We start from the raw sequence: 56,305 nt of genomic DNA, 5'->3' as shown, positions 1-56,305 counted from the left end.
AATATGTGGAAGGCCGGCAGAAATGTCGGCCTTTTTTGTGAAAAAAATCGCAGACCCCTTGTTTTTCAGGCGATTCCAGCGCTTTTGGGTTGCTGCGCGCGGATGCAAACGTATTCTGCGCCGGCTTAATTCCGAGTCGTTTCAAACCATTGAAAGGGGTGGAAACATGAACAAGAACGAGCTCGTCTCTGCTGTTGCCGAAAAGGCTGGTCTCACGAAGGCAGATGCTGCTTCCGCTGTTGATGCCGTATTCGAAACCGTACAGAGCGAACTGAAGAACGGTGGCGACATTCGCCTCGCTGGCTTCGGCAGCTTCTCCGTTAGCCGCCGTGAAGCCTCCAAGGGCCGTAACCCTTCTACGGGTGCTGAAGTCGATATCCCGGCTCGCAACGTACCGAAGTTTTCCGCAGGCAAGGGCCTGAAGGACGCCGTCAACTCGTAAGGTTTCCGGAAAGCCGCAACGCCCGGCGGCGGGCGGGCGGCTTTTCAGGTTCACGAGGAAACATGTTTTGACGCGCTGACGCCTTCATGCCGGCCCAAAACCGGGCGCTTTTTCGAAATGCTTTTCGGACAGCCCGGTTCTTAATCCGGCAGGATGTGAACGAAAGTAGGGAGCGCGCCTGTGCAGCCTCCATCCGGTCACACGGTGCTCCGATACGCGGAATGTGCGCAGAAACAAGAAAGCCCGGTCTCCATGGCCGGGCTTTTTGATTCCCGACAGGAAATGTCATGCCACTGTCATGTCTTTGACGCAGAAGCCATGGGGTATTTCTGGACCCAAGGGGGATTAAAATGGCGTTCCGATTTTCTCAAATGGCTTTGACCGCTGCTCTGCTCACATCCGCGGCCTTCCCGGCCGCTGCCGAGCCGGTTTTCAACCGCATCGCGTCTTTCCCGGTGGCTAAAAACCTTCCCGCGGACAAGGACGCCAAGTCCGTCACCTCGGCTGAAATCGTTACCGCCAGTGAAGACGGCAAGACGCTGATCTATTCGGACAGCCCGCTTGGCGGCATCGGTTTCATCGACATCACCGACGCGAAGGCCCCCAAGGCCGGCGGCGCATTGCTGCTGGAAGGCGAGCCGACCTCCGTTGCCGTTGCTGGCCTCAAGGTTCTGGCCGGCGTCAATACCTCGGAAAACCGCGCCAATCCGTCCGGCAAGCTGGTGACGGTCGATATCGCCACCAAGAAGATCGAGGCAAGCTGTGATCTCGGCGGCCAGCCTGATTCCGTCGCCGTTTCCCCCGACAAGACCTTTGCCGCCATCGCGATCGAAAACGAGCGTGACGAAGAGGTGAACGAAGGCGCCCTGCCGCAGATGCCCGCCGGTTATCTGGTAACCGTTGGCCTGAAAAACGGTGTTGCCGACTGTGCGACGCTGAAAAAGATCGAACTGACCGGCCTTGCTGAAATTGCCCCGGAAGATCCGGAGCCGGAATTCGTATCGATCAACGCCGATGGCGAGATCGCGCTCACGCTGCAGGAAAACAACCACATCGTCATCATCGACGGCAAGACCGGCACGGTGAAGACGCACTTCTCCGCCGGCAAGGTTGATCTGGAAGGCATCGACACGAAGACAGACGGCCAGCTGAAGTTCACCGACAAGCAGGAAGGCCGCAAGCGCGAGCCTGATGCCGTGAAGTGGCTCGACAACGACCGCATCGTCATCGCCAACGAAGGCGACTGGCAGGGCGGCTCGCGCGGCTTCACCATTTTCGACAAGACCGGCAAGCTTCTCTATGAATCCGGCTCCTCGCTGGAACATGCGGTTGCCGCCATCGGCCACTATCCGGAAAAGCGCTCCAAGGCCAAGGGCATCGAGCCCGAGGGTCTGGAAGCGGCGACCTTCTTTGGCCAGAAGTATTTCTTCGTTCTTGCCGAGCGCGCCTCGGTGGTCGCCGTCTACAAGGATACCGGTGCGGAGCCGCAGCTGACGCAGCTCCTGCCTTCGGGCGTTTCGCCGGAAGGCGCCGTCGCCATTCCGTCGCGTAATCTTCTTGCCACGGCCAATGAGGTCGATCTGGTCGAGGACGGCGGTGTCCGCTCGCATGTCATGCTTTATGAGCGTGCTGAAGGTACGGCTGCCTATCCGCAGCTCGTTTCCGCCACCGTCGACGGCGCGCCGATCGGCTGGGGCGCTCTTTCCGGCCTGGTCGGCGATGCCGAGAAGCCCGGCATTCTCTATGCCGTCTCCGACTCGGTCTATGGCAACCAGCCGTCGATCTTCACCATCGACGCTACGAAGAAGCCTGCCACCATTACCAGCGTGCTGCGCGTCAAGCGTGACGGCATCGCTGCTCAGAAGCTCGACATCGAAGGCATTACGCTTGATGGCAAGGGCGGCTTCTGGCTGGCCTCTGAAGGCGACAGCGCCAAGCTTGTTCCGCACGCGCTCTATAACGTCAACGCCAAGGGTGAAATCAAGGCCGAGATCGCTCTGCCGAAGGAACTTCTCTCCGGCGACACCCGCTTCGGTTTCGAAGGCGTGACCATGATCGGCAAGGGCGACGACGCCACGCTGTGGATGGCCGTGCAGCGCGAATGGGGCGCGGACGAGAAGGGCTTCGTCAAGCTCGTCTCCTATAATCCGAAGTCCAAGGAGTGGGGCGCCGTGCGTTACCCGCTCGACAAGACCGAGGCAGGCTGGGTCGGCCTTTCCGAAATCACCGCGCAGGGCGATAATGTCTATATCGTCGAGCGCGACAACCAGATCGGCGACAAGGCCAAGATCAAGAAGCTCTACCGCGTTGCGATCGCCGACCTGAAGCCGGGCAAGATCGGCGGCGAGTTGCCGCTGGTGGCCAAGCAGGAAGCCCATGATTTCCTGCCCGACCTGAAGGCCCAGACCAACGGCTACGTCGTCGACAAGCTGGAAGGCTTCACCTTTGACAAGGCTGGAACGGCCTATGCCGTGACCGACAATGACGGCGTGGACGATTCTTCCGGCGAAACGCTGTTCTTCACCATCAACATGAAGGCGATCAACTGATCGAGCCGAAAGGCGCTGCAAATGAGAAAAGCCGGGCTATGCCCGGCTTTTTTGTGCGGCGAGGGAACCCCAAGGCCGGGATGCCCGATTCTGGCGATGCAAGCTGTTGAAATCAGCATTGCCGCTTGGGTATCGGATCGTGGAGGATTTCGTCTGGAGACCGTCCAGGAAAATACTGCGGGTTGACCGTAACGGATCAACGCCCCATGGAATTTTTGCTTTCGGGAGTATCTTGTTTTTCTGAGTCCTGCTGTACCCAGCGGAAAAAAATATAAACAGGCAGCGCAATAAGCGCGAGTGTTACAAACGCGTCGATCGACATGGTTTCATCCATTAGTTCAACCGTTCATCATGAAACGGTGCGCAAACAATGCCCGAAATCTCTTTAAAAAGTCTGAATCTGCTTATTTTTCGGTATGTTACGCAGTGACACAGGGATTCGGTGAAGCTGTCGGAATCCGGAACAGGCGTATCGATATGGAATAGATGAGGGCCGGAAAAACGATTCCCGTGGTTCCGGGCTCGGATTGATACGCCCAGCGACGAGATGCGGGGCAGGGCCGGCTGATTCCAGCTGCGGAAAATGCAGGACAAAAGATCGCATCAGCTGAAAAACATTCAGCTCATAACATATGGATTTGAGAGGCTTGGAAAATGGTGGGCGATGAGAGACTCGAACTCCCGACATCCTCGGTGTAAACGAGGCGCTCTACCAACTGAGCTAATCGCCCTTCGCGTCCTGCGGATCATGTCCGCCGCGTCGGTGGCCGTGATGTATTCGGATCGGAAAAAAACCGCAAGGGCTTTTGTGAAGTTTTTTTGTTTTTTTTCGGAGCGGCTTTTCCCTCCGCCGAAGGGGAGGGGCAAAAAGCCGGGAACTGTGGGCTTTTTGGTGAAATCAGAAACCAATGACGCCTTGATGGCCTGGGGGAAATGCCCCTGGGGAAGTCGCTGGCTGTGGACAAGTTTTTTGTTTTCGTTGGGAAAAGCCCGCAAAACAAGGCGTTTGCCGGAACGCTTATCAATGGCCTTCAGGTTTTTCCCGATCAAAATGAAAAAGCTTATTCTTTTGTCGTGAAACCTGCTTGACACCCCCGCACGAACGCCGTAGTTAGCCGCTCAACGAACAGCCGAGGCTGGTTCGTACGGCGGGACAAGGTCCTGTCCGTCAGGATAAGCGGGTGTAGCTCAGTTGGTTAGAGTGCCGGCCTGTCACGCCGGAGGTCGCGGGTTCGAGCCCCGTCACTCGCGCCATCCTGTTCCTCGGAAAAAACGCAGATGAATGTCTGTGGAGCGCGGGTGTAGCTCAGTCGGTTAGAGTGCCGGCCTGTCACGCCGGAGGTCGCGGGTTCGAGCCCCGTCACTCGCGCCATTTCTTTCTCCTGAAATGTCTCCTTAAAACCAGATCGACGCGCTGTTTGCGCGCCTCGATTTTTGATGATTCCGGCGCGTGATTCCAGCCGTTTTAAACGCGATTTTTCCTGCTTTTTTTAGTCAAGTTTCGATATCAGGATATCGTCACTTCACCGCCGTTCCGACGTAAAATTCGTGTGACTTTTTTGCGGTTGCGTCGTTCAATCGATTATTATTGTATTTGAGGGGCTTAGGTCGGAATTGTGGCCCAAATTTGCGTCAATTCCGGCAATATTGTTGCCAATCAATGCGGCAGGTGTCTTGAAATGGTGCCTAAACTCTTGCAGAGAGGGCGCGGCTGCGCTAACCACTTTGGCGTTGCAACATATTTGTCCGCTCTTTGAGACTTAAGGTCACAAAGGCAGGTCCGGCACCCGGCCGGACAGGGAAGAGACCATGACTGAACTCCTCAGTTCCTACATTCCGATCGCAATCTTCATCGGTATCGCTCTCGTCATCGGCCTGGCGCTTCTCATTGCGCCCTTTGCGGTCGCCTACAAGGCGCCGGACCCGGAAAAGCTCTCCGCTTTCGAGTGCGGTTTCAACGCCTTCGACGACGCCCGCATGAAGTTCGATATCCGCTTTTATCTGGTGTCGATCCTCTTCATCATCTTCGATCTGGAAGTCGCCTTCCTGTTTCCCTGGGCGGTGTCTTTCGGCGAGATGGGCTGGTTCGGTTTCTGGTCGATGATGGTGTTCCTTCTCGTCCTCACCATCGGCTTTATCTATGAGTGGAAGAAGGGAGCGCTGGAATGGGCATGAGCCAGAACAACAGCACGCTCGTTGCGCCGCAGCCGAAGGGGATCATCGATCCCTCGACAGGCAAGCCGGTTGGCAGCAACGATGCCTACTTCACGGAAATCAATGACGAGCTGGCCGACAAGGGCTTTCTCGTCACCTCGACCGACGAGCTGATCACCTGGGCGCGCACCGGCTCCCTGATGTGGATGCAGTTTGGTCTCGCCTGCTGCGCCGTCGAAGGCCTGATGCAAGCGTCCGGTCCGCGTTATGACATGGAGCGCTTCGGTGTCGCCCCTCGCGCTTCACCGCGCCAGTCGGACGTGATGATCGTTGCCGGCACGCTGACCAACAAGATGGCGCCGGCTCTGCGCAAGGTCTATGACCAGATGCCTGAGCCGCGTTACGTCATCTCCATGGGCTCCTGCGCCAATGGCGGCGGTTATTATCATTATTCCTACGCTGTCGTGCGCGGCTGCGACCGCGTCGTGCCGGTGGATATCTACGTTCCGGGCTGTCCCCCCACGGCGGAGGCGCTGCTTTACGGCGTACTTCTGCTGCAGAAGAAGATCCGGCGTACCGGTACGATCGAGCGCTAAGGGCAAAGGACGGATTTAGGAATGAGCGAAGCTCTCAACGATCTTGCTGCTTACGTTAAGGAAGCGCGCGGTTCCCTCGTGGTGTCGGCTGATATCGCCTATGGCGAACTGACGCTGAACACGACGCCTGAAAGCGTGATCGCGCTTTTGACCTTCCTGCGTGACGATGTGCAGTGCGGTTTCGTCAATATCATAGACATCTGCGGCGTCGACTGGCCGCAGCGCGAAAAGCGTTTCGATGTCGTCTATCACCTGCTGTCGCCGCGCCAGAACCTGCGCGTTCGCGTTAAGCTGCAGGTGGCGGAAGACGAAGGCGTGCCGTCTTCGACGTCAGTTTTTATGGGTGCGGAATGGTTCGAGCGCGAAGCCTGGGACATGTACGGCATTCCGTTCGAAGGCCATAAGGACCTTCGTCGTATCCTCACGGACTACGGTTTCGAAGGCCACCCGCTGCGCAAGGATTTTCCGGTTACCGGCTTTGTGGAAGTGCGTTACGATGACGTGCTGAAACGGGTTCTTTATGAACCGGTCGAACTGAAGCAGGAATTCCGTAATTTCGATTTCCTCTCTCCTTGGGAGGGGACTGAATATGTTCTCCCGGGTGACGAAAAGGCCAAGCAATGAGCGAAGCCCCTGCGACAGAGCGCGCCCAATGTCTTTGCGGTGCCGTCGGCCTCAAGGCCGCGATCGGCGCCCGCGAATTCGGCGTCTGCCATTGCTCCATGTGCCGCCGCTGGTCCGGCGGTGCGTTTCTGGCTGTCGAATGCGCTGATATCTCCGTCGAAAACGAAGAGAACCTCGGCGTCTATTCTTCGTCGGAATGGGGTGAGCGCTGCTTCTGCAGGAATTGCGGCAGCACGCTGATGTGGCGTTCCAAGGATGGCAAGCATTTTGCCGTTTCGTTGCAGGCTTTCGAAAACCCTTCCAGCTTCAAGTTCGCGTCGCAGATTTTCACGGATGAAAAGCCCTCAAGCTATTCCTTCGCTGAAACCACGCAGAACATGACCGGCCCCGAATTCATCGCCATGATCACCTCGGCGGAGCACTAGAATGACTGAGCATAACGTCCGCAACTTCACGATCAACTTCGGTCCGGAACATCCGTCCGCGCACGGCGTGCTGCGTCTGGTTCTGGAACTGGACGGCGAAATCGTCGAGCGTGTCGATCCGCATATCGGTCTTCTGCATCGCGGCACCGAAAAGCTGATCGAGACCAAGACCTATCTGCAGGCCGTTCCCTATTTCGACCGTCTCGACTATGTCGCGCCGATGAACCAGGAACACGCTTTCGCGCTCGCCGTCGAAAAGCTGCTGGGCCTCGAAATCCCGATGCGCGGCCAGCTGATCCGCGTGCTTTATTCTGAAATCGGCCGCATCCTGTCGCACATCATGAACGTGACGACGCAGGCCATGGACGTCGGCGCGATGACGCCGCCGGTCTGGGGCTTCGAGGAACGCGAAAAGCTGATGGTGTTCTATGAGCGCGCCTGTGGCGCCCGCATGCACTCGGCCTATGTCCGTCCGGGCGGTGTTCACCAGGACCTGCCGCCGGAACTGGTCGATGATATCGGCAAATGGTGTGATCCGTTCCTGACCGTGCTCGACAATATCGAAGGTCTGCTGACCGACAACCGCATCTACAAGCAGCGTAACGTCGATATCGGCGTCGTCTCGCTTGAAGACGCCTTCGCCTGGGGTTTCACCGGCGTGATGGTCCGCGGTTCGGGCGCTGCCTGGGATCTGCGCCGCGCGCAGCCCTATGAGTGCTATTCCGATCTGGAGTTCGACATTCCTGTCGGCAAGAACGGCGACTGCTACGATCGTTACCTGATCCGCATGCAGGAAATGCGCGAATCCGTAAAAATCATGAAGCAGTGCGTCGATCTTCTCTCCGGCAAGCACCGCATCGGCCCGGTATCCTCGCTGGACGGCAAAGTGGTTCCGCCGAAGCGTGGCGAGATGAAGCGGTCGATGGAAGCTTTGATCCACCACTTCAAGCTTTATACCGAAGGTTACCACGTTCCCGCCGGCGAAGTTTACGCTGCTGTCGAAGCGCCGAAGGGCGAGTTCGGCGTCTATGTGGTTGCTGACGGATCCAACAAGCCTTACCGCTGCAAGATCCGCGCTCCGGGTTACGCGCATCTGCAGGCGATGGATTTCCTGTGCAAGGGCCATCAACTTGCCGACGTTACAGCCGTGCTTGGCTCCCTCGACATCGTGTTCGGGGAGGTCGACCGCTGATGCGTCTGCCGTTGGCCATATTGGCTCTTCTTGCTGCGATGTCTGCCCCCGTTCTCGCCCAGACGGCGACGGGCGAGGGTGGCGTGTCGCTGTCAAGCGGCGGCGGTTCAACCATCAAGCAGCTTCTGTCATCGGGATATGAGATCAAGGCCTCGGTTCCCAATGGCAGCAAGTTCATCGTGTTCATGCAGAAAGACAAGGCGGCTTACGCCTGCGAATTCGTCACGGTGGCGAGATCGCGTTGTGAGACGTTAAACTGAAAAGGCGTGAGGAAGTATGTCCGTTCGTCGACTAGCCGAAGATCAATTCCAGCCCGTGGCATTTGCCTTCAATGCGGAAAACACCGCATGGGCGGAGAAGACGATTCTGAAATATCCGCAGGGACGCCAGCAATCGGCGGTCATCCCGCTGCTCATGCGTGCGCAGGAGCAGGACGGCTGGGTTACCCGCGCCGCCATCGAAAAGATCGCCGACATGCTGGATATGGCCTATATCCGCGTCATGGAAGTGGCGACCTTCTACACCCAGTTCCAGCTGAAGCCGGTCGGCACGCGCGCCCACGTTCAGGTGTGCGGCACCACGCCCTGCATGCTGCGTGGCTCGGAAGCGCTGATGGATGTCTGCCGCAAGAAGATCCACCACGATCCGCTGCACACCAATGAGAGCGGCACGCTCTCGTGGGAAGAAGTGGAATGTCAGGGCGCCTGCGTCAACGCGCCGATGGTCATCATCTTCAAGGATGCCTATGAGGACCTGACGCCCGAGCGTCTGGAAGAGATCATCGACACGTTCGAAGCGGGTAAGGGCGACACCGTCAAGACCGGTCCGCAGATCGACCGTCACGAATCCGTGCCGGTCGGTGGACTGACGACGCTGACGGAAGAGATCAAGCCGGATCGTTCCAATCTCGACAAGCCGGCCGAAGCGCCTGCGGATGCCGCACCGGTTCCGCCGTCCAACGCCGCCAAGCCGAAGACCGATGCGCCGGAAACCGATCCGAAGCTGAAGACGCCGGCCAATGAGCCGAAAGCTGCCGAAGCCAACGTGAAGACTGCGGAAAAGGAAGCTTCGGGATCTGCAAAGCCGACGCTCGATTCCAAGGATCGCCCTGCCAGCATCGAAAAGCCTGCAACGCCTGACGACCTGAAACTGATTTCCGGCGTCGGTCCGAAGATCGAGGGCACGCTGCACGAGCTCGGCATCTTCACCTACGCGCAGATCGCCGGCTGGAAAAAGGCCGAATGCGACTGGGTTGACGGTTATCTGAATTTCAAGGGCCGCATCGAACGCGACGAGTGGATCAAGCAGGCCGAGGCGCTCGCCAAGGGTGGCGAAGCCGAGTATATCAGGGTCTTCGGCAAGAAGCCGCGGTAAGAGGTGAAGCATGTTAAAAGATCAGGATCGCATCTTTACCAATCTCTACGGCCTCAAGGACAAGTCCCTGAAGGGCGTGAGAGCGCGCGGCCATTGGGACGGCACCAAGCAGATCATCGAAAAGGGCCGTGACTGGATCATCAACGAGATGAAGGCATCAGGCCTTCGCGGTCGCGGCGGCGCAGGCTTCCCGACGGGTCTCAAATGGTCCTTCATGCCGAAGGAAAATGACGGCCGTCCGCATTATCTCGTCGTCAACGCCGATGAATCCGAGCCCGGCACCTGCAAGGACCGCGAAATCCTGCGCAACGATCCGCATACGCTGATCGAAGGCTGCGTGATCGCCGGTTTCGCCATGGGCGCACATACCGCCTATATCTACGTGCGCGGCGAATATATGCGCGAGCGTGAAGCGCTGCAGGCTGCCATCGACGAATGTTACGACGCCGGCCTGCTCGGCAAGAACAACAAGAACGGCTGGGATTTCGACATCTACGTCCATCACGGCGCCGGCGCCTATATCTGCGGCGAAGAGACGGCTCTGCTCGAAAGCCTCGAAGGCAAGAAGGGCCAGCCGCGCCTGAAGCCGCCGTTCCCTGCCAATATGGGCCTTTACGGCTGCCCGACGACCGTCAACAACGTTGAATCGATCGCCGTTGCGCCGACCATCCTGCGCCGTGGCGCTGCATGGTTCTCGTCGATCGGCCGTCCGAACAATGTCGGCACCAAGCTGTTCATGGTGTCAGGCCATGTCGAGCGTCCCTGCACCTTCGAAGATGCGCTGGGCCTGTCCTTCCGTGAGCTGATCGAACACCATTGCGGTGGCATTCGCGGCGGTTGGGACAATCTGCTCGGCGTCATCCCCGGCGGCGCATCCTGCCCCATCGTGCGCGGTGAGGACATGAAGGACGCCATCATGGACTTCGACGGCATGCGCGAAGTGAAATCCTCCTTCGGCACCGGCGGCATGATCGTCATGGACAAGTCCACCGACGTCATCAAGGCGATCGCCCGCATTGCGGCCTTCTTCAAGCATGAAAGCTGCGGCCAGTGCACGCCGTGCCGCGAAGGCACCGGCTGGATGTGGCGCGTGCTGGAACGCATGGTGAAGGGCAACGCGCAGAAGCGCGAAATCGACATGCTGTTCGAAGTGACCAAGCAGATCGAAGGCCACACCATCTGTGCGCTGGGCGACGCCGCCGCATGGCCGGTACAGGCGCTGATCCGCAATTTCCGTCCGGAAATCGAAAAGCGCATCGACCAATATACCTACAGGGCCATGGATGATGGCGCTGTTCTGGAAGCCGCTGAATAAGCATCGAAGGCTTCGAGCGGAGCCGGAAATTTCCGGCCCCGCAACACCATGAAACGTCTGGCAAACCTTCGGATGCCGGGCGCGATTAAGGATTTGTTGCGGACCGTGTGAGACATGGGACGAACAGGCAACAGGACGTAGTAGGACCATGGCAAAGCTCAAGGTTGACGGTAAAGAGATCGAGGTTCCGGATCATTTCACGCTGTTGCAGGCGTGCGAGGAGGCTGGCGCTGAAGTTCCGCGCTTTTGTTTTCATGAGCGCTTGTCGGTCGCGGGTAACTGCCGCATGTGTCTCATCGAGGTGAAGGGCGGACCGCCCAAGCCCGCCGCCTCCTGCGCCATGGGCGTTCGCGACGTTCGCGGCGGCCCGAATGGCGAGTTGCCTGAGGTTTTCACCAACACGCCGATGGTCAAGAAGGCCCGCGAAGGCGTGATGGAATTCCTGCTCATCAACCACCCGCTCGATTGCCCGATCTGCGACCAGGGCGGCGAATGCGACCTGCAGGACCAGGCCATGGCCTTCGGTATCGCCGGTTCGCGTTACGCGGAAAACAAGCGTGCGGTTGAAGACAAATATATCGGACCGCTCGTCAAGACGGTCATGAACCGCTGCATCCACTGCACGCGCTGCGTCCGTTTCACCACGGAAGTTGCCGGCATTGCCGAACTTGGCCTTATCGGCCGCGGCGAAGATGCCGAAATCACCACATATCTCGAGCAGGCCATGACCTCGGAGCTGCAGGGCAACGTTGTTGACCTCTGCCCGGTCGGCGCGCTCACCTCCAAGCCTTTCGCCTTCACCGCCCGTCCGTGGGAACTGAACAAGACCGAAACCATCGACGTGATGGACGCGCTCGGTTCGGCTATCCGCGTCGATACCCGTGGCCGCGAAGTCATGCGCGTCATGCCGCGCGTCAACGAGGCAATCAACGAAGAGTGGATTTCCGACAAGAGCCGCTTCATCTGGGATGGTCTGAAGACGCAGCGTCTCGACCGGCCTTACGTCCGCAAGGATGGCCGTCTGCAGCCCGCAAGCTGGGGCGAAGCCTTCGGCGCGATCAAGCAGGCGGTTGCCGCAACATCCGGCAACAAGATCGGCGCGATCGCCGGCGATCTGGCCTCCGTTGAAGAAATGTTTGCCCTGAAGTCGCTGTTGGCGTCGCTCGGTTCGGCCAATGTCGATTGCCGTCAGGATGGCGCTGCACTCGATCCTTCGCTCGGCCGCGCCAGCTACCTGTTCAACTCCACCATCGAAGGTATCGAACAGGCCGACGCCCTGCTGATCGTCGGTTCCAACCCGCGTTACGAAGCGGCCGTGCTCAACGCCCGCATCCGCAAGCGCTGGCGTCGCGGCGGTTTCCCGATCGGCGTGATCGGCGAAGCCGGTGAGCTGCGCTACAATTACGAATATCTCGGTTCCGGCGCTGAAACGCTGTCCGACTTGGCCAACGGTTCGCACAGCTTCGTCGACAAGCTGAAGTCCGCCAAGAACCCGCTGATCATCATCGGCCAGGGTGCTCTGGCGCGCGCCGATGGTGCAGCCGTACTGGCTGCCGCCGCCAAGCTCGCTACCTCGGTAGGTGCTGTCACCGAAGAGTGGAACGGCTTCTCGGTTCTGCACACCGCCGCTGCCCGCGTCGGCGGTCTCGATATCGGTTTCGTGCCGGGCGAGGGCGGTGTTGCCGCCGCTGAAATGGTCGCGTCCATGGATGTTCTCTTCCTGCTCGGCGCCGATGAACTCGATCTCTCCAACAAGGGCGCCAAGTTCACCGTCTATATCGGCAGCCACGGCGATCACGGCGCGATGCACGCCGACGTCATCCTGCCGGGTGCGGCCTATACCGAAAAATCCGGCATCTGGGTCAACACCGAAGGCCGCGTTCAGGTGGGCAACCGCGCCGGTTTCGCACCGGGCGAGGCGCGTGAAGACTGGGCGATCCTGCGTGCGCTTTCCGACGTGCTCGGCAAGAAGCTGCCGTTCGACTCGCTCTCGGCTCTGCGCGGCCAGCTTTATGTCGCGCATCCGCATCTGGCGGAAACCGACGAGATCGTTGCCGGCAAGGCCACGGATATCGAGGCTCTCGCCGCTCATGCGGGCAGCCTCAACAAGTCGGCGTTTGCCTCGACCGTAAAAGACTTTTATTTGACGAACCCGATTGCGCGCGCATCCGCCGTCATGGCCGAGTGCTCCGCATTGGCCCGCAACAATTTCCAGGCTGCGGCAGAGTAAGGGTAGGGGATTTATGGAACAGTTTTTCTGGAGCTACGTCTGGCCCGCGCTGATCATGGTCGGCCAGTCCCTGCTGCTTCTCGTTTGCCTTCTGGTGGCCATCGCCTTCCTGCTGCTCGCTGACCGTAAGGTCTGGGCAGCCGTGCAGCTGCGCCGTGGTCCGAACGTCGTTGGTCCCTTCGGTCTCTTCCAGTCCTTCGCCGACCTTTTGAAGTTCATCTTGAAGGAGCCTGTCATTCCGGCTGGCGCCAATAAGGCCGTCTTCCTTCTGGCGCCGCTGGTTGCGGTGACGCTGGCGCTCGCAACCTATGCCGTCATTCCCTTCAATGAGGGCTGGGTCGTCGCCAATATCAATGTCGGCATCCTCTACATCTTCGCGATTTCCTCGCTTGAAGTGTACGGCATCATCATGGGCGGCTGGGCTTCCAACTCGAAGTATCCGTTCCTCGGCGCGCTTCGTTCCGCCGCGCAGATGGTGTCCTACGAAGTGTCGATCGGTCTCGTCATCGTCACCGTGCTGCTCTGCGTTGGTTCGCTGAACCTGACGGATATCGTGCTTGCCCAGAAAACCGGCCTCGGCACCATGCTCGGTCTGCCGGCCTCGTTCCTCGACTGGCACTGGCTGTCGCTGTTCCCGATGTTCATCGTGTTCTTCATTTCGGGCCTTGCCGAAACCAACCGTCCGCCCTTCGACCTTCCGGAAGCGGAATCGGAACTGGTTGCCGGTCACATGGTCGAATATGGCTCCACGCCCTACATGATGTTCATGCTCGGCGAATATGCTGCGATCGTCCTGATCTGCTGCCTGACGACGATCCTGTTCATGGGCGGCTGGCTGCCGATCGTGGATGTGTGGTTCCTGAACTGGGTTCCGGGCATCGTCTGGTTCGCACTCAAGGGCTGCATGGTCTTCTTCATGATCGCGCTGACCAAGGCTTTCGTTCCGCGTTATCGTTATGACCAGCTCATGCGCCTCGGCTGGAAGGTGTTCCTGCCGCTGTCGCTCGCCATGGTCGTTATTGTTGCATTCGTATTGAAGCTGACGGGGTGGGCCGGTTGATGTCCGCACTCCTCGCTCAGAAATCTGGAGTTTGAGATGGCAAGCCTTTCCCAAGCCGTCAATTCACTGTTCCTCAAGGAGTTCGTCGGGGCCATCTTCCTGACGATGCGCCACTTCTTCAAACAGAAGGCGACGGTGAACTATCCCTTTGAAAAGGGACCGGTCTCTCCACGCTTCCGTGGCGAACATGCGCTGCGCCGTTATCCCAACGGCGAAGAACGCTGCATCGCCTGCAAGCTGTGTGAGGCGATCTGTCCTGCTCAGGCGATCACCATCGAAGCCGGCCCGCGCCGCAATGACGGCACCCGCCGCACGGTGCGTTACGACATCGACATGGTGAAGTGCATCTATTGCGGCTTCTGCCAGGAAGCCTGCCCGGTCGATGCCATCGTCGAAGGCCCGAACTTCGAATTCGCGACGGAAACCCGCGAGGAGCTTTATTTCGACAAGCAGAAGCTTCTCGACAATGGCGACCGCTGGGAGCGTGAAATCGCACGCAACCTCGCACTGGATGCGCCTTACCGTTAAGGCGCAACCGTCTTTCCGGGGGAGCCTCCGGAAAGCGATGAAAAGTAAAATGCCTGCGCGGTTTTCGCCGGCGGGGACGAAACGGGTGAGGGGGCTTTCAGCCATCTTCTCCCGATGAGGACAAGAAGGCACCAAGATGGGTCTGCACGCTGTATTCTTTTATATATTCGCTTTCGTCGCCGTGGCGTCTGCGTTCATGGTCATCGCATCGAAGAACCCTGTTCATTCGGTGCTGTTTCTGATTTTGACCTTCTTCAACGCAGCCGCGCTGTTCCTGCTGACGGGGGCCGAGTTCCTCGGCATGATCCTGCTGGTGGTCTATGTCGGCGCTGTCGCGGTGCTCTTCCTCTTCGTCGTCATGATGCTGGATGTGGATTTTGCGGAGCTGCGCTCCGGCGTGCTGCAATACGCCCCGATCGGCGCGCTGATCGGCGTCATCCTCGCGGCGGAGCTGATCGTCGTTGTCGGCGGCAGCGTGCTCAACCCGCAGGCGGCGAAATCGATCACCATGCCGATCCCGCCGGTGACCGAGCGCACCAATACGGCCGCGCTGGGTGACGTGCTCTACACCAATTACGTCTATTTCTTCCAGCTCGCCGGTCTCGTGCTGCTGGTGGCCATGATCGGCGCCATCGTGCTGACGCTGCGTCATCGCACCGACATCAAGCGGCAGGATATCTCCACGCAGGTCGGCCGCGACCCGAAGACCGCCGTCACCACGGTCAAGGTCAAGCCGGGTCAGGGCATCTGAAGGCGCGAACGGGTTCAAGGAAACACAATATGGTAATCGGTCTTTCCCACTATCTGACGGTCAGCGCCATTCTCTTCACGATCGGCGTGTTCGGCATCTTCCTCAACCGGAAGAACGTCATCGTCATCCTCATGTCGATCGAGCTCATCCTGTTGGCGGTCAACATCAACATGGTGGCGTTCTCGGCTTTCCTGAACGACATCGTCGGCCAGGTCTTCGCACTTTTCATTCTGACCGTCGCAGCCGCAGAAGCGGCCATCGGTCTTGCAATACTCGTTGTCTTCTACCGCAACCGCGGATCGATCGCCGTCGAAGACGTCAATATGATGAAGGGCTGATAAGGCTATGATCTACAAGGCTATCGTCTTTCTTCCCCTGATCGGCTTCCTGATCGCCGGCCTGTTCGGCCGCTCGATCGGCGCCAAGGCTTCGGAATATGTCACCACCGGTCTGATGATCGTGGTCGCCATCCTGTCCTGGATCGTCTTCTTCACCGTCGCGCTCGCCCATGGTGAGCCGGGCGAGGTGATCAAGGTTACGGTCTTGCGCTGGATCCAGTCCGGCGGCATCGATGTCGAATGGGCCTTCCGCATCGATACGCTGACTGCTGTCATGTTCGTCGTGGTCAACACGGTCTCGACGCTCGTGCATCTCTATTCGATCGGATACATGCACCACGATCCGCATCGCCCGCGCTTCTTCGCCTATCTGTCGCTCTTCACCTTCGCGATGCTGATGCTGGTGACCTCCGACAACCTGCTGCAGATGTTCTTCGGCTGGGAAGGCGTGGGTCTGGCGTCCTATCTGCTGATCGGTTTCTGGTTCAAGAAGCCTTCCGCATCGGCTGCGGCCATGAAGGCGTTCATCGTCAACCGCGTTGGCGACTTCGGTTTCATTCTCGGTATCGGCGGCGTGTTCGTGCTGTTCGGCTCGATCAATTTCGAAACGATCTTCGCCGCTGCCAGCACCTATCTGCCGGCCGAAGGCGCCGCTTCCACCGAAACCGTCATCAACCTGTTCGGCATGCAGCTGGACAAGGCCAATGCGATGACGGGCGTTTGCCTGCTGCTCTTCATGGGCGCCATGGGTAAATCGGCGCAGTTCCTGCTGCACACCTGGCTGCCGGACGCGATGGAAGGCCCGACCCCGGTGTCCGCCCTCATTCACGCCGCAACCATGGTTACCGCCGGCGTCTTCCTCGTCGCCCGCATGTCGCCGCTGTTCGAACTGTCGCATGATGCGCTGACCGTCGTGACGCTGATCGGTGCGATCACCGCCTTCTTCGCGGCGACCGTTGGTCTCGTACAGAACGACATCAAGCGCGTGATCGCCTATTCGACCTGCTCGCAGCTCGGTTACATGTTCGTGGCGCTCGGCGTCGGCGCTTATGGTGCTGCCGTGTTCCACCTTTTCACGCACGCCTTCTTCAAGGCCCTGCTGTTCTTGTGCGCCGGCTCGGTCATCCATGCCGTCGATGGCGAGCAGGACATGCGTTACATGGGCGGCCTGCGCAAGCATATCCCCATCACCTTCTGGACCATGACCGTCGGCACGCTGGCGCTGACCGGCGTCGGTATTCCGGGCACGATGATCGGTTTTGCCGGCTTCTTCTCGAAGGACGTCATCATCGAATCCGCTTACGCGTCCCATTCGGTTCTCTCTGGCGTCGCCTTCACGCTGCTGGTCATCGCAGCCCTGTTCACCAGCTTCTATTCCTGGCGTCTGGCCTTCATGACCTTCTTCGGCAAGCCGCGCGCTTCGGCCGACGTCATGCACCATGTGCATGAATCGCCGATGGTCATGCTGATCCCGCTCTTCATCCTCACCGTTGGCGCGATCTTCGCCGGTGTGGCCTTCGAAGGTTATTTCTTCGGCCATGAATATGCCGAATTCTGGAAGGGCGCCCTGTTCGTGGCTCCGGAAAATGAAATCCTCGAAGAGTTCCACCACGTTCCGTTGTGGGTGAAGTGGAGCCCGTTCTTCGCCATGGCGCTTGGTTTCGTGACCGCATGGTACATGTACATCAAGTCGCCGGAGACGCCGAAGCGTCTGGCCGAGACCCATCGCGGCCTCTACCAGTTCCTTCTCAACAAGTGGTACTTCGACGAACTCTACGACTTCCTGTTCGTTCGTTCCGCAAAGGCGCTTGGCCGCTTCCTGTGGAAGAAGGGCGACGTCGCCGTCATCGACCACTATGGACCGAACGGCATTGCAGCGCGTGTGGTTGACGTGACCAACCGCATGGTCCGCCTGCAATCCGGTTACCTTTATCACTATGCCTTTGCGATGCTGATCGGCATCGCGGCGCTTGTCACCTGGATGATGCTCGGGAGTGCCCTCTGATGACCGATTGGCCCATTCTTTCAACGGTCACCTTTCTGCCGCTCGTCGGCGTGGTGCTGCTGCTTCTGACGAATGAGAACGGCCCCTATGGTCGCCGCAACATTCTCAATGTCTCGCTGCTGACGACCGTCTTCACCTTCATCGTGTCGCTGTTCATCTGGATCGGATTCGACAATTCGAACCCGGGCTTCCAGATGGTCGAGAAGCATCAGTGGTTCGGCAACATCGCCGCCTATCATCTCGGCGTCGACGGCATCTCCATGCTGTTCGTCATCCTCACCACCTTCCTCATGCCCTTCTGCGTGCTGGCAAGCTGGGATTCGATCGAAAAGCGCATCAAGGAATACATGATTGCCTTCCTGCTTCTGGAAGTCGTCATGATCGGCGTCTTCGTGGCGCTGGATACGGTTCTCTTCTACGTCTTCTTCGAAGCGACGCTGATCCCGATGTTCATCATCATCGGCGTCTGGGGCGGCAAGGATCGCGTTTACGCCTCCTACAAGTTCTTCCTCTACACGCTGCTCGGCTCGGTTCTGACCATGCTCGCCATCATGGCGATGTACTGGCAGTCCGGTACGACTGATATGACCGAACTGCTGAAATACGGCTTCCCGGCCGGTATGCAGACCTGGCTGTGGCTTGCCTGTTTCGCGGCCTTCTCGGTCAAGATGCCGATGTGGCCGGTGCACACCTGGCTGCCCGACGCCCACGTTCAGGCCCCGACTGCAGGTTCGGTCATCCTTGCCGGCGTCATGCTGAAGCTCGGCGGTTACGGTTTCATCCGTTTCTCGCTCTCCATGTTCCCGCTGGCGTCTGATTATTTCGCCCCCTTCGTCTTCACGCTGTCGGTTCTCGCCATCATCTACACTTCGCTCGTGGCGATGATGCAGGACGACATCAAGAAGCTGATCGCCTATTCCTCCGTCGCCCATATGGGTTACGTGACCATGGGCATCTTTGCCGCCAACGTTCAGGGCGTGCAGGGCGCAATCTTCCAGATGCTGTCGCACGGCATTGTCTCTGGCGCACTCTTCCTCTGCGTTGGCGTGGTTTACGACCGGCTGCACACCCGCGAGATTTCGGCCTATGGCGGTCTCGTGAACAACATGCCGAAATATGCCGTCGCCTTCATGATCTTCACCATGGCCAATGTCGGTCTCCCCGGCACGTCAGGCTTTGTCGGTGAGTTCCTGACCCTGATCGGCGTCTTCCGCGCCAACACGCTGGTCGCGCTGTTTGCGGCAACCGGCGTCATCCTCTCGGCCGCCTACGCGCTGTGGCTATACCGCCGCGTCATCTTCGGTGCGCTCGAGAAGGAAAGCCTGAAATCGATGCTCGATCTGTCGACCCGCGAAAAGGTCATCCTTTACCCGCTGGTTGCGCTGACGATCTTCTTCGGTGTTTATCCGGCTCCGGTTTTCGATGCCACCGCCGCATCGGTCGATCTTCTGGTAAACAACTATACGGCTGCACTGCAGGCGGCGCAAAATGTTGCGCTCACTATGAATTGACGACAGGACCCGTTGGACATGACCGCTGAAATCCTTTTTGCCAGTCTGCACATTGCGACGCCCGAGCTGATCCTTGCGGTCGGCGCGCTGGCGCTGCTCATGATTGGTGTCTTCTCGGGCGACAAGTCGACAACGACGGTCACCGGCCTTGCCGTTGCCCTCCTGCTCGTCGTCGGTCTCTGGATCATCTTTGCCCCCGCATCGGGCGTGGCTTTCGGCGGTGTCTACATCGCCGATGCCTTCGGTAACTTCATGAAGGTGCTGGCGCTGATCGGCTCCATCACCTCCATGATCCTGGCCGTCGGCCAGGGGCGCTTCGAGCCCATCGGCCGTTTCGAATATCCGGTGCTGCTGGTTCTTGCGACACTCGGCATCCTGCTGATGATCTCGGCCAACAACCTGATTTCGCTCTATATGGCGCTGGAACTGCAGTCGCTGGCGCTCTACGTCGTCTGCGCCATCAACCGCGAAAGTCTGCGCTCCACGGAAGCGGGTCTGAAGTACTTCGTACTCGGCGCGCTGTCCTCCGGCATGCTGCTTTACGGCATGTCGCTGGTCTACGGTTTCACTGGCAATACCGGCTTTACCGAAATCGCGCAGGTTCTGGCGTCTGAAACCCGTTCGCTTGGCCTCGTCTTCGGCCTGGTCTTCATTCTCGCCGGTCTGGCCTTCAAAATTTCGGCCGTGCCGTTCCACATGTGGACGCCGGACGTTTATGAAGGTGCGCCGACCCCAGTCACGGCATTCCTCTCCGCTGCGCCCAAGATCGGCGCCATGGCGATCCTCGTTCGCATCGTCATCGAGGCGTTCCAGCCTGTCTTTGCCGACTGGCAGCAGATCGTCGTCTTCATCTCCATCGCCTCCATGCTGCTTGGCTCCTTTGCCGCGATCGGCCAGAAGAACATCAAGCGCCTGATGGCCTATTCCTCCATCGGCCACATGGGTTATGCGCTGGTAGGTCTTGCCGCCGGCACGCAAGCCGGTATCTCGGGCGTCATCCTCTACATGACCATCTACATGGTCATGACTCTCGGCACCTTCGCCTGCATTCTCTCGATGCGCCGCAAGGAAATCGGCAATGTCGAGACTGTCGAGGATCTTGCCGGTCTTTCGTCTTCCAATCCCTTCATGGCGGTTGTGCTGACGATCCTGATGTTCTCGCTTGCCGGCATCCCGCCGCTCGCCGGCTTCTTCGGCAAGTATTACGTCTTCCTCGCCGCCATCGAAGCGAAGCTCTATCCACTCGCCGTCATCGGCGTGATCGGCTCGGTGGTCGGCGCCTACTACTATATCCGCGTCGTCAAGGTCATGTGGTTCGATGAGGCCAAGGACAAGTTCGAGCGCCCGGCTGGCGAACTGAAAGTCGTTTATGCGCTTTCGGCCCTGTTCGTTGTCGCCTTCATCGTCTTTGGCGGTGCGCTCGGCAACGCGGTGACTGTTGCGGCGAAGACCTTCTTTTGAGCAGCACACACAAGCATACGGGTCGGATGTCCATCGATGATTTCCGGCACGAGGCGATGGCGGAAACGCCATCGACCAATCTGGAATGTTTTGCCCGGGCAAGGGCAGGCGATGGCGGCAATCTGTGGATTACCGCCATCCGCCAGACCGGCGGCCGGGGCCGTCGCGGCCGGCCATGGGTTTCCGAACCCGGCAATCTCTACGCCTCGCTTCTCCTGATCGATCCCGCGCCGATGGAGCGCATCGGCTCCCTGCCGCTCGCTTTTGCGCTCGCGGTCTATCGCGCCATTCGTGCGGTGCTGCCGACGGGTGGTGAACCGCTCGAGATCAAATGGCCGAATGACGTGCTGATCGGTCGCCGCAAGACCTGCGGCATCCTGATGGAAGCGGAGCTGCTGCCTGACGGCCGGCGCGCCATCGTCATCGGCATCGGCATCAATATCGCCCACAAGCCGGACAATCCGCTTTATCCCGTCACCATGCTCTCCGAACATGGCGCGTCCTGCTCTCCCGACGAGCTGTTCGCCCATCTCTTCCGCGAGACGGCTGATGTGCTGCGGGACTGGGACGAGGGCAGGGGCGTTTCCGGCATCATGACCGGCTGGCGGGCGGCCGCCTGCGGTATTGGCGAACATATCACCGTCAATTTCCCGGATCGTTCGATTGGCGGGCGTTTCGTCGGAATTGATGATAATGGTTATCTGCTGCTGGATGAAGACGAGGGCGCCAGGCGCTCCATCGCCGCCGGCGACGTATTTTTCGGATGAGGTGAACGGCGCGGCCCAAACCGCGCCGAACCGGTTCCAGAGGTTGGAGCTTTCCTGCGGCTCACGAAATGCAGGGTGAAAAACCGGTTCCGCATCGGCCCGGTCGATCAGATGGTTTAACAGGTCCGATGCTGGATACAGCTGGCGGGGGCGGCAAAATGCCGTCCTCCGTGTGCTTTCGTGAATGGATAAGAAAAATAATGGCTAAACAGGACGAACTGGTCTTTGTGCCGCTCGGCGGCGTGGGTGAAATCGGCATGAATCTGGCTCTTTACGGCTATGGGCCGGAAAGCAAGCGCCAATGGATCATGGTGGATTGCGGCGTGACATTCGCCGGTCTCGATCTGCCGGGCGTCGATCTCGTTCTGCCTGACATCAGCTATATCGCCGAGCAGAAGAAGAACCTCAAGGGCATCATCATCACCCACGCCCATGAAGACCATTATGGCGCGCTGAATGATCTGTGGCCCGGCCTCAACGTCCCTGTTTATGCCTCGCCCTTCACCGCCGGCATGCTGGAAGCCAAGCGCGCCTATGAGGGCACGCGCGCCGAAATTCCGGTGACGATCTTCAAGGCTGGCGACCGTATCAATGTCGGTCCGTTCGAAATCGAAGCGGTTGGCGTCAACCACTCGATTCCGGAGCCGATGTCGCTGGTCATCCGCACGCCGCTTGGCAATGTCATCCACACGGGTGACTGGAAGATCGACGAGGCCCCGTCGCTCGGGCCGTTGACGGATGAGGCTCGCTTCCGCGCCATCGGCGAAGAGGGTGTGCTGGCGCTGATGTGCGACAGCACCAATTCGGTGCGCGATGGTGTGTCGCCCTCCGAACACGAGGTTTCCGAAGGCCTGCGCCAGATCATCGAAAATGCCGAGGGCCGGGTGGCGGTCACCACCTTCTCCTCCAATGTCGGGCGCATCCGCTCGATTGCGCAGGCTGCTGAGGCCGCGGGCCGCGAGGTGCTGCTGCTCGGCTCGTCGCTGAAGCGGGTCGTCAATGTCTCGCAGGATCTTGGCATCATGGAAGGCATCAAGCCGTTCCTCGCCGAGGACGAATATGGCTATATTCCGCGCGACCGTGTGGTGCTGATCCTGACCGGTTCGCAGGGCGAGCCGCGCGCGGCGCTCGCCAAGCTTTCGCGTGACGAGATGCGCAATGTGGCGCTCGCATCCGGCGATACTGTCGTGTTCTCGTCGCGCGCCATTCCCGGCAATGAAAAGGCCATCATCGACATCAAGAATGGCCTGATCGAGCAGGGCGTGCATATCGTCACCGACAATGAGGCGCTGGTGCATGTTTCCGGCCATCCGCGCCGAAACGAACTTCTGAAGATGTATGAGTGGACGAAGCCGCAGATCGTCGTGCCTGTTCATGGCGAGGCGGCGCATCTGGTGGCGCAGAAGGAACTGGCCGAACAGGCCGGCATTTCGCAGGTACCGAAGGTGCGCAACGGCAATGTTCTGCGCCTCGCTCCCGGTCCGGCCGAGGTTATTGACGACGTTCCGCATGGCCGTGTCTTCAAGGACGGCAATCTCGTCGGTGACATGGACGAGATGGGCATCAGCAATCGCCGCAAGCTTTCTTTCGCTGGCCATGTCGCGGTCAACGTCGTGCTGGACAGCCGTTACGATTTCCTCGGCGATCCCGATGTGGTGCCTTTCGGCCTGCCGGAATTCGATGACGAGGATGAGGCGATGGAAGATACGCTTTATGACGCCGTGCTCGGCGCCGTCGAAAGCATTCCGCGCGCCCGCCGCAAGGATCTGGATCTGCTGCGTGAGGCGGTGCGTCGCGCCGTGCGCGCCGCCGCCAATCAGAGTTGGGGCAAGAAGCCGATCGTGACGGTTTTCGTCACGAAAGTCTAAGCCGGGAGGCGGGGGTATCTTTTGCACGCTGCCACCCCGGACGAGGTCCACTGCTGTCCGGTTTAAATTCTGGACGGCCCGCAGCCCTGCTCGAAGTCAGGGATGGAGGGGCAACATTCTCTCGGCGTCATCCTCGGCCCTGTGCCGAGGATCTAATCACGTCGAATAAAATCAATCGGTTGCAGATCCTCGGGACAGGCCCGAGGATGACGTCGGCGTGATTGGCTCGACCAGTCATCCTTTCAGAGAACGTCACTTCAATTTGGTGTCCAGAACGCCGCGAAACGTCTGAAACCGATTAGAAACAATGCGATGCACCTTGTCCCAAAATTTAAACCGGACAGCAGTGGACGAGGTCCGGGGTCCAGCGCGATCAAGTCCTTGAGCGCAAAAGAGTCTCTTTACGGCGCGGACGCGCCGTGGCTGGATGCCGGCTCAAGGCCGGCATGACGGAGGAGACGTCGTTCAGGACGGCCAGCGCGTCTGTTCGCCCTTCCAAGGCTTTTTGCGCTTCTTGCGGAGAATTGATTCCGGTTCGCGGATGAATGCGTTACAAGAAACGCATTGTGCAGGAGGATCACATGCCGCTTCTTTCGCTCTTCGCCGTTTATTTCATCGTCTGGTGGACGGTGCTTTTCGTCGTTCTGCCTATCGGCCTGCGCACCCAGGCGGAAGAGGGGGATGTGGCGCTGGGCACGGTGGCCAGTGCGCCATCGCGGTTCAGGGGCGGGCGGATCGTTTTGTGGACGACCCTGATTTCGGCCGTGATCTGTGGGCTCTGGTATGGCGGAACCTGGTGGTTCGGTGTCAGCCTTGACGACTTGCCGCGAATTATTCCGGTTTTCGACTGAGTTCTCTCTTCTCATTCCTGTGCTTGTCACGGAAATGCAGCAGACGCGGCTCTCGCGCGACAAGAAAAGTCCTTTCAGTCCAAGGACTTGGGCTGGCTGGATTCCTGTGACAAGCACAGGAACGAGGGGAGGAGGCGCAGCAAAAATCCTCGCATGGCAGCCTAGCCACCGCATCCCCAAGCACACGCGGTCTAAGCCGGCGCACCGAATATTGTCATATGGATGTCATCTGTTTCGTGCACACACCATGAGCGTGTCTGGCGGCCGATTCACCGCCATAATTTTACCGGAATAACGATCCGGGGCATTGTTGTGTGTAGAGATCAAAAAAAAACAAGGCCTTTCAGCCTTGTTTTCAGGTTTCGCGTGATCTGTAACCGTTACCGGGGCTGCGAACGAGCGCGCCTAAGATCTGATCCTCCCAAGACTGACCGCGAAAATGACAAGAATTTAAACTTCCTGCCTCTTTTGTAAGCTAAAGCTAGCTCAAACCCCCATGCTTGTCATCTCATTTTTTGCATATTTGTTACAGTCGGCAAAAAATTCTCTGTGGTGCAATTTGTCGCACCGGATCAAGAATAATATTCCGGTCAAAGCGTTTTGACGCGAATTAGCTATCGCGAAAATACCACAAAATCGCCTTTAACGCTCTTTGCATGGCGGGTTTTCATCTGAGCCAGAAACCGCTATATCCGGCGCCAATATCCCTCTATTCGGGGCGATTCCCGCGCCTTTGGCGCTGTCGTCCACATCAATGGAAGCCGTCATGCGTCTTAGCCGTTATTTCCTGCCCATCCTGAAGGAAAACCCCAAGGAAGCCGAGATTGTCTCTCACCGCCTCATGCTGCGCGCCGGCATGATCCGGCAGCAGTCGGCTGGCATCTATTCCTGGCTGCCGCTCGGCAAGCGCGTGCTGGACAAGGTCAACAAGATCATCCGCGAGGAGCAGGACCGTTCCGGCGCCATCGAGCTTCTGATGCCGACGCTGCAGACCGCCGAGCTCTGGCAGGAAAGCGGCCGTTATGACGACTATGGCAAGGAAATGCTGCGCATCAAGGACCGCCAGGACCGCCAGATGCTCTATGGCCCCACCAACGAGGAGATGATCACCGACATCTTCCGTTCCTATGTGAAGTCCTACAAGAACCTGCCGCTGAACCTCTATCATATCCAGCTGAAGTTCCGCGACGAGGTGCGTCCCCGTTTCGGCACGATGCGTTCGCGCGAGTTCCTGATGAAGGACGCCTATTCCTTCGACCTCACCAAGGAAGACGCGATCCATTCCTATAACAAGATGTTCGTGGCTTACCTGCGGACCTTTGAGCGCCTTGGCCTGCGCGCTATTCCCATGCGCGCCGATACCGGCCCGATCGGCGGCAATCACAGCCATGAGTTCATCATTCTGGCCGATACCGGCGAATCCGAAGTCTTCTGCCACAAGAGCTTCCTCGACCGCGGCATTCCAGCTGAAAGCACCGATTTCGACGATGTCGCGGCGCTGCAGGGCGTGTTCGACGAGTGGACGACCGATTACGCAGCTACGTCCGAAATGCACGACGAGGCCGCCTATGACGCCATTCCCGAAGGCGAGCGCCTTTCCGCGCGCGGCATCGAGGTTGGGCACATCTTCTATTTCGGCACCAAATATTCCGAGCCTATGGGCGCGAAAGTGCAGGGCAAGGACGGCAAGGAACACTCCGTCCACATGGGTTCTTATGGCATCGGGCCTACACGCCTTGTTCCCGCCATCATTGAAGCATCGCATGACGAGAACGGAATCATCTGGCCGGCCTCGGTCGCTCCTTTCGACGTCGTGATCATCAACATGAAGGCTGGCGATGCGGCCTGCGATGCGGCCTGTGAAAAGCTGTATTATCAGCTCTCCAACGCCGGCAAGGATGTTCTCTACGACGATACGGACGACCGGGCGGGCCAGAAATTCGCCACCGCTGATCTGATCGGCGTGCCGCTGCAGATCATCGTCGGCCCGCGTTCGGTCGCGAATGGCGAAGTCGAAGTGAAGGATCGCAAGACCGGCGAGCGGGAGACCGTGACGATCGAGGCGGCGATGAACAAGGTGCTCGCCTAAGCGCGAATGGAAGACGGAGCGGCTTCACCCGAAGTCCGCTCCGGTTTCGTAGCGCAGATGCAGCAGAAATATGGGCCGGTTTTCGGAAAAGACCGGCCTTGCAGTTTGAGATCAGGGAGACGACATGGCACAAGCCGAGGCTGACAAGGGTGCGGCTGTTTCCGCCGGGGCAAAGACCGCCCGGCCGTTTTCCGCTTTCGAACGCATGGTGGCCTGGCGCTATCTGCGGTCGCGGCGCAAGGAAGCATTCATTTCCGTCATCGCCGGTTTTTCCTTTGTCGGCATCATGCTGGGCGTGGCGACGCTTATCATCGTCATGGCCGTGATGAACGGGTTCCGCACGGAGCTGATTTCCCGCATTCTCGGCATCAACGGCCATATGATCGTGCAGCCGATCGACCAGCCCTTCAACAATTATGATGAGCTGGCTAAGAAATTCGCCGCCGTACCCGGCGTCACCATGGCTCTGCCGCTGGTGGAGGGCCAGACATTGGCCTCCGGTCGTGGCGGTGCGGGTTCCGGCGCTCTGGTGCGCGGTGTGCGCCAGGAGGATATCGACAAGGTCAAGGAAGTCGCCACCAACATCAAGACCGGCGACCTCGTCGGCTTCATGGCGGGTGACGGCGTTCTCGTCGGCTCCAGGCTCGCCGCCCAGCTTGGTGTTACGGCGGGTGACGATATCACCCTCATATCACCAGAAGGTGACGTAACGCCGATGGGCGTCAATCCGCGCGTCAAGTCTTACAAGATTTCCGGTGTCTTCGAGATCGGCATGTCGGAATACGACGCATCGATGATCTATATGCCTCTGTCCGAAGCCCAGCTTTATTTCAATGCCGACGGCATCGTGCAATCCATTGAGCTTTATGTGAGCCGCCCGGATGATGTCGATGGCATCCGTCCGCTGGTGGAGCAGGCGGCCGAAAGGCAGATCTACATTACCGACTGGAGGCAGCGGAACCAGACCTTCTTCTCCGCCCTGCAGGTGGAACGAAACGTCATGTTCATGATCCTCACCCTCATCGTATTGGTGGCGGCGCTGAACATCATTTCCGGCCTCATCATGCTGGTGAAGGACAAGGGCAGCGACATCGCCATTCTGCGCACCATGGGTGCAAGCTCGGGCGCGGTGATGCGCATCTTCTTCATGACCGGTGCGGCCATCGGTATGGTCGGCACCTTCGCCGGTGTGGCGCTCGGCGTCATCGTCTGCCTCAACGTGGAATCCATCCGGCAGTTCTTCTCCTGGATTTCGGGCACGGTGCTGTTTGACCCGCAGCTTTATTTCTTGAGCCAGCTTCCGGCAGAAATGGATATCAGCGAAACGATTTCCGTTGTCATCATGGCGCTCACGCTCTCTTTCCTGGCAACGATCTTCCCGGCATGGCGGGCTTCCAAGCTCGATCCGGTGCAGGCCCTGCGTTACGAATAAGGACCGCTTCGCAATATGGCAAAAAAAACAGTGCTGCGGCTCACCGGCGTTGAGAGAACCTATGGTCAGGGCGAGACGTCGCTTTCCATTCTGCGCAAGGCCGATTTTGAATTGAAGAGCGGTGAGATGGTGGCGCTGGTCGCCCCTTCAGGCACCGGCAAATCGACGCTGCTGCATCTGGCGGGGCTGCTGGAACATCCCGATGCAGGCGAGGTCTATATTAACGGCGCGCCCTGTAACGGCCTGCCGGATGAAACGCGCACCGCGATCCGCCGCAGCGATATCGGTTTCGTCTATCAGTTCCATCACCTCCTGCCGGAATTCTCGGCGGTGGAAAATGTGATGATGCCGCAGCTCATTGCCGGTCTCACCCAGGCGGAAGCCCGCAAGCGCGCCAGCGCGCTGCTCGACTATATGCGCGTGGGGCATCGCGGCGAACACCGTCCAGCCGAACTCTCGGGCGGTGAACAGCAGCGTGTCGCCATTGCCCGCGCCGTCGCCAACGCGCCGCTCCTGCTGCTCGCCGACGAGCCGACCGGCAATCTCGATCCGGAAACCGCGCATTACGTATTCGACGCGCTGGAGGCGCTGGTGCGCCAATCCGGCCTCGCGGCGCTGATTGCCACCCACAATCATGAACTCGCCGCCCGCATGGATCGGCGTGTAACGCTCGCCGACGGCAAGATCGTCGATTTCTGACCATGGGATTGCGCGGGGGTTGGTCCTCGCGCATCACATGCCTCCGCTGCGATCGAACCGAGTAAGCCGGTCGTTGCCGTGAAGGAGAAAGAACAAGCCGTCGCGAGTGCGGATTCAATCCCTCCCGACGCCTGCTGAAGAACACCTGTTCCCTGAATCTATTTTTTTTTCCCGAACCCGGAGGCGTTTTTACCTTCGGGTTTTTCGCTTTGGAGTCAGCGAGTTGCCGTTTCCTTGATCGGAACCGAAGGCGATTCTCGTACATTAGCAAGAGGAATATCAGCAGAACCCTGTTGACAATCGAACAAAATGAGAACAAAATTGGAACATAACGAGTAAGGAGAGACCAATGACTGATTTCATCCGTGACGTTGCTGCTTTCGCTTCCATCGCTGTCTTTGTTGCCAGCTTTTCGGTGATCCTCACCGCCCTGTGAAGAAGACACCGGCGCAGAAGCCTGTATGGATGCCGCAAAGCGGTGGACATTAAGCGCCGGAAATCGGAAAATCGCCCCCTCGATTCAGAATGACAGGATGATGATATGGGCGATACGGTTATGCGTGGAGAGATCTCTGGCGAAACGTTGAAGACGCCCGGTTTCGTCCATCTTCGGGTTCATTCCGCTTATTCCCTGCTTGAGGGGGCCTTGCCCCTCAAGAAAATCATGTCCAAGGCCGTCGCCGACGGCCAGCCGGCCATTGCCATTACCGACACCAACAACCTCTTCGTCGCGCTGGAGTTTTCCGAAAAGGCGCGCGATGAGGGTCTGCAGCCGATCATCGGTTGCCAGCTGTCGATCGACATGCAGGATGCGGCGGAAGATCGCCGCAACCACAACAGCCATCTTCAGAAACTTCCCGCCATCGTTCTGCTGGCCGCCAATGCCGAAGGTTATGAGCGGCTGGTGGATATCGTCAGCCGCGCCTATCTGGAAGGCGAGGGCAGTGGCGGTCATTCCGTGCATATTACCCGCGCATGGCTGGAGGAAGCCTCCAATGCCGGCTTGATCGCGCTGACGGGCGCTTCCGGCGGACCGGTGGATATGGCCTTGAAGGAAGGCCATGCAGCGCAGGCGAAAGAGCGGCTGCTGACATTGAAGTCACTCTTCGGGGACAGTCTCTACATCGAATTGCAGCGCCAGTCCGGCTACGACCGTTCCCATGAACGGCGCATGATAGGCCTCGCTTACGAGCATGATATTCCGCTGGTTGCCACCAACGAAGCGTTCTTCCCCTCCAAGGCCGATTACGAGGCGCATGACGCGCTGATGGCGGTGGCGCACAACGCCATCGTTTCCGATGACAGCCGGTTCCGGCTGACACCCGATCACTACCTCAAAAATCGCGAGGAAATGGCGGTGCTTTTTGCCGACATTCCCGAGGCGCTCGAAAACACCGTCGAGATCGCGCTCCGCTGCTCCTTCGTGCTGAAGAAACGCGGGCCGATCCTGCCGCGCTTCACGGGCGCCAGCGACGACCCGGAAGCGGCGGAACGCGCTGAAGCCGAAGAGCTTCGCCGCCAGGCAGTAGAGGGGCTGGATCAGCGGCTGGCAGCGCTCGGCATGGCGGCCGGTTATACGGAGCAGGAGTATCGCGACAGGCTGGATTTCGAACTCGGCGTCATCTCGCGCATGAAGTTTCCCGGTTACTTCCTGATCGTTGCCGACTTCATCAAATGGGCCAAGCAGCATGATATTCCGGTCGGCCCGGGCCGTGGTTCGGGCGCGGGTTCGCTTGTCGCTTACGCGCTGACGATTACCGATGTCGATCCCCTGCGCTTCTCGTTGCTGTTCGAACGCTTTCTCAATCCCGAACGCGTTTCGATGCCCGACTTCGATATCGACTTCTGCCAGGACCGCCGCGAAGAGGTGATCCGTTACGTGCAGGCCAAATATGGTCGCGAGCAGGTGGCGCAGATCATCACCTTCGGTTCGCTGCAGGCGCGCGCGGCTTTGCGCGATGTCGGCCGCGTGCTGGAAATGCCCTATGGGCAGGTGGACAAGATCTGCAAGTTGGTGCCCAACAACCCGGCCAATCCGACACCGCTGTCAAAGGCGATCGAGGAAGAGCCGCGTCTGCAGGAAGAGGCGGACAAGGAGCCGGTCGTCGCCCGCCTCCTGGATATCGCCCAGAAGATCGAGGGACTTTACCGCCACGCCTCCACCCATGCCGCCGGTATCGTCATCGGCGACCGCCCTCTGTCGAAACTGGTGCCGATGTATCGCGATCCGCGATCCGATATGCCGGTCACCCAGTTCAACATGAAATGGGTGGAAAGCGCCGGCCTCGTCAAATTCGACTTTCTCGGCTTGAAGACGCTGACGGTGCTGAAGGTGGCCGTCGATTTTGTTGCCAAGCGCGGCATCAAGGTCGATCTCGCCGCCATCCCGCTCGATGACGCCAGAACCTATGAAATGCTGTCGCGCGGCGAAACCATCGGCGTGTTCCAGGTGGAAAGTGCCGGTATGCGCAAGGCGCTGATCGGCATGCGGCCGGACTGCATCGAGGACATCATCGCGCTGGTGGCGCTTTATCGTCCCGGCCCGATGGAAAACATCCCGGTTTATAACGCCCGCAAACATGGCGAGGAGGAGCTGGAATCGATCCACCCGACCATCGACCATCTTCTCAAGGAGACGCAGGGCGTTATCGTCTATCAGGAACAGGTGATGCAGATCGCCCAGGTCCTGTCGGGTTATTCGCTCGGCGAAGCCGATCTTCTGCGCCGCGCCATGGGCAAGAAGATCAAGGAGGAGATGGACCAGCAGCGTGAGCGCTTCGTTGATGGCGCCATCAAGAATGGCGTCTCGAAACCGCAGGCCAACACCATCTTCGACCTTCTGGCGAAGTTCGCCAATTACGGCTTCAACAAGAGCCATGCCGCCGCCTACGCCATCGTGTCCTACCAGACCGCCTATATGAAGGCGCATTATCCGGTAGAGTTCCTCGCGGCCTCCATGACGCTCGATATGGCGAATACGGAAAAACTCAACGATTTCCGTCAGGATGCCGGTCGCCTTGGTATCGAGGTCGTCGCACCTTCGGTGCAGACGTCCTTCCGCCAGTTCGAGACGGGTGAAAACCGCATCTATTATTCGCTGGCGGCCATCAAGGGCGTAGGCGAGGGTGCAGTGGAACACATCGTCCAGGTTCGCGACGGCAAGCCGTTCACGAGCCTTGAGGATTTCTGCCTGCGCATTGACCCCAAACAGATCAACCGCCGTGTGCTGGAAAGCCTGATCAATGCCGGCGCTTTCGATTGTTTCGGCCGCGACCGCGCCGAGCTGATCGGCGGGCTGGACCGCATCATCGGTTATGCGCAGATGGCGCAGAACAACCGCACCATCGGCCAGTCGGACATGTTCGGTTCCGGCGGCGGCAACGGCCCGGAAAAGCTGGTCCTGCCCGCTTTCCAGCCCTGGCTCGCCTCGGAAAAACTGCTGCGCGAATATCAGGTGCTCGGTTTTTACCTCACTGCTCATCCGCTCGATACCTATCGCCCCGTGCTGGAAAAGTTGCGGGTGCAGAATTTCGCCGATTTTTCAGCGGCGGTGAAACAGGGTGCGACCGCCGGGCGTCTGGCCGGAACCGTTACCGGCAAACAGGAACGCAAGACCCGCACCGGCAACAAGATGGGAATCGTCACCTTCTCGGATGCATCAGGGCAATATGAAGCGGTGCTGTTTTCCGAAGGGCTCGGCCAATTACGGGATCTGCTGGAAGTCGGCAAATCGCTTGTTATCACCGTGCAGGCGGAAGAGCGCCCGGAAGGCATTGGCCTGCGTATCCAGACGGCGCAGTCGCTTGAAGAGAAATCCGTGCAGATGCAGAAGGCTCTGCGCGTTTATGTCCGCGATTCTGGTCCGCTGAAAACGGTCGCCCGCCATCTCAACACCAAGGGTGACGGCTCGGTCTATTTCATCGTCATCAAGGATGAAGGCAGCCGCGAGATCGAGGTGGAACTGACGGAGAAATACCGTATCTCGCCGGAAATCGCCGCTGCGCTGCGGTCCGCACCCGGTGTCGTTGACGTGGAACTGGTGTGAGGCTCACGCCTCACACGTCGCTCATACCGGCCCTTCCTTCGTCACGGTGATGAAGTCCGTTCCGGCGCCTGTCTCCATCTGGTGACTAATGTCGGAAACGGTAATCGAGCTGCCGCTTGAAAGCTCCTGTTCGATACGGCTGCGGATTTCCGCGGGTATTTCGAGGCGGCTGAGCACGGCGCTCAATTGATCGAAGCCGCCAGGGGCTTCGGCAACGGTGATTCCGAGCCGCTTGCGGGCTGCCGCCGGCAGGTGGTTTTCGAGCGTCACGCCGTTCCATTCGGCCGTTCCAGCCGCGCGGTCCACGGTAACAGCCTCGAAGAAGTGGGTTCCGAGCGCCACTTCCGGGTCCTTGATGTCGATGGCTGCTTCGAACAGTGGTTTGAAATCCTGCCGCACCATGATCTGGCCGGTCGGCGGATGGTCTTCACCGGCGGAGGCATAAAGCGCCGCCACGAAGGCGTCGGTCAGAAGCGGTCCGGTGGTCTTCAGCCCCTTCCAGCGCTTGAAACCATTGATGGCGCTGATCGTCATCTCTCCGGTGTAACCATCGGCAGAACCAGCATCGAAGCCGAGACGGGTCAGCACGGTTTGAATATCCATCACCTTTTCGCGCTCGCCACGGCGGGTGATGAGAATGCGCAGGGGTGAGGGTTCTCTGGCCTTCGCCGCCGGCTTGAGGGACTGGGTCTTTTCATTGACGGCAACCTCAACCGCGCCCAAGGCTGCATCGAATGTCGCCGGGCGCAACTCCACATCCGAAAGAAGCAGCTTGCCGTCATCGGCATCGTCGCGTGGAACAAACAGCGCCGGGTGCTGTACGAAACGCAACGAGACCGGGCGGTCGGTGATGATGACATGAACGCCAGTGCGCGTGTCGCCGAAAAGTGACTTGGCGAATTTGGAAGGCAGACGCACGCAGCCATGCGAGGCGGGATAGTTCGGCACCTTGCCTTCGTGCAGCGCGATACCAGACCATGTCAACCGCTGCATGAAGGGCATGGGTGCAGCCGAATAGATATTCGACTCGTGGTATTTTCGCTTTTCCAGAATGGAGAATATGCCGCTCGGCGTCTCATGCCCGGCCTTGCCGGTGGAGACTTTCGAGGTGGCGACGATCTCGCCATTTTCATAAAGCGCGAGCGACTGATCGCTTTTTGATACCAGAATCTGCAGCGCGCGGCTGTCAGCGGCAAGCGCCGGAAAGGCAAGAATGCTGGCTGACAGCATGCCAGCCATAAGACGGAGGCGAAGGGACATGACGCAATACACCACATGCACAAAACTTGCCTCACTCAACCACGCGAAGTTTAATGAAGTTTAAGGACTGCTCACCCCGAACATCACTAATTTGTGTAAAATCTAAAATATATCGGTCGCGACGAGGCGGGAGGGATTACGCGCCCCTTCGCACCACCCAGCGGGCTTTATTTGCGCGTTCCGAAAGTATAGCCGGTCTCGACGCTGCCCTTGCCGAACTTGTCGCGCAGCTTGTCCATCGCCGCTTCCGCCGCCGCCCGCCGCCCCGCCTGTCTGTCGACGAGATCGGGAGGGTCGGCGAGGCCCGCATCGCGCAGATCACTGACGCCTATGCCGATCAGGCGAAACTTGGTGCCGTCGGTTTCTTTCGCAAGCAGCGAAAGGCCGGTGCGGAATATGCGGTCGGCAAGCTGGGTAGGGTCGTCAAGCTTGCGGTTGCGGGTGCGGAGTTTAAAATCGGACGTCTTCATTCTCAGCACAACCGTCTGGCCGGAAATGCCGCTCTTCTTCAGGCGCCAGGCAACTTTTTCGGAAAGCGACCGCAGGATCGGTACGAGGTCCTCGTGCCGGGAAATATCGTTGAAGAAGGTGGTCTCGGAAGACACGCTTTTCACGGGGTCGTTATTGTGCACGTGCCGTTCATCGATGCCGCGCGAAAGCCGGAACAGCCGTTGTCCCATCACGCCATAGCGGCGCATCAGGTCGCCTTCCTCCATCTCCTGCAACTGCGCGATCATGCGGATGCCGTCCGCCTCCAACGTCGCCGCAAACGCCTTTCCAACGCCCCATATCGTCGTGACGGGCCGTGCTGCCAGAAAGGAAAGCGCTTCCGCTTCGCCGATCACCGAAAAGCCGCGCGGTTTTTTAAGTTCGGACGCGACCTTGGCCAGAAATTTGCAGTAGGACAGCCCGGCCGAGACGGTCACGCCCACTTCTTTTTCCACCCGTTTCACGAATTTCGCCAGAACCCGGGCCGGCGGATCGTGATGCAGCCTCTCCGTGCCGGAAAGATCGAGAAAAGCCTCGTCTATGGAAATTGGCTGCACGAGCGGCGTCAGTTCCTGCATCATCGCCCGGATTTCGCGCCCGACACGGCTGTATTTCTCCATGTCCGGCTTGATGACCACCGCGTCAGGACAGGCTTCCAGCGCCTTGAACATGGGCATTGCGGAACGCACGCCCTGAATGCGGGCGATATAACAGGCGGTGGAAACCACCCCGCGCTTGCCGCCGCCAACGATTACGGGCTTGTCGGCCAGTTCCGGATTATCCCGTTTTTCAACAGAGGCATAAAAGGCGTCGCAGTCGATATGGGCAATGCTCAGATCGTAGAGTTCGGCGTGATAAACAAGGCGCGGGCTGCCACAGGCGCGGCAACGCCTCAACCCTTCTGGCTGGCCGGCCAGACAGTCACGGCAAAAACCGGGATCATAGGGGTGCGACGTGGACATGAGCCGAAAACAAAACCAGAACGTTGCCGACCATACTCCGGCCGCGACGACGGCTCAAGGGCCTCGTCCGTCAATACACGCCCGAATCGAGCCCCGGGCCGGAAAAGTGATGCCAGGCGGCCGCCACTGTTTCGGGTGACGTGTCGGTCGCGGCGCAAAATGCCATGAGATCGGGTTCGTGGCTCATCAGAAAATCGGTGAGCCCTGCCAGAAAGCCGGGATCGTTGACGGCCTGGCGCAGCATGTTGGCCTGCAATCCGCTCAGCGCCAGAAAACGCGCCAGCATGTCCGGTTCGTTTGCCAGCCAGCCAAGTATGGCGGCCGCCGTTTCTTGCGGATCCTGACCGGCATTGCCTTTGTTTTTCGTATCGCGCAGCATTTCTTCCCCGAAGTTACCTATTTTGAAACCAAATCCCTCTAGCCTTGCGCAACAAATGGACGATGGAATCGGTTCTCTGACACCCTATATGTCTGGATGAAGGTTTCAAAGCGAAACGGGGACTGCTCACCATGCCCAAGCAGGTCATGATAGTCGAAGATAACGAGCTGAACATGAAGCTCTTTCGCGACCTGATCGAGGCGTCTGGTTACACGACGATCCAGACGCGCAATGGCATGGAAGCGCTCGATCTCGCCCGCAAGCACCGCCCGGACCTCATCCTCATGGATATCCAGCTACCGGAAGTTTCGGGGCTGGAGGTGACGAAATGGCTGAAGGAAGATGACGAGCTGCATGTCATTCCGGTCATCGCGGTCACGGCTTTCGCCATGAAGGGCGACGAGGAACGCATTCGCCAGGGCGGATGCGAGGCCTATGTGTCGAAGCCGATTTCCGTTCCGAAGTTCATCGAAATCATCAAGACTTATCTGGGCGATGCGTGAGGCGACTGGGGAACGGTTATGACGGCGAGAGTTCTGGTTGTTGACGATATTCCGGCCAATGTGAAGCTTCTCGAAGCGCGTCTTGTGGCGGAATATTTCGATGTCGTCACCGCCGAGGATGGTTTCAAGGCGCTGGCGATCTGCGACGAGGAGCAGGTCGATATCATCCTGCTCGATATCATGATGCCGGGCATGGATGGGTTTGAGGTCTGCGAAAGGCTGAAGGCCAATCCGAATACGGCGCATATTCCGGTCGTGATGGTCACCGCACTTGATCAGCCGTCGGATCGCGTGCGCGGCCTCAAAGCCGGCGCCGACGATTTTCTGACCAAGCCGGTCAACGACCTGCAGCTGATCGCCCGCGTCAAAAGCCTGGTCCGTCTCAAGGCCGTCAGCGATGAGCTGCGGCTGCGCGCCGAAACCGCACGGCAGATCGGCATCGAGGAGATGCTGCGCAGCGACGGCCTGATGCAGACGCCCGGCCGCGTATTGGTGGCGGATGGCCGCGCCAGCTCACAGGAACGTATCGTCCGGGCGCTGAAGCCGATCGCAGAGGTCGATGCTGTCACGGAGCCGCAGGCGGCGCTGCTCAAGGCGGCGAGCAACCCCTTCGAGCTCGTCATCGTCAATTCCAATTTCGAGGACTATGATCCACTGCGGCTATGCTCGCAGCTTCGCTCGCTGGAGCGCACCCGTTTCCTGCCGTTGCTTCTGGTGGCGGAACAGGGGGCGGATGAGATGGTGGCGCGCGCGCTCGATCTCGGCGTGAACGATTATATTCTCCGTCCGATCGATCCGAACGAACTCGTCGCCCGCTCGCTGACGCAGATCAGGCGCAAGCGTTATAACGAGCATCTGCGGCTCAATCTCCAGCACACGATGGAACTTGCGATTGTCGACGGGCTGACCGGCCTTAACAATCGCCGTTACCTCGACAATCATCTGAAGATACTCTTCGACCGTGCTGCCGTTCGCGGCCGTCCGATCTCCATCTGCATGACCGATATAGACCGTTTCAAGCTGGTCAACGATACCTATGGCCACGATGTCGGCGACGAGGTGCTGCGGGAATTTGCAGCACGCATCCGCAGCACGGTGCGCGGTGCGGATCTTGCCTGCCGCTACGGCGGGGAGGAGTTCGTCGTCGTCATGCCCGATACACCGATGGAGCTTGCGGCAAGCGTCGCAGAGCGCCTGAGGGCGATCGTGGAGGACAAGCCTTTTTATGTCCGTTCCATCGACCGGGAATTGAGCATTACCGCCTCTCTCGGCATAGCCACCAGCAGCGGCGCCTTCGGTGCGCCGGATGAGATACTGAAACATGCGGACAAGGCGCTTTACGAGGCGAAACACGCCGGCCGCAACCGCGTCGTGGCGGCCGCTGCCTGACCCGGCGGCGGCAGATTAACTAAAAAATATTGCGCAATTTCTCCGTCATGTCCCGGCGAAATATTCAGCCGGAAATCGGGAATGGACATCGCCAGACCGCAAGCTACTGACCTTGGATGTATTTTATCGTTTTGCAATGAAAGGATGCAGCTTAACGATATAAATAGAGTTCCAGTTGAAAAACACGTTGAATTCAATCTCTCCGGCAACTATAGTGTGCCAGCTTTGTATACTTAACCATGTTTCCCAGGTGATATGTCTCTGGCTTAAGAATTTCTTGATTTTTATTTTACTTCTGCGCACACTCACAATCGAGAATAACAGTTCTTCCGGCGGTTTATCCGTCTTGCGATGATGAATGATTGCGGCTTAGCCGTCGCGATTTTGCTCGTCAGGGGCTGGTATTGCGTAGTTTGAATGCCCCATGATGCTCAGGTCCGCCGCATCTCCTGAATCGTGGGGTCGGTCGGCTGGCGATGTCCGAATCGGTTCCTCGTGCCGTAATCGCATCGTTGGCCGACCGCCTTATTTCTGAAAATTTCCTGTTCTTGGTACACGCGTTGCAGCGTAGCGGCTTGTGCAGTCGTCTTCCTTACGCGGCGCGACGATGTCGTCACGGGGCGCGGGCGGATGGCTGCAGCCCCAGCATATCTTCTGAACACATGAATGATTGCTGTGGTGAGCGGTGCGTCAGACCATGGGGTCTGCGTCCACGCGTTGCCAATGACCGCCCAATTTCCGCGGCGGCAGGAGGCGGGCCCCGTTGGGAAGCCTCTTGGCGCGAAGGGCTCTTGGCCGCTTCTTTCCCCTCTGCACAAACAAAAAACGCGCCCATTGGGCGCGCTTTTTGCCGGAGACCCGATCAAGAAATTACTTGATCTTGGTTTCCTTGAATTCAACGTGCTTGCGTACAACCGGGTCATACTTCGTCTTCGTCATCTTGTCCGTGAACGTACGGCTGTTCTTGGTGGTGACGTAGAAGGTACCGGTGTCGGCTGTCGACAGCAGCTTGATCTTGATTGTTGTAGCTTTCGCCATGGTCGTCCTGCCTTTAAACAAAAGAGAAGCCGCAGGCGCTTCTCACCTCGGCTAAATCTGGCGCGAAACTACGTATCGCGCCCGAAAAGTCAAGCCTGTTTTGCCCGGAAAACAAAACGGAACCCATAAAGCACCACGTAAAGCCCGAAAAATACGGCAAGCGCCCAGGCGAAACCATCGGTGCCCGCGACATCCATGGAAATGCCGACGGCCTGTGGTCCTGCAATGGTACCCATGGCGTAACAGAAGATGAAGGCGGCATTGGCGGCCACGAGATCTGCGCCCTTGAGGCGCGAGCCGAGATGGGTGAGGCCAACGGTATACATGCCGGAGACGAGGCCGCCCCAGAACAGCAGCAGCGCCGCCACCAGAAGCCAGCTTTCCACCAGAACCGGAAGCGCCAGCGTGCCGCAAACGCCCGCAAAGGCCATGAGGGCGAGCATGGTGCGCCGATCCTTCATTCGGTCGGAAAGCAGGCCGATCGGTATCTGGAAGACCATGTTGCCGATTCCCATGACGGTTAGCAGCAGCGCCGCCTGCGATTCGTTGAAGCCCTCACGGGTCGCGTAGATGGGAAAGAGCGACAGGCCGCCCGCCTGCACCGAACCGAACACGAAAGCCGCCGCCGACGCCATCGGCACCAGCCAGACGTAGCGGACGAAGTGATGATTGGGCCGCTCGTCCAGCTCCGGGCTCTCACCGCGCGCCATGAAGATGGGGATGGCGGCCAGAAGGATGATCGCCGCCCCGACGAGGAAGGGCAGGATGCCTTCGCTGCCGACGGCGGAAAACAGCAATGGACCAACTGCGAAACCGACCGCAAGGCCGGTCGCGTAAATGCCGAGAACCATGCCGCGTTTTTTCGGCGGCGCGGTCATGTTGATCCAGTATTCGGAGAGAATGAAAAGCGTGGTGGTCGCGCCATGGAAGACGATTCGCAGCGGAAACCACATCCAGAAGGCTTCGGCGAAATAAAAGCCGAGTGCGCTCAGCGCCGAAATCAGGACCGCGAACAGCATGGTTCGCGCCACGCCGAAATCATGGGCGATCTTGCTGGTCACCGAGGCGGCCATCATCGCCGCGACACCCGCCATCGCCGAATTCACCCCGATCATGGTCGAGGAGATGCCGCGCTTCTCAAGGATGATCGACAGGAGCGGCAGGCCGAGACCGATGGCGACACCCACCGCACTGATGGCGGAAATGGCGGCGATCAGTGAGGGCCAGTGAATGGCGTCCGCTTCTTCGCATTTCATTTGTGACATGACGGCCTTTATACAAAGTCTCGAATGAACCGGCCGTGGCGCGTGATATAGAGCCGCGCGGGGCTTTCAAAGGGCAGTGAGGGATCACCTATCATGAGTTTTGTGACATCTTCGAGAACCGTGCGTGTGATTTTGGGCATGTTCAGACCGGAAAGGTCTGTCATGTCAAGCCATTGCACATTGGAGAGCTCTTCGGAATCACGGGTGAGCCTGACATCGAGCCCCAACTCATCGGCATAACAGCAGAAGAATCGCGTGTCATAGCGCCGCACATTACCGGGTGGGGTGATGGCGCGGGCAACATATCGGAAATGGGAAAGATCAGGACCTTCGGCACCCATTGCGAGGTCCACGCCGGTTTCCTCGAAAAGCTCGCGCGCGGCGGCAAGCGCCAGAGCCCGTGCGCCGGCGGCGCTCAGGCGGCGCGCCGCCGAAGCGGTGAGGCTGTTGAGGACGGCAGGGTGCAGATCACCGGAAAAGGGCAACGCATGGTCGCGCGGATCGCGTTTGCCGCCCGGAAAGACATAGGCGCCCGGCATGAAGACGTGGGCGCTGCTGCGCTGGCCCATCAGGACCCTGGGTCCTGAGCCGGAACGGTCGAATAGGATGATGGAGGCAGCGTCGCGCGGCCGCATGGGAGCGGTCGCGGTTTCGGCATTCCGGGAAAGCGCAGGCACGTGCAAGGTCCTGCTCACGTCAGTGAGACGAGCCGTCTATCTGCACTTTTTGCTGTTTTCGATCAAAGCCGTGCATCCGCAGCGCCCATTGCAGGCCGATAACGCCGCCCTTGATCGGTTGCAGCGTCAAAAGCGCAGCCAGAATGGTGATCGGCACCCAGATGGCGAAATGCGCCCACATGGGAATGTTGAGGACCATATCCGTCATCATGAAGCCGCCAACGGCGATGTGACCGATGATGACGATGGAAATATAGGGCGGCAAGTCATCCGAACGGTGATGATGCATTTCTTCGCCGCAGGCCGCGCAGGCGTCCACCGGCTTCAGCCAGGCCCGGAACAGGCGACCGCTGCCGCAGGCGGGGCAGCGGTTGGCCATTCCCCGCATGATCGAGCGGCCAAGCGGCCGTTCCGCGCTATCGTCTCCGAAGGTGACCGTTTCCGAGCCCTGATGTGCACTCATCCTTAAGTCCTTCTCCCGTTCGTTCAACCGCCTGCAGCGGTCTTGTTATCGTCGTCTTCTCGGCGGCCGTGTTCCAGGCTTGGCGGCAAGACGCGATGTCCGCCGGCCTGCCTTGTGGAACGACCGCGAGCCGACCGGCATCTTGCGCCCCGGGCTAAGCATATCGAAGCGCAGCGCGCCTGCCAGAGGCACCGCTTCCGCAAGCCGCACCTGAACCGTATCGCCAAGCTGGTAGCCGAGGCCGGTCTTTTCCCCTGTCAGGGCCTGATGGGCCTCATCATAGAGGAAATAATCGGTTCCGAGTGTAGATATAGGAACAAAACCATCAGCGCCAAACTGCGGCAGCGCGACAAAGAGTCCCGCCTTGGTGACACCGCCGACGCGGCCCTCGAATTCTTCGCCCACCCGTTCAGACAGATGATGCGCGATGAGGCGGTTGACGGTGTCGCGCTCGGCGGCCATGGCGCGCCGCTCGAAGGTGGAGATTTCGGCGGCGATATCGTCGAGCGTCGCTTCTTCCTGCGGTGTGATGCCGCCTTCACCCAGTCCCAGAGAACCCACCAGCGCGCGATGCACGATCAGGTCGGCATAACGGCGGATCGGTGAGGTGAAATGCGCGTATTTCATCAGGTTGAGGCCGAAATGGCCGATATTCTCGGGGCTGTAGATCGCCTGGCTCTGGCTGCGCAGCACCATCTCGTTGACCATGATCTGGTGAGGCGTGTCGAGTGCGCGGGCCAGAATGCCGTTGAAGGAATTGGCGCGCATGGCCGCACCCTTGGCCATGGTAATGCCGATGGTGCCAAGGAATTCGCGCAAAACCTCCTGCTTGGAAAGCGTGGGCGCATCATGGATGCGATAGACCAGCGGCTGCTTTTTCTTTTCCAGCGTCTCGGCGGCGGCGACATTCGCCTGGATCATCATTTCTTCGATCAGCTTGTGCGCATCGAGGCGTTCGGGAATGACGACCTTGTCCACCGTACCATCAGGCCGAAGCAGGATCTTGCGCTCCGGCATGTCGAGTTCCAGCGGCTGGCGGCGGTCACGGCCGCGCTTCATCACCTCATAGGCATGCCACAGCGGCTTCAGGATAGGTTCCAGCAGCGTACCGGTCTTGTCGTCCGGCCTGCCGTCGATGGCTGCCTGTGCCTGCTGGTAGGAAAGCTTCGCCGCGCTCTTCATCATGATACGGTGGAAGGTGTGGCCCGCCTTGCGGCCTTCCTTCGAAAAGGTCATCCGCACGGCAAGGGCAGGGCGGTCGACGCCTTCTTTCAGCGAGCAGAGATCGTTGGAGATGCGCTCCGGCAGCATCGGCACGACACGGTCGGGGAAATAGACGGAATTGCCACGTTTCAGCGCCTCGCGGTCCAGCGGCGAACCGGGCCGCACATACCAGGAGACGTCGGCGATGGCGACGGTGACAATAATGCCGTCAGGATTGTCGGGTGAGGTGTCGGGCTCGGCATAGACCGCGTCGTCATGGTCCTTGGCGTCGGCCGGATCGATAGTGATGAGCGGCAGGTCGCGCCAGTCCTCGCGGTGCGACATGCTGGCAGCCTTGGCGGCATCCGCTTCTGCGAGAACATTTTGCGGGAAAATGTGAGGAATGCCGTGCGAATGGATCGCGATCATCGAGATCGCCTTTTCCGACGCAACGGAGCCGATGACCGACAGGACCTTGGCGCGTGTCAGGCCATACCGGCCGCTGTTGCGCGAGGTTTCCACCTCGATCAGATCGCCGTCCTTTGCATCGCCGACGCCGTCAGGATCGATAACCATTTCCTCGCCGCGCCGGTCGATCGGCATAAGCCGTCCGCCGCCGCCCGCCGTCTCCTTGAACACGCCGAGCAGCGCGTTCTGGCGGCGGTCGATCAGTTTGACGACGCGGGCAGTATAGGCCGGGCCGGCGCTTTCCTTGGAGGGGAAGATCTTCGCCAGAATGCGGTCGCCGAGACCCGCTGCCGGAGCCTTCTTGCCGCGGTCCTGCGATGACTGGCGGATGAGTACGGCCGGCGCCGCACCCTGATCCTCCGGCCACTCCGCCGGCCGGCCGATCAGTTCGCCGTCCTTGTCACGGGTGGTGATGTCGAGAACCGTCACCGGAGGCAGACCGCCCGGGCGCGTCAGGGACTTGCGGCTCTTCTGGACCATGCCGTCGGTTTCAAGCTCCTTCAGCAGCGCCTTCAGGACCACGCGGTTTTCACCCTTCAGGCCGAAAGCCTTGGCGATTTCGCGTTTGGAGGCCTGCTGCGGATGATCGGCGATGAATTTCAGCAGCACTTCGCGGGAAGGCACCTCGCCATGGATGATGCCTTCACCTTCATTCACACGCTTGCCGCGCCCGGTGCGTCCGAAACCGTCGCTGGCGGAACCCTGTCTCTGACGCGGCGCCTTGCTCACTCTGCTGCCTTCTTGGGTTTGGCCGCTGCCTTCGGCTTGGCGGCCGTCTTGCTCTTTGTTGCCGCCTTGGCCTTGGTCGCCTTCGGCTTTGCTGCGGCGTCGCCATCGGCCTTTTTGGCGGCGGTTTTCTTGGCCTTTGCGGGCTTGCCGCCGGTGCCGGTCTTGGCAATACGCTCGGCAATCAGCACCAGCGCCTCGTCCAGGGTCACGGACGCCGGGTCCTGTCCCTTTGGAATGGTCGCGTTGACCTTGCCCCAGTTCACATAAGCGCCGTAACGCCCGTCACGAACGGTGATCGCGCCGCCATCGGGGTGGTCGCCCAGTTCCTTCAAAGCAGCCGGCGTGCCGCTGCGGCCGCGTCCCGGTCCCTTGCTCAGCTTTTCGGCAATCACCGTCACAGCCCGGTTCAGACCGATCGAGAACACGTCCTCGATGCTTTCGAGGTTCGCATAGGAACCGTCATGCAGCAGAAACGGTCCGTAGCGGCCGAGACCGGCCGAGATCATCTTGCCGGTTTCCGGGTGCTTGCCGATATCGCGCGGCAGGTTGATGAGCGCCAGCGCCTTTTCGTGGTCGATATCCTCGGGTTTCCAGCCCTTGGGCAGCGAGGAGCGCTTGGCTTCCTTGCCGTCGCCACGCTGGATGTAGGGACCGAAACGGCCAGAGCGAAGCGTGAGCTCTTCCCCGGTCATCGGATCGGCGCCCAATGCCTTCGGCTCATTCGATGCGGCAGCTTCCGCTTCCGAACCGTCCGAGGTCAGCTGGCGTGTGTAGTTGCATTCCGGATAATTGGAGCAACCGACGAAAGCGCCATATTTGCCGAGCTTCAGCGAAAGATTGCCGGTGCCGCAAACCTGACAGATGCGCGGATCGGAACCGTCCTCGCGCTTGGGGAAGACCAGCGGCGCCAGAACCTCGTTCAGCGCATCCAGCACGTTGGTGACGCGCAGTTCCTTGGTATCTTCGATCTGGGCGAAGAAATCCTTCCAGAAATCACGCAGAACCTGCTTCCAGTCGAGCTCGCCGGCGGAGATGCGGTCGAGCTTTTCTTCAAGGGCGGCGGTGAAATCATATTCGACGTACTTGGTGAAGAAGCTTTCGAGGAAAGCCGTCACCAGCCGGCCGCGCGAATGCGGCACCAGCTTGCGTTTGTCGACGACGATATATTCGCGGTCGCTCAGCGTTTTCAGCGTCGCAGCATAGGTGGAAGGACGGCCGATGCCGAGTTCTTCCATCTTCTTGATCAGCGAGGCTTCCGAATAACGCGGCGGCGGCTCGGTGAAGTGCTGGCTCGCATTGATCTTCTGCTTGGCGAGGTTTTCGCGCTCGTTGATCGGCGGCAGACGGCCTTCGTCATCACCGTCGTCGCTCTGCTCGCCATCTTCCTTCTGGTCGGTATAGGCGGCGATGAAACCGTCGAAGCGGATCACCGAGCCGACGGCACGAAGACCGGCCTTTTCGCCGTTCTTGTCGGCAAGGATTTCAACCGTGGTGCGTTCGATTTCGGCCGACGCCATCTGGCTCGCAATGCCGCGCTTCCAGATCAGGTCGTAAAGGCGCAGCTGATCGGGATCGAGGTAACGCTTCACCTGATCCGGCGTGCGGTTGAAATCGGTCGGGCGGATCGCCTCGTGCGCTTCCTGGGCGTTCTTGGCCTTGGTGGAATAGAAACGCGCCTTTTCCGGTACGTAACGATCGCCGAACTGCTCGCCGATGGCAAGGCGTGCGGCGTCGATCGCTTCCGGCGCCATCTGCACGCCGTCGGTACGCATATAGGTGATCAGGCCGACGGTCTCGCCGCCGATATCGATGCCTTCGTAAAGCTTCTGCGCCACCTGCATGGTGCGCGAGGCGGAAAAGCCCATGCGTGAGGAGGCCGCCTGCTGCAGCGTCGATGTGGTGAAGGGCGGGCCGGGATTACGCTTGACGGGCTTTGCCTCGACGCTGTCGACCACATAGGTCGCGCCTTCCAGCAACGCCTTCAGCCGGTTCGCATCCTCGCCGGTCTTGATCGCGCGGTTCTGCAATCGCTTGCCGTCGGCGGAAACCAGCTTGGCCTCGAACTCATCACCGCGCGGTGTCTTCAGAAGGGCGCTGATGTTCCAGTATTCTTCGGAAACGAAACGCTCGATCTCGGATTCACGGTCACAGACGAGACGCAGCGCAACAGACTGCACGCGGCCGGCGGAACGCGCGCCGGGCAGCTTGCGCCACAGCACGGGTGACAGGTTGAAACCGACGAGATAGTCGAGCGCACGGCGGGCGAGATAGGCGTCAACCAGCGGCACGTCGATGTCGCGCGGGTTCGCCATGGCGTCCAGCACCGCCTTCTTGGTGATGGCGTTGAAGACCACGCGCTTCACCGGCTTGTCGCCGAGGACACGCTTCTTCTTCAAAAGATCAAGAACGTGCCAGGAAATGGCTTCGCCTTCGCGATCCGGGTCGGTTGCGAGAAAGAGGCCGTCGGAGGATTTTACCGCATCGGCAATATCCTTCATGCGCTTGGCAGAGGCGCTGTCGACTTCCCAGGACATTTCGAAATCCTGGTCGGGCAACACCGATCCGTCCTTGGCAGGAAGGTCCCGGACGTGGCCAAAAGATGCAAGAACCTTGTAGCCGGGACCAAGATATTTGTTGATCGTCTTGGCTTTGGCGGGAGATTCTACGACGACGACATTCATATTGTTTTTCTCTGGAACTGGTCCGTTAACATGGCCGGGTCGCCGCGCAATGCCGCAATTGGCCTTCTTTATATTTCGACATGGACAGGTAATGCGCGCGGGTCAAGAGGCAAGGCCGATTTTATCACTCCAAGGTGATTGCAACCTATGGATAATCTATTGTTGTATTGCAATCTTTGGTAAATTGGTTATGATGGGCAACATCATTTGAATCTACTTAATGCTCTTCGTTTCAGGCGTAATTCTTAGGATAAATATATGGTCCCGAACGCAACAAACAATAATGCCGACAATGAAGGGACCAGAGAGAACTTGGCTTACATTCGCCAGATGCTGGCGGAGCTGCGCCAGGTCGCCAGCCGCGAGGGCGCCGACATGCTGTGTTATCTGATCGAGATGGCCTATGTCGAAGTCGGTGATATCCAGAGCGGACGACGCAAGCTGTCAATCCGCGATGAAGAGCGACACGCGCCCCCCGGCATGCCGGTTTAGACGTCCTGCAATATCAAGCTCCAGCAGCACCAGGTGAACGGTGGCGGCGGAGAAACCTGTGTGACGGATGATATCGTCCGTTTCCACGGGCGAGGGACCGAGAGCGGCGGCGATGATGCTGCGCTCGTCGTCCCCTGGTGGTGACATCTCCGTGTCGGATCTCGGTTCCTCGATCTTGCGGTCATAGGGCAATTGCGGCTCCATCAACGGTCGCAGCGCCTCGAGAATATCGTCGGCGCCGGTGGTCAGCATCGCGCCTTCCTTGATCAGCCGGTTGGTGCCCTCGCAGCGTGCATCGAGCGGGGAGCCGGGCACGGCAAAAACGAGCCGTCCCGCTTCGCCGGCGAGACGCGCCGTGATCAGTGAACCCGAGCGCTCCGCCGCCTCCACGATGACGACGCCGAGCGAGACGCCTGATATCAGGCGGTTGCGGCGCGGAAAGTCACGCGCGCGCGGTTCCCAGCCGAAGGGCATTTCGCTGATCGTCGCGCCGCCCTGATCGTATATCTCCTGCAACAGCCCGAAATTTTCCTGCGGGTAAGGGCGGTCGAGACCGCCTGCCAGCATGGCAACCGTGCCGGTTGCAAGGCTTGCCCTGTGCGCCGCCGCATCGATGCCGCGCGCCAGACCGGAGGCGATCGTATAACCGGCACGTCCGCAATCGCGCGCCAGCATGGCGGCGAATTTAGCGCCGTTGATGGAGGCGTTGCGCGAGCCGACGATGCCGACGCAGGGCCTTGTCGCCGCGTCCGCAGATCCCTTCATGGCGATCAGCGGCGGTGCGCCATCCAGATGTCGCAGGGCAGGCGGGTAGTCCGGTTCGCCGATGCCGACGAAACGTGCGCCGAATTTATCAGCGGTTTCGATCTCACCTTCCGCTTCCGCCAGTGTCGTGATGCGTGGACTGCGGGAGGAGCCGCCACGCCGTGAAAGCTCGGGCAGGGCGTCGAGCGCCTTTTCGGCGCTGCCGAAATGATTGATGAGTTCGCGAAAGGTAACGGGGCCGATATTGTCGCTACGGATCAGCCGGAGCCAGGCAACCCGCTGCCGCGCGGAAAGCTCTATGCCATGCCGTGTGGTTTCCTCATGCGGCATGGCATATCCTCAAATGGGTCTCAGCCCTTTTGCCCTATCCGGCTTTCCGTGCCCGCCATCAGGCGCTTGATATTTTCGCGGTGCTTCCACCACGAAATCACGCTGAGCAGCGTCACCAGCAGCGCCGTCTTTTCAGGTCCGAGCACCCAGAGGGCCACGGGAATGACCAGCATGGCAAGCAGCGCCGACAGCGAGGAATAACGGGTGATGAAGGCGGTCGCGAGCCAGATCAGGGCAAAGGCCAGCATCATCAGCGGTGCTGCACCCAGAAGCACGCCGATATAGGTGGCCACACCCTTGCCGCCCTTGAAGCCGAGCCAAACCGGAAACAGGTGGCCGAGAAAGGCGAAGAAACCGGCGACCAGCGACGCTTCATAACCCCAGAGCGCATTGGCGACCAGCACGGCAGCGGTGCCCTTCAGCGCGTCGAGCAGAAGGGTCGCCGCCGCAAGCTTCTTGTTGCCGGTGCGCAGCACGTTGGTGGCGCCGATATTGCCGGAGCCGATCTTACGCACGTCGCCCAGCCCCGCCATGCGGGTGAGAAGGAGGCCGAAGGGAATGGAGCCGAACAGATAGCCGATCAGCGCCGAAAGCGCGAGAAGGGCAGGCGCCGTCTGCCAGTCAGTCAAAGCACTCATTCAAACGTCCCCTCTGTCGCGCCGGCCGCGTGATCTCTGTTGGTGATCTTATGCCAAGGAATGAACGGCTTTGCCAGCCACATAAGTGGCGACCGCGCGGCCGCTGAAACGGGCATCCTCGAACGGCGTGTTCTTGGATTTCGAGACCAGCTGTTCCTTGGACACAAGCCATGGTTCGTCCAGGTCGATCAGGGTGATATCAGCCTTCGCGCCGACTTTAAGCGTCCCGGCATCCAGTCCGAAAATCCTGGCCGGGCGGGTGGAGAGCGCATCGATCAGCCGCATCAGCGGAACCTCGCCGCTATGATGAAGGCGCAGCGCCGCCGCCAGCAGGGTTTCAAGCCCGATCGCGCCGCTCGCCGCATCCGAAAACGGCAGGCGTTTGGTATCGACATCCTGCGGGTCGTGCGAGGAGACGATGATATCGATCGTACCGTCCTTCAGCGCGTCTACCATCGCCTTGCGGTCGTCTTCGGCGCGCAGCGGTGGCGAGAGCTTGAAGAAGGTGCGGTATTCGCCGATATCGTTCTCATTGAGGGTGAGGTGATTGATCGAGATGCCGCAGGTGGCCTTCACGCCCCGCTGCCGCGCAACGCGGATCGCTTCTGCCGATTCCGGAACGGAAATCTTGGCGGCGTGGTAGATCGCCTGCGTCAGTCCGGCAATGCGCAGGTCGCGCTCCAGCGGAATGATCTCGGCTTCCTTCGGAATACCTGACAGACCGAGCCAGCTTGCGAAAAGCCCCTCGTTCATGTCTCCGCCGCCGATATATTTGTCGCGTGTCTCGAGCGCGATGACAGCGCCCAGTTCGCGCGCATAGGTCATGGCGCGGCGCAGCACCAGCGTGTCGGAAAGCGCCTTGCGGCCGTTGGTGAAGGCAACCGCACCGGCTTCTTTCAACATGCCGAATTCGGTCATTTCCTCGCCGTTCAGACCCTTGGTCAGGGCTGCCGCAGGGTGGACATTGACAAGCGCCTTGTCGCGCGCCGTCTTCTTCACATATTCGACCAGCGCGATGTCATCGATGACGGGATCGGTATCGGGCATGACGATGATGCTGGTGACGCCGCCGGCCGCTGCCGCGCGCGAGGCGGATTCGATGGTTTCGCGGTGTTCCGCGCCGGGTTCACCAACGAAGACACGGGCGTCCACCAGACCGGGAACCGCCAGCAGTCCCTTGCAGTCGCGTATCGCCGCGCCCTCAGGTGCGCCCTGATTATGCGCATCCTTGCCGGCTGCGAGAATGGTGCCGTCGGCGCCGATGATCACACTGCCGGTCTCGTCGAGATTACGGGACGGATCGACGATGCGGAGGTTCTTGAGAACGGTAACGGCACTCATACGCGCTCACCCTGATTTTGCGAGACAAGCAGGGTTTCCATGACGGCCATGCGCACGGCAACCCCCATTTCCACCTGGCTTTCGATGACGCTCTGCGGACCGTCGGCCACTTCTGAGGCGATTTCCACGCCGCGGTTCATGGGGCCGGGATGCATGACCAGCGCATCCTCTTTCGCCGCTTTCAGCTTCTCGGCATCGAGACCGTAGTAATGGAAATACTCGCGCACCGAGGGCACGAAGGAACCGGACATGCGTTCACGCTGCAGCCGCAGCATCATCACCACGTCGGCATTCTTCAGCCCTTCCTTCATGTCGTGGAAGACTTCCACGCTCATGTCGCGAATGCCGGAGGGAAGAAGCGTGGCAGGGGCGACGACGCGCACGCGCGCGCCCATCTGGTTGAGCAGGATGATGTTGGAGCGAGCCACGCGCGAATGCAGCACGTCACCGCAGATCGCCACCGTGATACCCGAAAGCTCGCCCTTGGCGCGACGGATGGTCAGCGCATCGAGCAGGGCCTGTGTCGGGTGCTCATGCTGGCCGTCGCCGGCATTGACCACGGAGCAGGCGACCTTCTGTGCGAGAAGAGCGGCGGCGCCGGCGGAGGAGTGGCGCACGACCAGCACATCCGGGCGCATGGCGTTCAGCGTCATCGCCGTGTCGATCAGCGTCTCGCCCTTCTTCACCGAGGAATTGCCGACTGACATGTTCATCACGTCTGCGCCGAGACGTTTTCCGGCAAGCTCGAAGGAGGATTGCGTGCGCGTCGAGGCTTCGAAGAACAGGTTGATCTGCGTCAGGCCCCGGAGCGTCGAGGTCTTTTTCTCGCGCTGGCGGCTGATTTTCACCGCCTCATCGGCCTTGTCGAGAAGCAGGGTGATATCCTGATGGGAAAGCCCCTTGATGCCGAGGAGATGGCGATGGGGGAAGAAGACCATGCGGTTTGCCTCCTGACGGGCGCCGCATTTTCCCGTGAAAATGCCCGGAACGCCCGAATGCTGATCCGTGCGCTCCCATTCGCTGTGAACACGCCTCAGGAGTGCCGCGGAATTCGGTCCTGCGCTCTATAGAGATTGCGTGGTCGCGGGGCAAGCGCCCGCAACCCCTGAAATGAAAACATGGCGATGTTTCCCCAACCCTCGCGGACAAGTGGCCTGACGATGGTCCGAGCATGCATCAGATGACGCCATGCTCCTTCAAAAGCGCCTGCTCGTCGCCTGACGCCCAGCCGAAAACTCTCGGCGCACCTTCCAGCCTCTGGACGAAATAGTGAACATCGAAGTTGATTGCGATATCCGGTTGTTGCTTGCGGCCAAAGTTCGCTGTCCACGCAACATGGGCGACGCAATGATGTTCATCGATCGGCGAGATACGGATATTGCGTATCCGCATCTCCTTCGTTCCGATCGCTCGATAGCGGTCATAACTCTTCTTCATGACCTGCTTTAAGTGGTCGTCGTTCTTTCCGGTCATCACCCCGGCAGGGGATGCGGCGATGAAGTCGGAGGCATAGAGGGAGGCGACCTCCTCCATATCCATGTCGCCTTTGAGAGACTTGTTGAAAAATCGCTCATACCGCTCGAAAAGCTTCCTTACGCTGGCCTCCATGGTTTCCTCCCTGTGCAGCCGTTCAGCAAGTCGGCAACCGAAAAGGCCTGCCGCAGGTTCCACATCAGGCGGCGGCCCATGCAGAATCCCTGACGATGGTGCTTTAAACGGGATCGGATGCCTGCCGCGGGCGGAGCGAATTGACCTAGCGGAACCCGACATTTGATCCTGCTTGGGAATGGTTCGCCGCTTGCTTTACATCAAGGCGCGGCACTTCGGCATTGGGCAGTTTCGGGCGGCGATCACTTCTCGCAGGGTTTCCTTCTGGTGCTGTCGCTCGGTCTTGCCGGAAACGTGTTTGGCATTCTCTAGACCGGATACCTAGATCAGGGGCACTCCCGAAAAATGCTGAAAGCGGCGGTTTAATCGTCTCAATCGCTTCCTGCGGGTGGAATTATGCAATATCACCCCACTATGCAACGCCAGTACAAAACAGCTAGAAGCAGCGGATGACCCAGAATTCCCGGACAGAAGAAACGCTCGCCGAACTGAACCAGCCCAGCCTCTGGTCCGGTATCAACGCCTATCGTTCCGATCCGCTGATCGTCGATCTCACGTCCGGCCTGTCGCGCAATCTGCGGGACGAATACGACCAGCTCGGCCGTTACGTCACGTCACATGAGGCGCAGGAACTGGCGCGTATGGCCAACCAGGGCGTGCCGCAGCTGCACACCCACGGCCCGCGCGGCGAACGTCTGGATCAGGTGGAGTTCCATCCTGCCTGGCACGCGCTGATGCGCCGTTCCATGTCATCGGGCCTGCATTCCAGCGTCTGGGAGAACTCTCCCGATACGCGCGGCAATGAACACAAGGCGCGCGCCACGAAATTCTATCTGACCTCGCAGCTCGAGGCCGGCCATCTCTGCCCGCTCACCATGACCAGCGCTTCCGTTGCCGCCATCATGGCCTCGCCTCGCGTGCAGAAGGAATGGGCGCCGAAGATCCTCTCGCGCAAGTATGATTCCTCGCAGAAACCGGGCCTGCAGAAAACCGCCGTCACCATCGGCATGGGCATGACGGAAAAGCAGGGCGGCACGGATGTGCGCGCCAACCACACCACGGCCGAGCGGGTGGGTGAGGGCATCTATCGCCTGTCCGGCCACAAATGGTTCCTCTCCGCGCCGATGAGCGATGGTTTCGTCATGCTCGCCCAGATGGGCGACGGCATGGGCTGCTTCCTCGTGCCGCGTTATCTGGAGGACGGTTCGAAGAACGGCCTGCACTTCCAGCGCCTGAAGGACAAGCTCGGCAACCGCTCCAATGCGTCAGCCGAAGTCGAATTCACCGATGCCTTCGGTTATCTGCTGGGTGATCCCGGCAGCGGCATCCGCACGATCCTCGACATGGTGACGCTAACGCGGCTGGACTGCGCGCTGGCATCATCGGGCATGATGCGCGCGTCGCTTGCCGAAGCGGTGCATTACGCCCGCGGCCGTTCGGTTTTTGGCAAGATGCTGGTCACGCAGCCGATCATGACGCGCGTTCTCGCCGACATGGCGCTGGATGTGGCGGCGGCCACAGCGCTCTCCTTCCGGCTGGCGACGGCTTTTGATGCCGCCCGTAACAATCCGGCCGAAGCCGCCTATGCGCGGGTGATGACGCCCATCGTGAAATACTGGTGCTGCAAGATTGCGCCGGCCCTCATCTACGAGGCCATGGAGTGCCTTGGCGGCAATGGTTACGTGGAAGAGCGGCCGATTGCCCGCCACTACCGCGAAGCGCCCGTCAACGCCATCTGGGAAGGTTCCGGCAACGTCATGGCGCTGGATGTGCTGCGGGTTCTCCAGCGCGGCAAGGACCTGTTCGATCTCGTCTTCCAGACACTGGAGCGCGATCTCGGAGCGGCCGGCAAGAAGACCACCGACGTGCTGCGCGCCGCGATCGCCCTTGCCGAACGTGACGAGGGTGCGGCCCGCCTGCTTGTGGAGCAGTTTGCACTCGCGGCCGCTGCCGCCGAGCTTTGCCGCCTTGGCGCCGGCAAGATCGCCGATGCCTTCCTCGAAACCCGTTTGGCTGGCGGCTGGCGGCATACTTACGGCATGCTCGATTCCCGCTTCGATCCGAATTATATAATCGATCTTCTTTATCCGCCTGCATCTTGATCGATGCATGCGGATGGAGGTTTTACAGTCCCGGCGGGAGGGGTCTCGGATTTGAAAAATAGCAATGGCGTAAGGCGTGTTCTTATCCGTCACAATGTCTTCGCGCGTCGATGCGCGGCAAGGGAAGGCGGCTGCCAATGCTGACCTTCCGTTCCGCCCGCGCTGAGGACGAAGACGCGCTCTACGCCATAAGTCTCGCCACCGGTGATGCCGGGCAGGACGCCACCCCGCTCTACAATGATGGCCGCATGGTCGGGCATATTTATTCGGTGCCCTATCTGCATCTCTGGCCCGATGCCGTTTTTGTGGCGGAGGATGAGGAGGGCGTGTGCGGTTATATTGTCGGCGCGCTCGATACGGCGGTGCACGAAGAGCGGCTGGAGCGGGAATGGTGGCCGCATCTGCGCACCCTTTACCCCGATCCCGGCGGCGACCAGCAGACATGGGACGCCGATCAGCGCCGGGCCCAGTTCATCCACCATCCGCGCCGCACGCCCACCTGGCTCACCGATCCGTTTCCGGCCCATATCCACATGAACCTCTTGCCGCGTACGCAGGGCAAGGGCGGCGGCACCCGGCTTCTGTCGCGCTGGCTCGATATGGCAAGACAGAACAACGTCTACGGCATCCACCTCGGCGCCAGCGAACGCAACCATGCGGGCATGCGCTTCTGGGAAACCCGCGGCTTCAAACGCCTCGAAAGCCACGAAACGCCGGGTAGCGTGTGGTTTGGTACGGCGCTGGAGTAATTCAGGTTCTAATGACCCGCGCTGCCCCCGCCGCCAGAAACGGTGCAAAGGCAGTGCGAATGTCTTCAAGAAATGTCTCGCTGAAACGCCCGATGGGCTGTTGAAGAGCGTTGAAATGGTAGGATCGTTCGATCACGTCGTAATTGCATTCGCTGACGGTGATCCAACCGCGATCATAGCCTGCTAGTTTTGCGCGCCGAAGCTCAAGCTTTGGTATTTCGATTGCCCGCTGCTGGCTGTCCTGCGGCGGTTTCGATGAAATGGGCAGCAGCAATATATGGGAGAAGCCCTGCGCGTCCGTAATCGTCAGGATCATGCAGACGGGGCGATCTTTTTCCCCATGGTCACGCGTTGGATTAGCCGCAGACTGCCATCGCCACAAATAGGGATAGGAAACGATATCACCGCGTCTGAACTTAGATATTATCTGTCCTGCTCATCGCGGGATGTCCGATATTCTTCGGAGTCTTTTTCCAGCTGGGTGTTGAACAGGGCGGACAACTCATAGGGCATTTCACCGGCAGCGTAAGACCTGCGCGGATCGTCGCCCCCCAGCATTTTTTCGAAAAGTTCGACCGGTACCACCACGACCGAAGGTCGGCCATGCTTCGTCAGCAAAATGGGCGATTTCTGCGCTTCGTCATGGTAGCGACCGAAATGTCGCATAAACTCCGCTGTGGAAATAGATTTTCTGTTCATGAGAAATCCTCAAATCTGTATTTCCTGAATAATACAAAAAATACAGAAAATTTAAAGCCGTCGATTTTGGTCGGGCGGCCGGCTCATCCACAAGAACCTTCTCCTCATCCGCTCCGCCACGTTGTTCTTCCCTTCATGCTTTGTTAACCCGTTGAGTAAGGCCTTTCAGAAAACGTGTAGGGAATCATGCTGGCGACCGCAGAGGCGATTTCAGCCGACAGACCGGAAAAGCGCATCAAGGATCGCGCTCAGACCGAGAAGGCGATTTTTAATGCGGCCCGGTCGCTTCTTGCGGAAGAGGGATTTCAGGGTTTCGGCATCAACGCCGTCGCCCGCCGCGCCGGCTGCGACAAGCAGCTGATCTACCGTTATTTCGGCGGCCTCGATGGCTTGATCGAGGCAATCGGCGAGGATCTCGGCTCCTGGGTGAAGGATCGCATTCCGGAAGATACCGGCGGCATGTTTCTTTTGACCTATGGCGATCTCATGGAAAAGCTGGCGCTCTATTTCATGGATGCGCTGCGCAGCGATCCTCTCGTCTGCAAGATCATCGCCTGGGAAGTGTCGGATGGCTCCCCGCAGGTGCGGCAACTGGCCGAAGCCCGCGCCAAGTCGCTGGGCAAGTGGCTGGAGCGCATGCGCGGTTCGCTGGCGGCGCCGAAGGGGGTGGATACAGCGGCGGTCAATGCCGTGTTGTTCGCCGCCATCCAGCACCTCGTCATCTCCGCTGCCACCAGCGGCCAGTTTGCCGGCGTACCGCTCAAATCGGACCGTGACTGGGACAAGATCACCACTGCCGTCAAAAGACTGGTGCGTGGCGTTTACGGCTGAACCGGCTTCAGCGGGTGTAGGGCGGCCACGTTCAGGACCAGCGCGTTAAAGAAAAATCAACCATATTTTCACCCGGTGGGCAACCGCCTGGCGCATCAGCTCGTTCACGGGATCGCATGCTTTTCCACACGCCGCCCGCCCGTCATTAACCATAATGACAGCTTTCATTTGCCTCGCCAGGGCTGCCGGTCCAGTGTGGATTAACGAAATGTTAACCATGCGCAATGACTGCGCATAAGGGAGCCGCAAGTGAGCCGCTGGACAGCTTTAGGCGTCATGATGACGTTTTTTGTGATGCTGCCGTTGGATATCGACGTGCCGGCGCTGAACCTCTGCCTGATGGCCGTGGCGCGCTGGGCGGTGCTTGCCGGCGTTCCCGATGCGATGTTGGCGCGGGGGCAGGTGGCATGAAGTGGTTTCTTATCCTCTGGGCCGGTCCCGTCGCATTGCTGGGTAGCTGGTACTGGCTTTCCTATTACGACATGAGCTTCGGCTTCTACATGCTGACCCGCCAGACCCATGATCTGGTATTTGCGATTTACGGCAACATTCTCGGCCTGCCGCCGGAAAGTCTGCCGCCGCTGGTGGCGCGCGCCATCGCCGTCGACAGCCTGATCGTTTTTGCGGTTCTCGCCTTCCGCAAGAGAAAGCAGATTGCCGCCTGGTGGCAGGGTCGTCAGTCGGCAGCGCGGGTGAGTGCGGAGAGCCTGTCCAGCGCGCCCTGAAGAATGAAGCTCGCGGCGGCCGAATCGATGCGTTCGGCCCGCTTGGCGCGTGAGACGTCCATTTCCAGCAACGCGCGCTCGGCTGCGACGGTTGAAAGCCGCTCATCCCAGAAGATGAAGGGCAGGGCGGTTTTTTCGCCCATGGTGCGCACGAAGGCGCGTGTTGCCTGCACGCGGGGACCGGCCGAACCATCCATGTTCATGGGCAGGCCG

At 59.6% G+C, this 56,305-nt stretch carries 52 protein-coding genes and 3 tRNA genes (1 of these 55 cut by a window edge); 36 read left to right on the top strand and 19 right to left on the bottom strand.

Annotation, left to right across the window (positions count from 1 at the left end):
* Window positions 1-166 precede the first annotated feature (166 nt).
* Window positions 167-442: a DNA-binding protein HupB gene (gene hupB / locus WDZ78_RS07430; RefSeq protein ID WP_003502360.1), complete on the top strand. Its 276-nt coding sequence runs from the start codon at window positions 167-169 to the stop codon at window positions 440-442.
* 350 nt (window positions 443-792) lie between these two features.
* Entirely contained in the window at window positions 793-2,991 is a 2,199-nt protein-coding gene (locus WDZ78_RS07425; RefSeq protein ID WP_425672671.1) for an esterase-like activity of phytase family protein, read from the top strand.
* Between the two features lie 196 nt (window positions 2,992-3,187).
* On the opposite strand, the gene WDZ78_RS07420 is transcribed toward WDZ78_RS07425, so the two are convergent.
* A complete protein-coding gene (locus tag WDZ78_RS07420) occupies window positions 3,188-3,313 on the bottom strand; it encodes a hypothetical protein (protein WP_256378460.1) in 126 nt (41 codons plus the stop codon).
* A 333-nt stretch (window positions 3,314-3,646) separates the two neighbouring features.
* Window positions 3,647-3,722, bottom strand: a tRNA-Val gene (locus tag WDZ78_RS07415).
* 17 nt (window positions 3,723-3,739) lie between these two features.
* On the opposite strand from WDZ78_RS07415, the gene WDZ78_RS07410 reads away from it, so the two are divergent.
* The 26 genes from WDZ78_RS07410 to dnaE all read left to right on the top strand — a co-directional run bounded on the left by WDZ78_RS07410 (window position 3,740) and on the right by dnaE (window position 32,306).
* Window positions 3,740-4,069 carry a hypothetical protein gene (locus tag WDZ78_RS07410; RefSeq protein WP_162690411.1) on the top strand — a complete coding sequence of 110 codons (330 nt, stop codon included), beginning with the start codon at window positions 3,740-3,742 and terminating at the stop codon, window positions 4,067-4,069.
* Window positions 4,070-4,168: 99 nt separating this feature from the next.
* Window positions 4,169-4,245, top strand: a tRNA-Asp gene (locus WDZ78_RS07405).
* Window positions 4,246-4,286: 41 nt separating this feature from the next.
* Window positions 4,287-4,363: transfer RNA gene (locus WDZ78_RS07400), tRNA-Asp, on the top strand.
* 437 nt (window positions 4,364-4,800) lie between these two features.
* The gene (locus tag WDZ78_RS07395) at window positions 4,801-5,166 is read left to right on the top strand and encodes an NADH-quinone oxidoreductase subunit A (RefSeq protein WP_003496469.1); all 366 of its coding nucleotides are present in this window, start codon (window positions 4,801-4,803) and stop codon (window positions 5,164-5,166) included.
* Window positions 5,157-5,741: a NuoB/complex I 20 kDa subunit family protein gene (locus WDZ78_RS07390; RefSeq protein WP_003496467.1), complete on the top strand. Its 585-nt coding sequence runs from the start codon at window positions 5,157-5,159 to the stop codon at window positions 5,739-5,741. Before WDZ78_RS07395 ends, WDZ78_RS07390 begins: the two co-directional genes overlap by 10 nt.
* Before the next feature lie 21 nt (window positions 5,742-5,762).
* The gene (locus WDZ78_RS07385) at window positions 5,763-6,365 is read left to right on the top strand and encodes an NADH-quinone oxidoreductase subunit C (protein ID WP_020012324.1); all 603 of its coding nucleotides are present in this window, start codon (window positions 5,763-5,765) and stop codon (window positions 6,363-6,365) included.
* Window positions 6,362-6,790 carry a GFA family protein gene (locus WDZ78_RS07380; RefSeq protein WP_425672670.1) on the top strand — a complete coding sequence of 143 codons (429 nt, stop codon included), beginning with the start codon at window positions 6,362-6,364 and terminating at the stop codon, window positions 6,788-6,790. The genes WDZ78_RS07385 and WDZ78_RS07380 overlap by 4 nt, the downstream gene beginning before the upstream one ends.
* 1 nt (window position 6,791) lies before the next feature.
* Window positions 6,792-7,982, top strand: coding sequence for an NADH-quinone oxidoreductase subunit D (locus WDZ78_RS07375; RefSeq protein WP_003496461.1), 1,191 nt, complete (start codon window positions 6,792-6,794; stop codon window positions 7,980-7,982).
* Window positions 7,982-8,242: a hypothetical protein gene (locus tag WDZ78_RS07370; RefSeq protein WP_425672669.1), complete on the top strand. Its 261-nt coding sequence runs from the start codon at window positions 7,982-7,984 to the stop codon at window positions 8,240-8,242. The genes WDZ78_RS07375 and WDZ78_RS07370 overlap by 1 nt, the downstream gene beginning before the upstream one ends.
* Before the next feature lie 16 nt (window positions 8,243-8,258).
* Window positions 8,259-9,356: an NADH-quinone oxidoreductase subunit E gene (locus WDZ78_RS07365; RefSeq protein WP_425672668.1), complete on the top strand. Its 1,098-nt coding sequence runs from the start codon at window positions 8,259-8,261 to the stop codon at window positions 9,354-9,356.
* Between the two features lie 10 nt (window positions 9,357-9,366).
* The gene (gene nuoF / locus WDZ78_RS07360) at window positions 9,367-10,671 is read left to right on the top strand and encodes an NADH-quinone oxidoreductase subunit NuoF (RefSeq protein ID WP_020012329.1); all 1,305 of its coding nucleotides are present in this window, start codon (window positions 9,367-9,369) and stop codon (window positions 10,669-10,671) included.
* 148 nt (window positions 10,672-10,819) lie between these two features.
* The gene (gene nuoG / locus WDZ78_RS07355) at window positions 10,820-12,901 is read left to right on the top strand and encodes an NADH-quinone oxidoreductase subunit NuoG (RefSeq protein ID WP_425672667.1); all 2,082 of its coding nucleotides are present in this window, start codon (window positions 10,820-10,822) and stop codon (window positions 12,899-12,901) included.
* A 13-nt stretch (window positions 12,902-12,914) separates the two neighbouring features.
* On the top strand, window positions 12,915-13,961 hold the full coding sequence (gene nuoH, locus WDZ78_RS07350) for an NADH-quinone oxidoreductase subunit NuoH (RefSeq protein ID WP_003496451.1): 1,047 nt from the start codon (window positions 12,915-12,917) through the stop codon (window positions 13,959-13,961).
* Window positions 13,962-13,997: 36 nt separating this feature from the next.
* Window positions 13,998-14,489, top strand: a complete 492-nt coding sequence (nuoI, locus tag WDZ78_RS07345; RefSeq protein WP_003502385.1) for an NADH-quinone oxidoreductase subunit NuoI — start codon at window positions 13,998-14,000, stop codon at window positions 14,487-14,489.
* 136 nt (window positions 14,490-14,625) lie between these two features.
* A complete protein-coding gene (locus WDZ78_RS07340; protein ID WP_020012331.1) occupies window positions 14,626-15,240 on the top strand; it encodes an NADH-quinone oxidoreductase subunit J in 615 nt (204 codons plus the stop codon).
* 29 nt (window positions 15,241-15,269) lie between these two features.
* Window positions 15,270-15,578 carry an NADH-quinone oxidoreductase subunit NuoK gene (gene nuoK, locus WDZ78_RS07335; RefSeq protein WP_003502389.1) on the top strand — a complete coding sequence of 103 codons (309 nt, stop codon included), beginning with the start codon at window positions 15,270-15,272 and terminating at the stop codon, window positions 15,576-15,578.
* A gap of 7 nt (window positions 15,579-15,585) precedes the next feature.
* Window positions 15,586-17,583, top strand: a complete 1,998-nt coding sequence (gene nuoL / locus WDZ78_RS07330; RefSeq protein WP_020012332.1) for an NADH-quinone oxidoreductase subunit L — start codon at window positions 15,586-15,588, stop codon at window positions 17,581-17,583.
* Window positions 17,583-19,094 carry an NADH-quinone oxidoreductase subunit M gene (locus WDZ78_RS07325; RefSeq protein WP_020012333.1) on the top strand — a complete coding sequence of 504 codons (1,512 nt, stop codon included), beginning with the start codon at window positions 17,583-17,585 and terminating at the stop codon, window positions 19,092-19,094. The genes nuoL and WDZ78_RS07325 overlap by 1 nt, the downstream gene beginning before the upstream one ends.
* 18 nt (window positions 19,095-19,112) lie before the next feature.
* Window positions 19,113-20,555, top strand: coding sequence for an NADH-quinone oxidoreductase subunit NuoN (gene nuoN / locus WDZ78_RS07320; protein ID WP_425672666.1), 1,443 nt, complete (start codon window positions 19,113-19,115; stop codon window positions 20,553-20,555).
* Window positions 20,556-20,581: 26 nt separating this feature from the next.
* Window positions 20,582-21,322 carry a biotin--[acetyl-CoA-carboxylase] ligase gene (locus WDZ78_RS07315; RefSeq protein ID WP_020012335.1) on the top strand — a complete coding sequence of 247 codons (741 nt, stop codon included), beginning with the start codon at window positions 20,582-20,584 and terminating at the stop codon, window positions 21,320-21,322.
* A 200-nt stretch (window positions 21,323-21,522) separates the two neighbouring features.
* On the top strand, window positions 21,523-23,190 hold the full coding sequence (locus WDZ78_RS07310) for a ribonuclease J (protein ID WP_020012336.1): 1,668 nt from the start codon (window positions 21,523-21,525) through the stop codon (window positions 23,188-23,190).
* A gap of 545 nt (window positions 23,191-23,735) precedes the next feature.
* On the top strand, window positions 23,736-24,041 hold the full coding sequence (locus WDZ78_RS07305) for a DUF1467 family protein (protein ID WP_020012337.1): 306 nt from the start codon (window positions 23,736-23,738) through the stop codon (window positions 24,039-24,041).
* A 766-nt stretch (window positions 24,042-24,807) separates the two neighbouring features.
* Window positions 24,808-26,130, top strand: a complete 1,323-nt coding sequence (proS, locus tag WDZ78_RS07300) for a proline--tRNA ligase (RefSeq protein ID WP_111792369.1) — start codon at window positions 24,808-24,810, stop codon at window positions 26,128-26,130.
* A gap of 124 nt (window positions 26,131-26,254) precedes the next feature.
* Window positions 26,255-27,562 carry a lipoprotein-releasing ABC transporter permease subunit gene (locus WDZ78_RS07295; protein WP_003502407.1) on the top strand — a complete coding sequence of 436 codons (1,308 nt, stop codon included), beginning with the start codon at window positions 26,255-26,257 and terminating at the stop codon, window positions 27,560-27,562.
* Between the two features lie 15 nt (window positions 27,563-27,577).
* On the top strand, window positions 27,578-28,261 hold the full coding sequence (locus WDZ78_RS07290; RefSeq protein WP_020012339.1) for an ABC transporter ATP-binding protein: 684 nt from the start codon (window positions 27,578-27,580) through the stop codon (window positions 28,259-28,261).
* A 541-nt stretch (window positions 28,262-28,802) separates the two neighbouring features.
* Window positions 28,803-32,306, top strand: a complete 3,504-nt coding sequence (gene dnaE / locus WDZ78_RS07285) for a DNA polymerase III subunit alpha (RefSeq protein ID WP_425672665.1) — start codon at window positions 28,803-28,805, stop codon at window positions 32,304-32,306.
* 21 nt (window positions 32,307-32,327) lie between these two features.
* Here dnaE and WDZ78_RS07280 read toward each other — a convergent pair whose 3' ends face one another.
* The 3 genes from WDZ78_RS07280 to WDZ78_RS07270 form a co-directional block, all read right to left on the bottom strand.
* Window positions 32,328-33,566: a L,D-transpeptidase family protein gene (locus WDZ78_RS07280; RefSeq protein WP_020012341.1), complete on the bottom strand. Its 1,239-nt coding sequence runs from the start codon at window positions 33,564-33,566 to the stop codon at window positions 32,328-32,330.
* A 167-nt stretch (window positions 33,567-33,733) separates the two neighbouring features.
* The gene (locus WDZ78_RS07275; RefSeq protein WP_026364069.1) at window positions 33,734-35,017 is read right to left on the bottom strand and encodes a DNA polymerase IV; all 1,284 of its coding nucleotides are present in this window, start codon (window positions 35,015-35,017) and stop codon (window positions 33,734-33,736) included.
* 70 nt (window positions 35,018-35,087) lie between these two features.
* Window positions 35,088-35,396, bottom strand: coding sequence for a DUF3572 domain-containing protein (locus tag WDZ78_RS07270; protein ID WP_020012343.1), 309 nt, complete (start codon window positions 35,394-35,396; stop codon window positions 35,088-35,090).
* A gap of 131 nt (window positions 35,397-35,527) precedes the next feature.
* On the opposite strand from WDZ78_RS07270, the gene WDZ78_RS07265 reads away from it, so the two are divergent.
* Together WDZ78_RS07265 and WDZ78_RS07260 are read left to right on the top strand one after the other, a co-directional pair.
* Window positions 35,528-35,899: a response regulator gene (locus WDZ78_RS07265; protein WP_003496409.1), complete on the top strand. Its 372-nt coding sequence runs from the start codon at window positions 35,528-35,530 to the stop codon at window positions 35,897-35,899.
* Between the two features lie 18 nt (window positions 35,900-35,917).
* The gene (locus WDZ78_RS07260) at window positions 35,918-37,288 is read left to right on the top strand and encodes a PleD family two-component system response regulator (RefSeq protein WP_003502423.1); all 1,371 of its coding nucleotides are present in this window, start codon (window positions 35,918-35,920) and stop codon (window positions 37,286-37,288) included.
* A gap of 870 nt (window positions 37,289-38,158) precedes the next feature.
* Here the strand turns inward: WDZ78_RS07260 and rpmG are convergent.
* The 6 genes from rpmG to topA form a co-directional block, all read right to left on the bottom strand.
* The gene (gene rpmG / locus WDZ78_RS07255; RefSeq protein ID WP_003496403.1) at window positions 38,159-38,326 is read right to left on the bottom strand and encodes a 50S ribosomal protein L33; all 168 of its coding nucleotides are present in this window, start codon (window positions 38,324-38,326) and stop codon (window positions 38,159-38,161) included.
* A gap of 89 nt (window positions 38,327-38,415) precedes the next feature.
* Window positions 38,416-39,582, bottom strand: coding sequence for an MFS transporter (locus tag WDZ78_RS07250; protein WP_020012344.1), 1,167 nt, complete (start codon window positions 39,580-39,582; stop codon window positions 38,416-38,418).
* A 17-nt stretch (window positions 39,583-39,599) separates the two neighbouring features.
* On the bottom strand, window positions 39,600-40,226 hold the full coding sequence (locus WDZ78_RS07245; protein ID WP_425672706.1) for an NUDIX hydrolase: 627 nt from the start codon (window positions 40,224-40,226) through the stop codon (window positions 39,600-39,602).
* Window positions 40,227-40,287: 61 nt separating this feature from the next.
* The gene (locus WDZ78_RS07240; RefSeq protein WP_020012346.1) at window positions 40,288-40,731 is read right to left on the bottom strand and encodes a DUF983 domain-containing protein; all 444 of its coding nucleotides are present in this window, start codon (window positions 40,729-40,731) and stop codon (window positions 40,288-40,290) included.
* A gap of 45 nt (window positions 40,732-40,776) precedes the next feature.
* Window positions 40,777-43,131, bottom strand: a complete 2,355-nt coding sequence (gene rnr, locus WDZ78_RS07235; protein WP_425672664.1) for a ribonuclease R — start codon at window positions 43,129-43,131, stop codon at window positions 40,777-40,779.
* Window positions 43,128-45,812 carry a type I DNA topoisomerase gene (gene topA, locus WDZ78_RS07230; RefSeq protein ID WP_425672663.1) on the bottom strand — a complete coding sequence of 895 codons (2,685 nt, stop codon included), beginning with the start codon at window positions 45,810-45,812 and terminating at the stop codon, window positions 43,128-43,130. Before topA ends, rnr begins: the two co-directional genes overlap by 4 nt.
* A gap of 258 nt (window positions 45,813-46,070) precedes the next feature.
* Here topA and WDZ78_RS07225 point away from each other — a divergent pair, with 258 nt between their 5' ends.
* Window positions 46,071-46,304, top strand: a complete 234-nt coding sequence (locus WDZ78_RS07225) for a hypothetical protein (RefSeq protein WP_020012349.1) — start codon at window positions 46,071-46,073, stop codon at window positions 46,302-46,304.
* On the opposite strand, the gene dprA is transcribed toward WDZ78_RS07225, so the two are convergent.
* The 5 genes from dprA to WDZ78_RS07200 form a co-directional block, all read right to left on the bottom strand.
* Entirely contained in the window at window positions 46,257-47,399 is a 1,143-nt protein-coding gene (gene dprA, locus WDZ78_RS07220) for a DNA-processing protein DprA (RefSeq protein ID WP_425672661.1), read from the bottom strand. The genes WDZ78_RS07225 and dprA overlap by 48 nt on opposite strands.
* A gap of 20 nt (window positions 47,400-47,419) precedes the next feature.
* Window positions 47,420-48,037 carry a glycerol-3-phosphate 1-O-acyltransferase PlsY gene (plsY, locus tag WDZ78_RS07215; RefSeq protein ID WP_020012351.1) on the bottom strand — a complete coding sequence of 206 codons (618 nt, stop codon included), beginning with the start codon at window positions 48,035-48,037 and terminating at the stop codon, window positions 47,420-47,422.
* A gap of 48 nt (window positions 48,038-48,085) precedes the next feature.
* Complete coding sequence (locus WDZ78_RS07210) at window positions 48,086-49,378, bottom strand: dihydroorotase (RefSeq protein ID WP_020012352.1); 1,293 nt, start codon at window positions 49,376-49,378, stop codon at window positions 48,086-48,088.
* Complete coding sequence (locus WDZ78_RS07205; protein WP_003502441.1) at window positions 49,375-50,316, bottom strand: aspartate carbamoyltransferase catalytic subunit; 942 nt, start codon at window positions 50,314-50,316, stop codon at window positions 49,375-49,377. The genes WDZ78_RS07210 and WDZ78_RS07205 overlap by 4 nt, the downstream gene beginning before the upstream one ends.
* 238 nt (window positions 50,317-50,554) lie before the next feature.
* Complete coding sequence (locus WDZ78_RS07200) at window positions 50,555-50,986, bottom strand: hypothetical protein (RefSeq protein WP_020012353.1); 432 nt, start codon at window positions 50,984-50,986, stop codon at window positions 50,555-50,557.
* A gap of 449 nt (window positions 50,987-51,435) precedes the next feature.
* Between WDZ78_RS07200 and WDZ78_RS07195 the strand changes: the two genes are divergently transcribed.
* Both WDZ78_RS07195 and WDZ78_RS07190 read left to right on the top strand, forming a co-directional pair.
* On the top strand, window positions 51,436-53,088 hold the full coding sequence (locus tag WDZ78_RS07195; RefSeq protein ID WP_425672660.1) for an acyl-CoA dehydrogenase family protein: 1,653 nt from the start codon (window positions 51,436-51,438) through the stop codon (window positions 53,086-53,088).
* A 137-nt stretch (window positions 53,089-53,225) separates the two neighbouring features.
* Window positions 53,226-53,837: a GNAT family N-acetyltransferase gene (locus WDZ78_RS07190; protein WP_425672659.1), complete on the top strand. Its 612-nt coding sequence runs from the start codon at window positions 53,226-53,228 to the stop codon at window positions 53,835-53,837.
* A gap of 1 nt (window position 53,838) precedes the next feature.
* Here the strand turns inward: WDZ78_RS07190 and WDZ78_RS07185 are convergent, their stop codons facing one another.
* Both WDZ78_RS07185 and WDZ78_RS07180 read right to left on the bottom strand, forming a co-directional pair.
* Entirely contained in the window at window positions 53,839-54,153 is a 315-nt protein-coding gene (locus WDZ78_RS07185; RefSeq protein ID WP_425672658.1) for a hypothetical protein, read from the bottom strand.
* A gap of 107 nt (window positions 54,154-54,260) precedes the next feature.
* The gene (locus tag WDZ78_RS07180) at window positions 54,261-54,536 is read right to left on the bottom strand and encodes a type II toxin-antitoxin system Phd/YefM family antitoxin (RefSeq protein ID WP_425672657.1); all 276 of its coding nucleotides are present in this window, start codon (window positions 54,534-54,536) and stop codon (window positions 54,261-54,263) included.
* A 186-nt stretch (window positions 54,537-54,722) separates the two neighbouring features.
* Between WDZ78_RS07180 and WDZ78_RS07175 the strand changes: the two genes are divergently transcribed.
* The 3 genes from WDZ78_RS07175 (at window position 54,723) to WDZ78_RS07165 (ending at window position 56,092) form a co-directional block, all read left to right on the top strand.
* A complete protein-coding gene (locus tag WDZ78_RS07175) occupies window positions 54,723-55,367 on the top strand; it encodes a TetR/AcrR family transcriptional regulator (RefSeq protein WP_020012359.1) in 645 nt (214 codons plus the stop codon).
* Between the two features lie 276 nt (window positions 55,368-55,643).
* The gene (locus tag WDZ78_RS07170; RefSeq protein WP_020012361.1) at window positions 55,644-55,778 is read left to right on the top strand and encodes a hypothetical protein; all 135 of its coding nucleotides are present in this window, start codon (window positions 55,644-55,646) and stop codon (window positions 55,776-55,778) included.
* A complete protein-coding gene (locus WDZ78_RS07165) occupies window positions 55,775-56,092 on the top strand; it encodes a DUF6105 family protein (RefSeq protein WP_425672656.1) in 318 nt (105 codons plus the stop codon). Before WDZ78_RS07170 ends, WDZ78_RS07165 begins: the two co-directional genes overlap by 4 nt.
* Here WDZ78_RS07165 and ruvX read toward each other — a convergent pair.
* Window positions 56,044-56,305 carry the 3' portion of a Holliday junction resolvase RuvX gene (ruvX, locus tag WDZ78_RS07160; protein ID WP_020012363.1) on the bottom strand. 218 nt of this gene lie beyond the right edge of the window, so 262 of the gene's 480 nt are visible here — the last part of the coding sequence; the start codon falls outside the window, past its right edge; the stop codon is at window positions 56,044-56,046. The two genes, WDZ78_RS07165 and ruvX, sit on opposite strands and share 49 nt — an antisense overlap.

It is taken from the genome of Agrobacterium sp. M50-1, assembly GCF_049843495.1.
Taxonomy (GTDB): Bacteria; Pseudomonadota; Alphaproteobacteria; order Rhizobiales; family Rhizobiaceae; genus Agrobacterium; species Agrobacterium radiobacter.
This window is presented reverse-complemented; position numbering and strand designations above follow the sequence as displayed.

Excerpts from the sequence above, each read along its gene's own strand:
- WDZ78_RS07240 (WP_020012346.1), bottom strand. The coding sequence starts at position 40,731 with ATGAGTGCACATCAGGGCTCGGAAACGGTCACCTTCGGAGACGATAGC.
- WDZ78_RS07380 (WP_425672670.1), top strand. The coding sequence starts at position 6,362 with ATGAGCGAAGCCCCTGCGACAGAGCGCGCCCAATGTCTTTGCGGTGCC.
- hupB (WP_003502360.1), top strand. The coding sequence starts at position 167 with ATGAACAAGAACGAGCTCGTCTCTGCTGTTGCCGAAAAGGCTGGTCTC.
- WDZ78_RS07260 (WP_003502423.1), top strand. The coding sequence starts at position 35,918 with ATGACGGCGAGAGTTCTGGTTGTTGACGATATTCCGGCCAATGTGAAG.
- WDZ78_RS07280 (WP_020012341.1), bottom strand. The coding sequence starts at position 33,566 with ATGTCCCTTCGCCTCCGTCTTATGGCTGGCATGCTGTCAGCCAGCATT.
- WDZ78_RS07180 (WP_425672657.1), bottom strand. The coding sequence starts at position 54,536 with ATGAACAGAAAATCTATTTCCACAGCGGAGTTTATGCGACATTTCGGT.
- WDZ78_RS07245 (WP_425672706.1), bottom strand. The coding sequence starts at position 40,226 with ATGCGGCCGCGCGACGCTGCCTCCATCATCCTATTCGACCGTTCCGGC.
- WDZ78_RS07340 (WP_020012331.1), top strand. The coding sequence starts at position 14,626 with ATGGGTCTGCACGCTGTATTCTTTTATATATTCGCTTTCGTCGCCGTG.
- WDZ78_RS07390 (WP_003496467.1), top strand. The coding sequence starts at position 5,157 with ATGGGCATGAGCCAGAACAACAGCACGCTCGTTGCGCCGCAGCCGAAG.
- nuoK (WP_003502389.1), top strand. The coding sequence starts at position 15,270 with ATGGTAATCGGTCTTTCCCACTATCTGACGGTCAGCGCCATTCTCTTC.
- nuoH (WP_003496451.1), top strand. The coding sequence starts at position 12,915 with ATGGAACAGTTTTTCTGGAGCTACGTCTGGCCCGCGCTGATCATGGTC.
- nuoI (WP_003502385.1), top strand. The coding sequence starts at position 13,998 with ATGGCAAGCCTTTCCCAAGCCGTCAATTCACTGTTCCTCAAGGAGTTC.
- WDZ78_RS07265 (WP_003496409.1), top strand. The coding sequence starts at position 35,528 with ATGCCCAAGCAGGTCATGATAGTCGAAGATAACGAGCTGAACATGAAG.
- WDZ78_RS07420 (WP_256378460.1), bottom strand. The coding sequence starts at position 3,313 with ATGTCGATCGACGCGTTTGTAACACTCGCGCTTATTGCGCTGCCTGTT.
- WDZ78_RS07410 (WP_162690411.1), top strand. The coding sequence starts at position 3,740 with ATGTCCGCCGCGTCGGTGGCCGTGATGTATTCGGATCGGAAAAAAACC.
- rpmG (WP_003496403.1), bottom strand. The coding sequence starts at position 38,326 with ATGGCGAAAGCTACAACAATCAAGATCAAGCTGCTGTCGACAGCCGAC.
- WDZ78_RS07270 (WP_020012343.1), bottom strand. The coding sequence starts at position 35,396 with ATGCTGCGCGATACGAAAAACAAAGGCAATGCCGGTCAGGATCCGCAA.
- WDZ78_RS07175 (WP_020012359.1), top strand. The coding sequence starts at position 54,723 with ATGCTGGCGACCGCAGAGGCGATTTCAGCCGACAGACCGGAAAAGCGC.
- WDZ78_RS07295 (WP_003502407.1), top strand. The coding sequence starts at position 26,255 with ATGGCACAAGCCGAGGCTGACAAGGGTGCGGCTGTTTCCGCCGGGGCA.
- WDZ78_RS07170 (WP_020012361.1), top strand. The coding sequence starts at position 55,644 with ATGATGACGTTTTTTGTGATGCTGCCGTTGGATATCGACGTGCCGGCG.
- WDZ78_RS07250 (WP_020012344.1), bottom strand. The coding sequence starts at position 39,582 with ATGAAATGCGAAGAAGCGGACGCCATTCACTGGCCCTCACTGATCGCC.
- nuoF (WP_020012329.1), top strand. The coding sequence starts at position 9,367 with ATGTTAAAAGATCAGGATCGCATCTTTACCAATCTCTACGGCCTCAAG.
- WDZ78_RS07385 (WP_020012324.1), top strand. The coding sequence starts at position 5,763 with ATGAGCGAAGCTCTCAACGATCTTGCTGCTTACGTTAAGGAAGCGCGC.
- WDZ78_RS07275 (WP_026364069.1), bottom strand. The coding sequence starts at position 35,017 with ATGTCCACGTCGCACCCCTATGATCCCGGTTTTTGCCGTGACTGTCTG.
- WDZ78_RS07290 (WP_020012339.1), top strand. The coding sequence starts at position 27,578 with ATGGCAAAAAAAACAGTGCTGCGGCTCACCGGCGTTGAGAGAACCTAT.
- WDZ78_RS07395 (WP_003496469.1), top strand. The coding sequence starts at position 4,801 with ATGACTGAACTCCTCAGTTCCTACATTCCGATCGCAATCTTCATCGGT.
- WDZ78_RS07310 (WP_020012336.1), top strand. The coding sequence starts at position 21,523 with ATGGCTAAACAGGACGAACTGGTCTTTGTGCCGCTCGGCGGCGTGGGT.
- WDZ78_RS07375 (WP_003496461.1), top strand. The coding sequence starts at position 6,792 with ATGACTGAGCATAACGTCCGCAACTTCACGATCAACTTCGGTCCGGAA.
- dprA (WP_425672661.1), bottom strand. The coding sequence starts at position 47,399 with ATGCCGCATGAGGAAACCACACGGCATGGCATAGAGCTTTCCGCGCGG.
- nuoN (WP_425672666.1), top strand. The coding sequence starts at position 19,113 with ATGACCGCTGAAATCCTTTTTGCCAGTCTGCACATTGCGACGCCCGAG.
- WDZ78_RS07200 (WP_020012353.1), bottom strand. The coding sequence starts at position 50,986 with ATGGAGGCCAGCGTAAGGAAGCTTTTCGAGCGGTATGAGCGATTTTTC.
- WDZ78_RS07195 (WP_425672660.1), top strand. The coding sequence starts at position 51,436 with ATGACCCAGAATTCCCGGACAGAAGAAACGCTCGCCGAACTGAACCAG.
- WDZ78_RS07165 (WP_425672656.1), top strand. The coding sequence starts at position 55,775 with ATGAAGTGGTTTCTTATCCTCTGGGCCGGTCCCGTCGCATTGCTGGGT.
- WDZ78_RS07185 (WP_425672658.1), bottom strand. The coding sequence starts at position 54,153 with ATGATCCTGACGATTACGGACGCGCAGGGCTTCTCCCATATATTGCTG.
- WDZ78_RS07425 (WP_425672671.1), top strand. The coding sequence starts at position 793 with ATGGCGTTCCGATTTTCTCAAATGGCTTTGACCGCTGCTCTGCTCACA.
- topA (WP_425672663.1), bottom strand. The coding sequence starts at position 45,812 with ATGAATGTCGTCGTCGTAGAATCTCCCGCCAAAGCCAAGACGATCAAC.
- WDZ78_RS07225 (WP_020012349.1), top strand. The coding sequence starts at position 46,071 with ATGGTCCCGAACGCAACAAACAATAATGCCGACAATGAAGGGACCAGA.
- plsY (WP_020012351.1), bottom strand. The coding sequence starts at position 48,037 with ATGAGTGCTTTGACTGACTGGCAGACGGCGCCTGCCCTTCTCGCGCTT.
- WDZ78_RS07370 (WP_425672669.1), top strand. The coding sequence starts at position 7,982 with ATGCGTCTGCCGTTGGCCATATTGGCTCTTCTTGCTGCGATGTCTGCC.
- WDZ78_RS07315 (WP_020012335.1), top strand. The coding sequence starts at position 20,582 with ATGTCCATCGATGATTTCCGGCACGAGGCGATGGCGGAAACGCCATCG.
- WDZ78_RS07210 (WP_020012352.1), bottom strand. The coding sequence starts at position 49,378 with ATGAGTGCCGTTACCGTTCTCAAGAACCTCCGCATCGTCGATCCGTCC.
- WDZ78_RS07190 (WP_425672659.1), top strand. The coding sequence starts at position 53,226 with ATGCTGACCTTCCGTTCCGCCCGCGCTGAGGACGAAGACGCGCTCTAC.
- WDZ78_RS07205 (WP_003502441.1), bottom strand. The coding sequence starts at position 50,316 with ATGGTCTTCTTCCCCCATCGCCATCTCCTCGGCATCAAGGGGCTTTCC.
- proS (WP_111792369.1), top strand. The coding sequence starts at position 24,808 with ATGCGTCTTAGCCGTTATTTCCTGCCCATCCTGAAGGAAAACCCCAAG.
- dnaE (WP_425672665.1), top strand. The coding sequence starts at position 28,803 with ATGGGCGATACGGTTATGCGTGGAGAGATCTCTGGCGAAACGTTGAAG.
- nuoL (WP_020012332.1), top strand. The coding sequence starts at position 15,586 with ATGATCTACAAGGCTATCGTCTTTCTTCCCCTGATCGGCTTCCTGATC.
- WDZ78_RS07365 (WP_425672668.1), top strand. The coding sequence starts at position 8,259 with ATGTCCGTTCGTCGACTAGCCGAAGATCAATTCCAGCCCGTGGCATTT.
- nuoG (WP_425672667.1), top strand. The coding sequence starts at position 10,820 with ATGGCAAAGCTCAAGGTTGACGGTAAAGAGATCGAGGTTCCGGATCAT.
- WDZ78_RS07305 (WP_020012337.1), top strand. The coding sequence starts at position 23,736 with ATGCGTTACAAGAAACGCATTGTGCAGGAGGATCACATGCCGCTTCTT.
- WDZ78_RS07325 (WP_020012333.1), top strand. The coding sequence starts at position 17,583 with ATGACCGATTGGCCCATTCTTTCAACGGTCACCTTTCTGCCGCTCGTC.